Source organism: Acinetobacter sp. WC-323, assembly GCF_000314615.1.
GTDB classification, from domain to species: domain Bacteria; phylum Pseudomonadota; class Gammaproteobacteria; order Pseudomonadales; family Moraxellaceae; genus Acinetobacter; species Acinetobacter courvalinii.
Window position 1 is genome coordinate 1 of sequence record NZ_AMZS01000002.1, and the last position, 53,825, is coordinate 53,825.

Sequence of the window (53,825 nt, forward strand, 5' to 3'; positions counted from 1 at the left end):
GAGTTAGCCGGTGCTTATTCTGCGAGTAACGTCCACTCATCTTAGGTATTAACTAAGAGAGCCTCCTCCTCGCTTAAAGTGCTTTACAACCAAAAGGCCTTCTTCACACACGCGGCATGGCTGGATCAGGCTTCGCCCATTGTCCAATATTCCCCACTGCTGCCTCCCGTAGGAGTCTGGGCCGTGTCTCAGTCCCAGTGTGGCGGATCATCCTCTCAGACCCGCTACAGATCGTCGCCTTGGTAGGCCTTTACCCCACCAACTAGCTAATCCGACTTAGGCTCATCATTTAGCGCAAGGTCCGAAGATCCCCTGCTTTCTCCCGTAGGACGTATGCGGTATTAGCATTCCTTTCGGAATGTTGTCCCCCACTAAATGGCAGATTCCTAAGCATTACTCACCCGTCCGCCGCTAGGTCAGTTACCGAAGCAACCTTCCCCGCTCGACTTGCATGTGTTAAGCCTGCCGCCAGCGTTCAATCTGAGCCATGATCAAACTCTTCAGTTTAAAATCATTAGTAGCTTATGGCTACAAATCTTGGCTCATCAATTACTGACTTATATATTTGCTCAAATAAACTTCGAGAAATTTAAACCAATTAATCAATGAAATATTTTCGATCGATCAACCAGTAAAAATCCACACAAGTTGTTCTTCTATTCTCTTAATGATCTCTTTATCGCCTCGTCAGCGATAAATAAAACGCAATAAATATTTAACAACTTAACCGTTAAAGCCAAGTTATTTTTGCTTCATTGCGTCGGGATGTGTGCATTATAGGAGATTTTTTTTAGTGTGCAAGCTTTTTTAAACCCTTGTTTTATTGAGTGTTCTTTTTTTACACACCAATACGTGTACTATTTAAACAAATTCCTTGTAACCATATAAATTTAAAGCAGAAATATTTTATTCATATTTCTGCTTTGCTTTTTACTTCTTGTTCTTTATCTGAACACTGATAATTTTAACGGGCTGTTTAGGCACATTTTGATGCATTCCGTAGTTACCAGTCGGAACACTCACGATCTTGTCAACAATATCCATGCCCTTAGTAACCTTACCAAAAACGGCGTAGCCTGCATCCATCGCTGATTTGTTTAAAAAGTTATTATCCGCCACATTAATGAAGAACTGACTGCTTGCAGAGTTTGGATCACTGGTCCGTGCCATGGCCAAAGTACCCCGGGTATTCTTTAAACCATTACTTGCTTCATTCACAATCGGCGCTTTCGTGCTTTTCTCAACCATGTTGGCTTCTAGGCCACCACCTTGCACCATGAAACCAGGAATCACGCGATGAAAGATTGTGCCTGTATAGAAGTTACTTTTTACGTAGCTTTCAAAGTTCTTTGCTGAAACAGGCGCCTTGTCATCAAATAGCTCAATTTCAATATTCCCCATACTGGTTTTCATATCAACCATGGTATTTGCAAATAAATGACCGCTTGCCAAAATTAAACTTGTTGTCATGAACAACTTTTTCATCATTGCTTTTCTCAGCTTGGAAATAGAGGTGTTGTGGATCTTCATCTTAATTTTGCAAAACTGTTTTTGCTATTTCTATTTGTTACCTGAAACAAAGCGCCGATGTTTCACGTGAAACATCGGCGCTCAGTCATTAACTCGATAATCAACTGTGTTTATCCCAGAACTTTCTAAAGTTCTTCGCTACCTCAATGGTATTACGCTTTGCCTTGCTTGAGACGGGGGTCAAATTGATAAAACCATGGGTTTGATCTGGATAATCGACATATTGGACTTTAACACCATTTTGTCTGAGTTTATGACTATAGATGGCACCTTCATCATGCAGTAGGTCATGACCAGCTGTAATCACATACGCGGGCGCAAGCTTTTTAAGACTGCCATACGTTGGTGAAATTAATGGATCATCCAAAGCTACATTTTGCTGGGTTGCATAATAGTCTGTCACATAATCCACATCTTTACTGGTGAGGACCAGACCTTCACCATATGCATAGAAGGAAGGATGTCTGCTTTTAAAGTCAACCACAGGATAAATCAGTAACTGTGCCTGTGGCGCATAAGATTTACCGACGGCGTGTTGAGCCACTACCGTACTGATATTTCCACCGGCACTGTCTCCGGCAACCGCAATACGGTTTTTATAGATTTTTAATTGACGGCGGTTTTGATACACCCATGCCAACGCATCTTCACATGATTTTATCAATAACTGCGGTGAAGCTTCAGGTGCCAGCGGATAATCAATACTTAAAACCTGTACTTTGGCATGCTTGGCAATCAAACGACAGGCTTCATCGTGCGTATCCAGACCGCCCACAACGAAGCCTCCCCCATGATAAAACACCAGCATCGGCAATTTTTTATTGGGTGCCGGATGATAATGTCTGGCGAACACCGTGCCACTTTGGAGCGGTAAACGAATATCTTCAACCGATTCAATCGAAGTCGGTTTATTCAAAATCGCCAGCATTTGTGCATCAAACTGACGACGGGAGTTAATCGGATCGTCACCGATAAAACCAATACGGCCTTGCTTGATCTGAACAGCCATCAAACATTTGGTAAATGCATCCAGATCTGGATATTGATGAGGATAGCCTAAAAGCTTGGCTAGAGATTCTTGTACAATTTTGGGCAGCTTGTCGAGCGCTCGTGCAGCAGGGCCTTGACCTTTATCTAACAGTGTTTGTATTTTTGGAGGTAATGCTGTCACTTGTTGTCCCCTTCTCTCGCTCTGTCCATCATTGTTGTTGTCTTCGACTATATGCTTTTCTAAAGTCTTAGATCAAGTTCAAGATTTGAAATAAGTCGTACGCTAAAGGGCTATTACTAAAAAGTCATTAACCAGAGTGCTTATTCACCGCTAGTTTTTATGTCAATTCAATGCTGTTTTAAGCGGTAATTGTCAAAACTATAAAACTAGAACCAATCAGTGAGCTCTAGTTTTATATCACTTTAACAGTGTCATTTTTATGAATAAGTCAACTTCGCGTTATGTATAGCAGTACATGAATAAGATTAAATGCGGCATCTGTTGTTCAATCTTATGCGAAGCCAACTTAACAATAAAAAATTATTGCGCGCCAGCGCCTGCTGAGCCTGATACTGAACCTGAAACGTCAGCTGAAGCACCACCTGGTTGAACATCAACTGATGAACCTGCTTCTACACCAACACCACCTTGTACGCCAGCTGGGCTAGCACTTGTTTGAGCTGAACCAGAAGCATCCAAACCAGCTTGAGACGAGCAACCTACAGCTGTTAATGCAACACCAGCTACAACTGCAGAAATCAATGCTAACTTTTTCATTTCGTATTTCCTTTCATTATGACAAAAAGCAAAGTTGTCTTTGCGATGCCTATCATTCACAATTTTTTTCACGGACGTGATGAGGATTAGTTGCAGTTTGTTATGTAAGCCGCATTGTTTTGCAATTTTTCTTAAATCAACTCATTGCTTAATTCACGTATTCTCTCAACCTTCACCAAACGCTAAGCATTTATCAATACAGCACTTTCATTGATTTTTACTGGCATAGAAAATGAAAAAAGCCGTTATCTTATTTTTTTATAATTCATAGAAACACAGCACAACCGTCCTAAAAGATTACAATTAAGTAATTATGATTAAAAATAAATGTAGTAGATATAAAAAAACCGTGCATTTTCATCACGGTTTTTATTAATTAGCCCATAATTAAGGCCATTTCATCTCGCCTTTCACGACTTTGGCACCAAGTTCCAGACTACTCGACTCACCCAACGCTGGATATTGCGTTTGCATCTTTTTTACCAGCTCAGCCGAGTTGTTTGTGCTTTTCACAGCTTTCTCATATTGCTTCAAATAATCAATCGAGAAGTTTACCGCATCCAGTCCTTCTGCCGCTCCTGCTTTCATATGCGCAGGAACCACGACTTTCGGGTTGAGGGCTTTAATACTTTCTAAAGCCTGAACCACTTCAGCACGATCTTTGACTGTCGGGGTATCTGCGGTCCACAAATGAATACCCGATGATACTGGAATACCGCCAACGACAGCTTTCGCGCTCGGAATCCATAAATAAGTCAGTTCTTTTTTACCTTTAATCTCGATATCCTGATTTTCGAGTTTTAAAGTCTTCGCGCTATAGGCTTGTGGCACAAAGATTTTACTTGGCGCATTGGCGCCCATTTTTGGACCCCAGTAGGCAACTTTCAACGCTTGTGTATCCTGAATATGTTTCACTGTTTCAGGAGTCGCAATGATCTGAACATTCGGGAAGTATTGTTTAAATACGTCTAAGCCAAAATAGAAATCTGGATCACCATAACTAACAAAAATGGTTTTTAAGGTCTTACCGCTATCCAGAATGTCGGCAGCAATCCGCAATGCCTCTGATTTAGAAAATTGCGCATTAACCAGTAAAACTTCTTTATCCCCTTCAATTAGAGTTGAAGTCACGCCAAAATGCTCAGGTTGAGCCAGAAAATTCTGGATTTTTAAGTCTTGTGCAAATGCAGCAGAACTTGCTGCGAAGGCTGATAAAGCAAGGATATAAGGTTTGGTATTCATCTTATCATCTCCAATCTGATAACAACTACTTTAAATTGCAATTCTTGCTGAAGAAACACACTAAACTAAGATAAAATATTGCATATCTTGCAACAATGATAATAAACATGGATACCTTAAAAGCCATTCAAGTCTTTGTCTGTATTGCGCAGCAAGGCAATCTGAGTAAAGCAGCCGAGCATCTGGATTATTCCAAAGCCATGGTGTCCCGCTATCTGGAACATCTTGAGCAGACCTTTTCAACCCGGTTATTTCAACGTAATACCCGTAAAGTTTCGCTCACCCCCGCTGGTGAAAAAGCGCTGGTGTATTGTGAGAATATTTTACAGCAACAGCAGTTACTGGAAGGTTTGGCTGCGCCCGAACAACATAACGGCACCATTCGTTTTACCTGTGGTCTGTTTCTGTTTCAGCTTGGAGTCAATGAATGTATTAAACAATTTAAAAAGCGCTATCCGCAGATTCATTTTGATGTGTATTTAACAGAGAATACCGTTGACCTCATCGATGCACATGTCGATCTGGCTTTGCGTATTACCCAAAAAGTGGCTGATGGTTTAATTGCACGGCCTGTCTGCCAGATTGAATCGACCTTTTGCGCACATCCCCATTATTTACAAGACCACACGCCCCTGTCGCATCCCAGTCAGCTGATTCAGCATGACTGTATTGCGCATCATACCCATAACCAGTACTGGACCTTGTTTGATACAGATCAGCAACCCCAGAACTATCCATTAAATGTTACGTTTAAAAGCAATGATGTGATTGCGCTTTATCAGATGTGTCTTAAAGCTGAAGGTATTGCCATGCTCCCGAGCTTACTGGTACGCAAGGACATCGCGCAGCAGCGTTTGCAACAGGTATTTACAGATTTTTCTGCACCTGACCTGACCTTGTCGCTGGTCTATGCGTCAAGGCAACATTTACCCAAAATCACCCAAGAATTTATTGCTTTTGTGATTGAAAACCTGAATTTTTACTTAAATCAACAAAATTAAAAGATTTAAATTGACCTGAACGCTTGAATTTTGTCGGCTTGCCCATACTTCATCCCTATCAATGAATGACCAAGATGTGGCAGTTCGGGTTTAACCCTAAGAGCATTCACGCCAAAAGGACTGTACATGTTTAAGAACTTTTTTCAACGGAGATCATCAATGGCTAATGAGCACAATGAGCAAGCTCAAGACATTCAAAATGAGCAACAGACTGAACAAACTCAAGCTGAAGGTGTAGAGCAGGCAAACGAGCTTAGCGTTGAAGATTTACAAGCGCAAATCACCAAACTTGAAGAAAGCCTGAAGTTAGAAAAAGCACGTACTGCCAATGCGGTTTATGAAGCGCAGAAAAGTGTAGAGCGTATTCAACGTGAATCTGAAAAGCATAAAGATACCGTGCTTGAGAAGTTCGCAAAAGAATTGCTCGATTCTGTCGATAACCTCGAGCGTGCAATTCAGGCAGCTGGCGAAGAAGAAACACCGGTACTTGAAGGCGTTAAGCTGACTTTGAAATCATTATTGACCACGCTTGAGAAGTTTGGCGTAGTTGAAGCAGACACCCAAAATGGTTTCAATGCAGATTTACACCAAGCGGTAGGTATTGATCCAAATGCCCAAGCCAACCAAATCGGCACTGTTTTACAGAAAGGTTATACCTTAAATGGTCGCCTACTCCGCCCTGCAATGGTGATGGTGGGCCAATAATCCCGCTGGACAGAGCATTTATTTGCTCAAAAATGCAGAATTTTGAGAGTTTTTTGATTTTTTTTCATAAAAATGCTTGAAAAAAACCGATTGACTCTCATATCGAATAACAAGCAAAAACATTGCAACAAAATTTTAGAGGAACACAATCAATGGCAAAAATTATTGGTATTGACTTAGGTACTACCAACTCATGTGTTGCTGTACTTGAAGGCGATAAAGTAAAAGTAATCGAAAACGCTGAAGGCGCACGTACAACTCCATCGATCATCGCTTATAAAGATGGCGAGATCTTAGTAGGTCAAAGTGCTAAACGCCAAGCGGTAACCAACCCGAAAAATACATTATTCGCGATCAAGCGTTTAATTGGTCGTCGTTATGAAGACCAAGCGGTACAAAAAGATATCGGTCTTGTACCTTACAAAATCATCAAAGCAGACAATGGCGATGCTTGGGTTGAAGTAAACGACAAAAAATTAGCACCTCAACAGATCTCTGCTGAAATCTTGAAAAAGATGAAGAAAACTGCAGAAGACTATTTAGGTGAAACAGTTACAGAAGCGGTTATTACTGTTCCTGCTTACTTTAACGATGCGCAACGTCAAGCAACTAAAGATGCGGGTAAAATCGCTGGTTTAGATGTTAAACGTATCATTAACGAACCAACTGCTGCGGCACTTGCGTTCGGTATGGACAAAAAAGAAGGCGACCGTAAAGTTGCAGTTTACGACTTAGGTGGTGGTACTTTTGACGTATCAATCATTGAAATCGCAGACCTTGATGGCGACCAACAAATCGAAGTGTTATCAACCAATGGTGATACTTTCCTTGGTGGTGAAGACTTTGATAACGCGTTAATTGAATTCCTGGTTGAAGAATTCAAGAAAGAACAAAGTGTGAACCTGAAAAATGATCCACTTGCGTTACAACGTTTGAAAGAAGCTGCTGAAAAAGCAAAAATCGAGCTTTCTTCATCAAATGCAACTGAAATCAACCTTCCATATATCACTGCCGATGCAACTGGTCCTAAACACTTAGTGATCAACGTAACTCGTGCAAAACTTGAAGGTTTGGTTGCTGATTTAGTTGCTCGTACAATTGAGCCTTGCCGTATCGCGCTTAAAGATGCAGGTCTTTCGACTTCTGACATCTCTGACGTAATCTTGGTTGGTGGTCAGTCTCGTATGCCACTTGTACAACAAAAAGTACAAGAATTCTTCGGTAAAGAGCCACGTAAAGACGTGAACCCTGACGAAGCAGTTGCGATTGGTGCAGCAATTCAAGGTGCAGTATTGTCTGGTGACAAAACTGACGTGCTTTTATTAGACGTAACACCATTAACTTTAGGTATCGAAACAATGGGCGGCGTATTGACTCCGATCATTGAGAAAAACACCACGATTCCTGCGAAGAAATCACAAGTGTTCTCTACCGCTGCTGATAACCAGCCTGCAGTAGACATTTCGGTTTACCAGGGTGAACGTAAAATGGCTCAACAAAACAAATTGTTGGGTAACTTCCAGTTAGGCGATATCCCACCTGCTCCACGTGGCGTACCGCAAATTGAAGTATCGTTCGACATCAACGCTGACGGTATCTTAAAAGTATCAGCGAAAGATAAGAGCACAGGTAAAGAGCAATCGATCCAGATTAAAGCAAATTCAGGTTTGTCTGATGCTGAAATCGAAGCAATGATCAAAGATGCTGAAGCGAATGCAGAAGAAGACCGTAAGTTTGAAGAACTTGCAAAAGCACGTAACGAAGCTGATGCATTAATTTCAAGCTCGAACAAAGCCGTGAAAGATCTTGGTGATAAAGTCACTGAAGATGAAAAAACAGCTGTAAGCACTGCCGTTTCTGAACTTGAAGCAGCAACTAAAGAAAATGATGTTGAAGACATCAAAGCGAAAACTGAAGCTTTGCAAAACATCTTGATGCCAATTACACAACGTGCTTATGAACAAGCACAAGGTGCAGCTGGCGGCGCAGAAGGTTTTGATCCAAATGCATTCCAAGGTGGCGATGCGGGTCAACAACAAAAAGCGGACGATGGCGTTGTAGATGCTGAGTTCACAGAAGTAAAAGATGACAAAAAATAATTTGTCTCTTTAAAAAAAACCGCGCGTAAGCGCGGTTTTTTTATTTTAAATATCTGCTGTTTGAGCCAAATCATAGGCATGCACGTGCTATCAACCGCTTATTTCCCACTTCCACAAACGCTTGCAACAAGTTAAGGAACTGAATTCTTTTTATGTATAATTCAGGCAATTAAAAAATCCTTCAGCGCTAAAAATGAAAAATGATCCTATCCTTAGCAAATCCAAATTTAGACTGTTATTAAGTGCTTCACTGCTTTGTATTTGTTTAGGCACAATCCTGGATGCCTATGATCAACGCTCTATTGCCGTAGCGGAATTGCTGGCAACCGAACCCCAAAACTGGGAAATTCTGCTTTCAAGCCTAGCCGCTATTATTGCCGTGATCATGTTAGCGGGTTTATTTTTCTTTAAACCATGGGCAAGAACCTTATATCTGTATAGCTATTTCCCCTTTTTACTACTTTATCTTTTGCCCGGTTTTTCCTGGACATTCATATCCGGTCTGGGTGCTATTTTTTATGAAATGGGCAATATTTTCGCGACACTGATCTGGGGAATTCTCCTGCTCCCGAGCCTGTATCAGTCTTTATTCTGTACGCCTAAACAATGAAGCATCTCCTCGTTGTTATATTAGCAATGTTTCTGTTCTGGTCCGGTTATCAAACCTACCAACATCCGCAGCTTAAATTTAACTCACTGACCGATCGTATCAGCAAACCCTTTGATACACGGCTTCGCTATCGTATTGCTGAGGTGGATCCACGTTTTAAGCTCAGCCTTGAGCAAGTGCAGGCGATCAGTGAGCAAGCCGCACAGATCTGGAAAGACGGTACAGGACAGGATTATCTGGTTTATGATCCAAAGGCCCAGCTGGCAATACATCTCATTTATGATGAACGTCAAATCGAGAGTGAACAACGTCGGGAACATTTAAGCCAGCTTGAATCCAATCAGCAACGCTGGCAAGAGAAAAAGAAATCCTTAGATCAGATTGAACAGGAAATTCTTCAAAGCCGGCAATTTTTAGGCTTAAAACAGCAACAATTAAATCAGCAAATCCAGGCCTATCAGCAAGCACAGCAACAGGCTCGGCAAAATCCGGCGGTATTCGCCAATCCAGCTGATCTTCAACAGCGACAACAGGCGTTGCAGCAAAATGTACAGTCGCTTAAACAGGAAATTGACCAGTACAATCAGAAGATTCAGCAGCTCAATCAGCAAATAGATGAGCTTAATGCACTGGACCAGCAATTGAATGCATCCGTTGACCACTATAAACAACGTTTTAAGCCACATTTATTCCATAAAGGCCTATTTAATGGCAAACAGATTCTGATTTATGAATTTGAATCTGAGGATGATCTACGTTTAACCCTGGCGCATGAATTCGGCCATGCCTTAGGCCTACAACATACTGATGATCCACATGCATTAATGCATCCGATTATGAAAGATCAGGATAGGGCGCATTTTCGCCTTACTGAAGCAGATTTAAACCTGTTAAAGAACAGATAAGTAGAGTAAATAAAAACCTTCCAGAATGAGCGATCATTCACATTTTGCGCAGAATACGCCTCGACATTAAATGTCACAAAGCAGCAATTTTTTATCAAAAATTAGAAAAAATTGCCAATTTATCAATATCTTACAAAAGTTAACAATCAAGACTTTTATCGCTATTTATGCAGCTGTTCCGTGCTTAATAAATTTAATCTTTTGATTCTCTTGGAATTATGAACAAAAAACAGACAAGCTGCTGATTTTACGATAGTGTAAATTATTCGATTTATTTTTTTATTTATTAGAAAAAAATCACACTTTTTAGTTTTATTTATTAAATAGATAGCGTTTTGACCTGAATCCAATACTGCTCAAAAATAAGCCTTATTTAGGGGAGTTTGGCTTATGCGTATTATGAATATGGCGATGCTTGCAGTATATTTCTGTACGCTCTCCCCTCACCTTAGCTATGCGCAGACCAATATCAATCCGGTTAATCCGCATCAGCATCAAACCATCAAAAAAACACTGCATTATCGTATTGCCGATATTGATCCACGCTTTCATTTAAGTCAGCAACAAGTGCTAGAACTGACGCAGCAAGCAGCCAAAATCTGGGAACATGAAACAGGCCAGCAAAATTTTATCTATGATCCAGAGGCGGAATTTAGTATCAATCTGGTTTTTGATGAACGCCAACAACGCAGTACAGATCGCGTGCAGAGCCTGCAACAACTGCAGCAAGACCAGCAACAATGGCATAAACAGAATCAACAATTACAGCAGGTCAAGGCGGATATTCAGCAAAATTCAGCCTTGATTGCCGATAAACAGGCACAACTCAACGCACAATTTCAGCAATATAATCAGGATGCGCAGCGCTTTAACCAGCAGCGCTCTTCTTCAAAAGTTCTGGCGGATCAACTGGCTCAACGACAAATTGCCTTACAGCAGCAAGCTTTAGCTTTGCAACAGGACATTCAGCAACATAATCAACGTAGCCGACAACTTAATCAGGACATTCAGGCTTTAAATCAAGGCAATCAGCAACTGGTGGCTTCTGCCAATCAGTTTAATCAGATCTTTCAGCCCCGTCTGTTCCACAAAGGCCATTTTGATGGCAAACACATCATGATTTATGAATTTTCATCGACACATGATCTACGCTTAACGCTGGCGCATGAGTTTGGGCATGCCTTAGGTTTTGCCCATACCGATGATCCAAGCTCTTTGATGTATCCGATTATTCAACAACAGAACCTGCAAAAGTTCGCATTAACCGATTCTGATAAAGACCTGGTGAAAGCCATGTATTAATTATTCCCCCCCAATTTGGTAACGATTGAGGAACGACTAGACTCATTGTCTACTTTTCAATCAGTTAAATTTTGGCTTTTATGTGAAAAATAAAATAATTTTCAATCCTTTATTTTATGCTTTGCCTAGTTCAGACACGCTCTTTAGATGAGCACACATGAGAAAAGGATAAAAATTAAACAACTGTTCTGCTTTTATTTTTTATTCACTTTAGCTGCAAACTTGCTCTATTCCGCTATATTTTACTTACTTTTTTCTACATCTGTATTTTTATTCATTTTCTAGAAATATCTTCCCAAATTCTCACCCTTCACTCAATTGATCCATTTGACTCCCTGTTTAAACTGATTAAAATGCGACCTTTTTCAAGCTTTATCTCCCTTTATGCGTTGTTTTTCTCATTTATTGGCTACATGTGTGTTCATGCTGGTCCAAGCGCCAGCTTTTGCCCAAATTTCCTCAAGCACCCCTCAAACACAAATCCGTTATAGCAGCGAGCATCCTCTACGCTACCGGATTGCCGATCTGGATCCACGTCTCAATATCACGCAACCACAAATGATTGAGTTAAGCCAACAGGCGGCTGCCATCTGGGCAAAAGATACCGGACAACAGTATTTTGTCTATGATCCAGAAGCCGAGTTTGTCATTCATTTGGTATTTGATCAGCGTCAAGTACGCAGCATGAAACGCTCGGAAAATCTGAACCAGCTTGAGCAGGAACAACAGCATTGGTTAGCGAAAAATCAGCAATTACAGCGTCTAAAACAAAGCGTCGCTGACTCCAGGGCTCGACTCGAATTACAAACGATTGAATATCAAAATAATCAGCAAAAGTATCAGCAGGCCCTGCAAAATCTGAAAGCCTCCGCTCAAAATCAAAAGCAAGTTGCGCGACTGCAGCAACAACACACCCTGCAACAGCAAGCGAGCGATTTACAGACCAAAATTGCTGAACATAATCAGCTGGTTCAACAATTCAATACGCAAACAGAGCAGTCGAAACAGCTCTACCAACAATTGACTGAATCCGTAGCGGCATTTAATCAGACCTTTAAGCCTCAGGTCCTGCATAAAGGTCAGTTTCACGGTCAACAGATTTTTATTTATGAATTTTCATCCATGGATGACTTACGCCTAACACTCGCGCATGAATTTGGGCATGCTTTAGGCCTAAAACATACTCAAGATCCGAAATCCTTAATGTATCCACGCATTAAAGAGCAGAATGCAAAAGATTTTCAGCTGACGGATACCGATCTGGAATTATTGGGTTTTTCTCAAGCGCCTTAATCCCTATAAAATATAGGTGTTTTATCCATTATCGCTTGCTTAGTAACAAGAATGGGTCGATTCTTTGGATTTATTCATGTTATTGTGGATGAAAACATCCTATTTATCTTAATGGAGATCGGCATGAGTTATTATCATATCTTAATTGAAGTGAACGACCACATCAGTACGATTGAGCAGACTCGTGATATCGAATTCTTGAATATTGAAGATATTAGCCCCTTTCTCCATTCCATTTTGATTCCCTATTTCAACGAGCAAGAAGTTGAGCTGGAAGATGAAAATGTTGCCTATGACGAGATTTTACATCTGGAAGTCAAACAGACCTTATTGCCCATCGAACATCTGGTTGAAGAAGAACAGAAGCAACTCCCAAGTGATACGGATGTGACCATTACTGCTTATGAAATTTTTAATGACCGTGATTTAAGTCAGGATGTAACTGCAGTGATTTTTGATATTTTAGAAGCCGTTAAACTCGATCCTGCCCCTTAATATAAAAAAGGTCTGCATATGGCAGACCTTTTTTAATGCATCAATTATTGCATCATTTGTTTGGCTTGTTCCTGACGGAAAGCGCGTAAAATCTGCTGCCCTGCACGTCCGGTCGGATTTAAGCCTAAACGGGTTTGCTCCTGGCGAATAGCCTGACGGCTTTTATCACCAATCAATCCATCCACAGTCCCAATATCATAACCGCGTTGTACTAGAAATTGTTGAATTTCACGACGTTCCGCACGTGAAGTACCTGGATCGTCGGTTGGCCATGAAGTTAAGAATGGTGTACCACCACGTAAACGATCCGATAAATGGGCAATGGCTAAACCATAGCTTTCAGCCGCGTTATAGCTATAAATCGCGTCAAAGTTCTTAAATACCAAGAACACGGGACCATTAGCACCGGCTGGAGAAATCAGCCCTGCCGGGGTGCTGCCAGATAAATTACCTTGAATCAATGCGGTACCGTCGGCCCGGGTCACACCTTGGGCTATCCAGCTATTTAACGGCTTTTTATTACGGCGGCTTTCACCAGAAATCGACATGCCTTGCGGGATTTTGACTTCAAAGCCCCATGGCATACCGGTTTGCCACCCTGCCCGTTTTAAGAAGTTTGCTGTTGAAGCCAGAGCATCTGTAGTACTAGAAACCAGATCACGACGGCCATCACCATCAAAATCAACCGCTAAACGTTCATAAGTCGATGGCATAAACTGGGTATGACCAAAAGCCCCAGCCCATGAACCGTACAGCTGATCCTGCGTTAAATCACCGCGCTGTAAAATACGCATGGTGGCAAAAAACTCGCCACGGAAATAACTTTGACGGCGACCTTCACAACTTAATGTTCCTAAAGCCTGTAATAAAGGATATTTACCGGAAATATCACCATAATTACTTTCCACTCCCCACACGGCCACAACCGTTTCCGCAGGGACACCATAGGCCTGCTCGACACGGTTCAATACTGCACGGTGTTGATTTAATTTTTGCTGCCCTGCCTGAACGCGCTCGTTATCCACAAGGCCAGACAAATAATCCCAGATCGGTGTCGAAAATTCAGGCTGATAATTTAATTTATCAATCACGGAATAATCTGGGGTTAAATTTTGGGTATAGCGATCATAGGTCGAACCAGAAACACCGGATGCGATGGCCTGCGAACGCAAATTGGCAATACAGCCCTGAAAATTAGAATTGGGTGTATAATTGCTGGCGACCGGTGCGGTCGTGGCTGGTGTAGAAACGGCTGCACCATTAATCACCAGCTCGGCATGCGCCTGATTGAAAAAAGTAAATAAGGCAGTGCCTAGAAAAAAAGAAAAATGACGTTTCATGACTGAACCAAAACTTTTGAATTTAAATTTCCTCTCCACCTTAACACGCTATATGAAGATGTATAGTTTGGAAACGTAACTTTGAATTCATTTCTCGGTTTTTAAATTTAAAATCCTGCTTTTAAATTCATAATTCAGGCTTTATTTTAAATTTAAAAGTTATCAACAAGTCCAATTTAAATTCAAAAATACCATACTGGATAACTTGAGCATTTAAATTTAAAAAACTTATCCACTTTTAAATTCATTTCTTCGATTTAAACAGTACATGATGCGAACAAAACATCTAGAAGACGCTAAGCTTATATTTTTCATCTTGTTATTCTAGAAGAAATAGATATCCACAGCCCATGATTTAAATTTAAAAACCACCATGGTCTTAACTTTTAAATTTAAAACAGGCGCTCTTTTTTGAATTTAAAATACAGAACAACTTATCCACTGCATATTTAAATTCAAATTACCCCCATAATTTTAAATTCAAAATACCTAAAATAAGTTATCCACAACGGCTCAACTTTATTATTTTAAATTTAAAAACAGCGCAGAATGAAAAAAGCGATCCGAAGATCGCTTTTTTTGAGCTATTGTGGATAAGTTTAGAGGATCATATCTGCTGTTAATGCCAATGGTACAGGTAAAATTTGTGCCAATTGGCGGCATAAAGCGGTTAAATCATCTGAATTATTCGGCATCAAGGTAATATGTCCCAGCTTACGACCTGTACGCTCAGACTTATTATAGAGATGTAAATGCGCACCGTTTAGCGCCAAAACATCTTCAGATTTTGGATGCTGACCAATAATATTGATCATCACCGTTGGACGAATCACTTCAGTTGAGCCCAAAGGTAAACCGGCAACCGCACGAATATGGTTCTCAAATTGCGAGCAAATCGCACCTTCAATCGACCAGTGACCTGAATTATGTACACGACATGCCATTTCATTGGCATAGAGACCTTGCTCGGTTACAAACAATTCAAGTGTAAGCACGCCGACATAATTCAAGTGGTTTAACAAACGGGTAATATAATCTTGTGCCACGGGCTGTAAATCAACGCTATTTGGCGCTGGTACAATCGAATGGGACAAGATGCCGTTATGATGATGGTTTTCTGCCAGCGCCCAGGTTTTCACATCGCCGTTTTGTCCACGCACCGCAATAATCGAGACTTCACGGCTGAATTTAACAAAGCTTTCAGCGATCAGGCTTTTTGCAGGGCCAAGTTCAGCCCAAGCCGTGTCGATCTGATCTTCAGTACGTAATACGAACTGGCCTTTACCATCATAGCCACCTGTCACGGTTTTTAAGACTATCGGTAAGCCAAGATCAGCAACCGCCTGTTTTAAGCTCTCTAAGCTATCCACAGCACGATACGGCGCAACAGGAATGTTGAGCTCATCAAACAAACTTTTCTCAGCCAAACGGTTTTGTGCAGTCGCTAACGCAAGGCGAGGCGGGTGCAGGGTTTTGCTTTGAGTTAAAACATCCACATCCGCTACAGGCGTATTTTCAAATTCAAGACTAAATACATCCGCACTGGCAATGAAATCTTGCAAGCCTTGCGGATTTTGGCTAGAAAATACCGGACCTAAAATTGCAGCAGGGCAATCCGTTTCTGTCTCAAAGAAGGTGCATTGAATATTCAGTGGCAATGCCGCTTGCGCCATCATACGTCCAAGCTGTCCGCCACCAAAAATACCGATGGTTTTATTCATATCTATAACTCTTTTGCTCGGGCAAAGCCTTAAAGCGATGCTTTAAGTTTGCTTATCCTCTTACTCGGACAAAGTCCTTGTCTTGCATTCGGGCAAAGCGTTGCTTTGCTTATCCTCACTCATGACCAGGAATGTTATTGCTCGATACTTTTTCTGTTTGTGCAGTACGGAAATCCGCTACATTTTTAGCGATGTCTGGACGGTTTAAGCCTAAAATCTGCGCTGCCATAATCGCTGCATTGGTTGCGCCAGCCTGACCAATCGCCAAAGTACCTACCGCAATACCTGCTGGCATTTGCACGATTGAAAGCAATGAATCGACACCATTTAAAATCGATGATTTAACCGGTACGCCCAGTACAGGTAAATCAGTTTTAGCCGCACACATCCCCGGTAAATGTGCCGCACCACCAGCGCCTGCAATAATCACCTGAATACCACGATCACGAGCTGTTTCAGCATATTCAAACAAACGATCCGGGGTACGGTGCGCAGAAACCACTTCAGCTTCAAAAGGAACACCCAACTGTTTGAGCATGTTAGCGGTATGTTCAAGTGTTGCCCAATCTGATTGAGAACCCATGATAATTCCGACTAAAGGTTGGCTATCTGTTGCGACCGCATTCATTGGCTTTTCCAAAACATGATAAAAATAGAGAAGTATCTCGACTTACGCCAAGCACGAAGGAATAAATTGGCAAATATTATAGCGGTTTTTTCAAGCATCCCCAACAAAAGAACGCGTGAACTGCTTCACGAAAATTAGCTCTGGTTTCGAAATACAAAATAGACACAACCCATTAAACACAGCATTGCCCAGATATAGTCCAGCTTAAACGGCTGTTTAAAGACAAAAATCATAAAGGGCACAAACACCATTAATGTCACCACTTCCTGGGTAATCTTCATTTCTCCCAGACTCCAGCCATGCTGGTTGAGCAATTTGGTGGCAGGAATCATAAAACTGTATTCCAGCAGGGCAATACACCAGCTAAACAGGATCGCTTGCCAGAGCGGCGCATCATGCAGGATTTTCAGATGTCCATACCATGCCAAGGTCATAAAACAGTTGGAAATAATCAACAAACATAACGCTAAAAGAGTAGGGCTCAACATAATGTGCTGGTATCCAGATCAAGGGTGAATCGCAGAGAAGATATGCTTGTAAAAACCCTGAAATTTTAGCATTCATCTGCAGAATTAGAACTAAACAACAACAACGAATTTTGACTATCTTTTCCATGCAAGCCTTGCTATCGTTGCGTTTGATTTTTATTGATAACGACAATCATACATACGATATCAGTGCTGTATGAAGAGCAGTGGAGAAGGCGCGTTATGCATCTGCATATTTTGGGTATTTGTGGCACATTTATGGGGTCTTTGGCTCTACTCGCACGAGATTTAGGACATAAAGTCACAGGTTCAGATGCCAATGTTTATCCACCTATGTCAACTCAACTCGAAAATGCGGGTATTGAACTGATGCAGGGCTATGACCGTAGCCATTTACAGCCGCATCCTGATCTTGTGATCGTCGGTAATGCCATGAAACGCGGCATTGATGCGATTGAATATATGCTGAATGAAGGCCTGCCTTATATTTCTGGCCCACAATTTCTGGCAGACCATGTGCTGCAAGGCAAACACGTACTCGGTGTCGCAGGTACACATGGTAAAACCACTACCACGACAATGCTGGCCTGGGTGCTGGATCAGGCGGGTTTAAATCCAGGTTTCTTGATCGGCGGCGTACCGCTTGGTTTTAGTGAAAGTGCACGTTTAGGTGGTGGTCAATATTTCTGTGTTGAAGCGGATGAATATGATTCTGCATTCTTCGACAAGCGTTCTAAGTTTGTTCACTATCATCCTAAAACCGCAATTTTAAACAACCTTGAATTTGACCACGCTGACATTTTCGATGATCTCGCTGCGATTCAAAAACAGTTCCATCATTTAGTCCGTACCATTCCAAGTGAAGGTCGTATTATTGCGCCCATTACTGAAACCAACATTGATGAAGTCTTGGAGCAGGGCTGCTGGACACCAGTGATTCGTACCAGTCTAGAGCCAAATGCACAAGCCGCGTTATCTGCTGAGTTGATCAGTGCGGATGGTAGCCACTTTAAAGTGCTTGAACAGGGCAAGGTCGTGGGTGAGGTGAAATGGAACATGACTGGGCAACATAGCGTTGCCAATGCCTTAGCGACCATTGCTGCTGCGCAACACGTGGGGGTTCGCCTTGAACAGGCCTGTGAAGCCTTATCCAACTTCGGTGGGGTAAAACGCCGTATGGAGCTGTTAGGGACAGTGCGTGGCATCGAAGTCTATGATGACTTTGCCCATCACCCAACTGCCATTGAAACCACACTGGACGGCGCGCGTAAACGTCTAGGTGAACGTAAGCTATGGGCGATCATTGAACCACGTTCAAATACCATGCGTATGGGCAGCCATAAAGATGGTTTGGCACATTCAGCGCGTTTAGCGGATGAAGTGATCTGGTATCAACCTGAAGGTCTGGATTGGGATTTGCAACCTGTGATTGCGGCATCAGCAAACAAGGCAGAAGTCAGCCGTTCATTGGATGAGATCATTACCCGTGTGGTGAATGAAGCAGGTGAGGGGGATGCTGTGGTGATCATGTCCAATGGCGGTTTTGGTGGTTTACACCAAAAGTTGATTACAGCTTTGTCATAATCAAAGTCAGCACTTTCTGAAAAACTATTGTCTTAACGGAGTCTTGCAGGTTCTTATCTAATTTCTGGATCAGCCTGCGGCTCGCTCTACTTTTCTTTCGGGAAAAGTAGGCAAAACCTGAGGGACGAATAGCAAAGATTAATAATCTTTGCCGTACCGTAAGGTGAAAGCTATGCTTGAGCAACAAACTACGTACTTTGTTTGTCTTGCACTAACTCAAAGCTTTAAACGCTTTAGTTAGCTCAGGTTGTGGATGACGTTTACGCGTATCATCTTTCTTGTCGAACTCAGATTAAATTAATTTCTTGCTGATATTTACTATCGTGACAGGCGGCATGGATGCCGCCAGTTGAGCAGGGGTAACATGGATGTACCCTCTGCTCAACAAAGGATTTTTGTTACTTTTCATCCCTGAAAAGTAAGGAAACGCCTATCCCCAAACAACTCGACTATTCAGCCTATATGAGGCTGTGAAAATATTGCCAAATAAACATATGTACACATGCATTTTAAATTGCCATCAACTCAGTTTATTCACCAATTTTAACGGCAAAATCTTCATTGCTATGCCCATTGGCAACCATGGCCACTGTGGCACATACGCCTTCACTGGTTCCTTCTCAATGGCTTTCACCAAAGCCTTGCTTCCTGTCTTCTCATCCACTTCAAACGGCAGTTTCTTGGCGCCTTCATTCAATTCAGTACGAATATAACCAGGGAAAATCGTTGATACTTTAATAGGTGTACCCAGCAATTCCGCACGGATACCCTCAGCCAAATGCGCCACCGCTGCTTTACTGGCCGCATAGGTCGATAAATGCTTCGGTAAACCACGCATGGCACTCATCGAAGAAATCACCACCAAATGACCTTTATTTTGCGCTCTAAAGATTTCAACTGCCGCTTCGCATTGCGCCAGAGCAGAAATAAAATTGGTCTCCGCCGTCGCACGATTCACCTCAAAATGCCCTTTACCAATACGGCGGCCATCACCCACACCTGCATTGACAATAATGCGGTCAATACTGCCAAATTCTTGCTGAAAGGCTTTAAACACCGTAAACACATCATCGTAATGAGTCACATCCAGGGTCTTGATCTTGACCTGAACGGAAAACTGGCTTTGCAACTCCTGTTGTAACGTTTCCAGACGCTCTAAACGTCGTGCGCAAAGTGCCAGATTGTAGCCTTTGGCAGCAAATTCACGCGCCATACCTGCGCCTAAACCCGAACTTGCACCTGTAATTAAAATTGTCTTTGCCATTTCCGTCACCTATTCTTGTTTAAATCCATGTAAGAAGTTCTGCATCATGTGTTTTTAAATAATGATGTTCATTAAAACTCAGTAATTGCAAGCGACCATCCACCCAACGCAGCGTCGTAATACTGGCATTGGCAATCGACCAGTTCAGCGCAAAGATCTGTTTCGCATCCAAGCCCAGCACCTGACCCACCGCCACTGAAATGACACCACCAGAGCTGAACACCACCGCCTGACGCTGCTGTGTGGCATCAAGCTGCTGACACAGGCCATGCAATGCACTTTCTACACGGCTTTGGAAACCTAACCAGGTCTCATGATATTCATAGTCATATTGCTCTCCAATCCAGCGTTCAATCGCCCCATCAAAGATTTTCGCCAGATAGGCACGTGGGTTCGCAACTTGCGCGACATCCTGTTTGAGTAATTCAGGCTGATTAAAGCGGGATTCGTATTGTGCAAATACATGCTGATGATCAAACTCATTCCAGCTGGATTGAGTGTGAATCGGTACCTTTGCAAAACCTTGCGCTAAAGCGAGTTGCGCGGTTTGTTGATGGCGTTGCATTGAACCGGCCACCACCAAAGGAGAGGATTTTAAAGTCTTGCTGAGAAACTCACCCGCTGCCTGTGCCTGTTGTTCACCTTTGGCAGAGAGCAGGTCATAACTGGCCGCCCCAAAGGAGGCCTGCCCATGTCGTACCAGATATATGGTGCTCATGCTGTTAAAATTTCCTTCAGTTTTGCGCCATATTCAGGAATTAATTGCTGGGCTTGTGTATTGTCTTGTGCAATCAATTTTAGGGCACGAATATGCAGGGCATGAATCAGGACCCAGAAGTCTTTAAAGGCTGGATTATCGGTTTGCTGATGGTAATAACGGTAATAAATCTGCTGCGCGATCACGGCTAGGCGGAACAGACCAAATACTTCATAAAATGCCCAGTTGTCAGGCTTCAACCCTGTTTTTTCCAGATAGTAATCGACCACTTGCTGACGCGTCAGCATCCCTTTCAGATTGGTCGGCTGACGACGGCTGGATTTCATCAAGGCATCGTCATCGTCCTGAATCCAGTAGGCGAGGGCACTGCCCAAATCCATCAATGGATCACCCAAGGTCGCCATTTCCCAGTCCAGTACCCCAATCACCTGAGTCGGTTGCTGTGGATCTAAAATGACATTATCAAACCGCCAGTCATTATGAATTACACAGGTTTTGGAATCGGCCGGAATATGTTGTTGCAACCATTCCCGCACGAAAGCGAAATCAGGTACATTCGGTGTCAGGGCCTTGCTATAGCGCGCGTCCCAACCTTCGACCTGACGGCGGCAATAGCCTTCACCTTTGCCCAGTTTTTCCAGCGCTGTACCTTGATAAGGCACTTGATGCAGTTCAATCAATTTATCCAGCACATTCAGGCACAGTTGCTGGACTTGCGGTTCATCCAGCTGTAATTCTTTGGGTAAATTGGCACGTGGAATAATGCCTTCAATCCGCTTCATCACATAGAAATCACAACCGATCACGCTCTCATCCTGACACAGCGCGATCATTTCAGGCAGCACAGGGTAGAAGGGTGCCAGATACTGCTGCACATTGTATTCACGTGCCATATCATGCGCTGATTTGGCCTTGGTGCCTTTCGGTGGACGGCGTAGGATCAGATCAGCATTGTCATACGCTAAACGGTAGGTCCAGTTAGATGCACCACCTGAATATTGGGTGACTTTTGCCTGTCCTTGCAGACTCACTCCCTGATTTTTTAACCATGTTTCAACCGCTGCAATATCCAGTTCCTCACCATGACGAACCTGACCGCCCATATCAATTACTGTCATTTGCTTTTATCCTTATTTACGACCATAGCCACGTTTTTTGAGTTCTAATTTGGCAATCATGCCTTTATGGACTTCGTCAGGTCCATCGGCCAAACGTAAACTTCGCGCCTGAGTAAAGAAAGCCGTTAACGGTGTATCACGGGAAACACCTTCACCACCGTGGATCTGAATCGCCATATCCACCACATTTTGCAAGACCGTTGGCGCGACCACTTTAATGGCCGAAATTTCAGTTAATGCCGCCATATTGCCTTGCGTATCCATCTTATAGGCAGCGTATAAGGTCAATAAACGCGCCTGATCGATTTGCACACGTGCATCTGCAACACGTTCCAGATTGCCACCCAGCTTGAGCAGTTGTTTGCCAAAAGCCTTGCGCGACATGCCACGGTCAATCATCAGCTCCAGTGCTTTCTCTGCCGCGCCAACACAGCGCATACAATGATGAATACGCCCAGGCCCCAAACGGCCTTGCGCAATTTCAAAGCCTTGTCCTGCACCACCAATGAAGTTGCTAACAGGCACACGCACATTGTCGAAGCTGACCTGTCCATGCCCATGGGGTGCATCGTAATCACCAAACACAGGCAGCATACGTTCAATGGTCACGCCGGCGGTATTGACCGGTACCAGTACCATAGAATGCTGGTGATGACGATCTTTGCCTGGGTCAGGCGTATAGGCCATAAAAATAATGATTTTGGCATTGGGATCACCTAAACCGGATGACCACCATTTGCGTCCATTCAAGACGATTTCATCACCCTCAACCACCGCAGTGGCCTGCATATTGGTCGCATCACTGGATGCCACCGCAGGCTCGGTCATACAGAACACGGAACGAATTTCACCGTTGAGTAGGGGTTGTAGCCATTGCTGTTTTTGCGCATCACTACCATAGCGCCACAACACTTCCATATTGCCGCTATCGGGTGCATTACAGTTAAATACCGTCGGCGCGAGCAGGCTACGTCCCGTCAGTTCGGCAATATGTGCATATTCCTGAACCGATAAGCCTGCACCAAGCTCGGCATCAGGTAAGAACATGTTCCATAAGCCTGCTGCTTTGGCTTTGTCTTTCAATTGTTGTAATTGTTCAGGCCATTGCCATTGGGTCCAGTCACCATCGACATTGAGGCGATGTACCTCATCCCAGAATGCTTTTTCAACGGGTTCAATTTCCTGCTGGATAAACGCTTGCGTTCGTGCAATAAAATCCTGCGCACGCGCTGATAATGCAAACATCCTGTTCTCCCTCAATCTAAAATTTGGCGAAAGCTGATTCGCTGCTTTACATCACCATAAGCGAAAATTTATTATGAATGAAATGATTTTATTTTATTCAAAACTATGAATCAGATTCATAATGGTAATCTACTGGAAGTCGGGCACTTTCATCGTATTGATATTAATTTATATCCGCTTTTTATTGCGATTTTTGAACAGAAGAGCATTTCTAAAGCGGCACAATTGCTGTGTATCAGCCAGTCTGCGGTGAGTCATGCCTTGCAACGCTTGCGTAGCCAGCTTGGCGATGAGTTATTCGTGCGCAGCGGTCAAAAAATGCTGCCTACTCCGTATGCCGAGCAAATTTACCAGCCCATTCAAACCGCGTTATTGACGATTCAGAGTATTGCCGTACCGCAACAGGACTTTGTGCCTGATATGTTGCACAGCTTGAAAATCGCCATTCATGACGAAATTGAGCCGATTATTTTTCCGCAGCTGGTACATCATTTTGCGCAACTGAATCTGGACATCCAGTTCCTGAGCTCCAAACTGGATCGTAAAAACATGCTGGCGGATCTTTCTGCCCAACAGATTGATTTTGTCATTGATCTGGTGCAACCATATCAAGCCAGTTTACAGTTTGAAAATCTGATTGAAGACCATTTTGTGGTGTGTACTCAGCAGGCCAATATGAATTTATCGCTGTATTTGTCTTCACCTCATATTGGTGTGTCTTCACGGCGTACCGGGATTCTGCTCGAGGATATTTATCTCAATCGGCAGCAATTATCCCGCCAGATTTTCCTGCGTTGCCAGCATTATGCAACGGCATTACAGATACTGAACCATTATCCCGATGCCATTCTGACCATTCCGCAAAGCATCCTCAAGCATTTGCATTATTCCAAAGCCTTACATATCCATCCCTTGCCAATCGAGCTGCCTCAAATCAATATGGGCATGTATTGGCATGAAAACGTGAAACATCATCCACGCCATCAATTTTTACGCACGGAAATCCTGAAAATTTTTTAGTTCAACCTTGCTGATGAATATTTGCACATTGTCTAAAAATATGTAATTCTATACGCATATTTGGATATCAATATCCATACAGAATAAGTTGACAAGGGGAGTAGCCTCCTCCAGACCTAAGCGCTGAATGCCTTAGGTGTCAGAGCTTCGTCATTACACTTTGCAAAAAGTCGGACTCTGAGCATCACAATCCATCGTGGTGTAGGCAAGACCTTGATCATGTTGAAACAGATGTATTAATTCATCTGGCAACTGGTCGAGGTTTTTTTATGTCCATTTGCCAGATAGGGAGTTGTGATGGAAACTATCGGTAATTTATGGCTCTATGTCGCATTCTTCGGTCTCGTTACCGTGATGCTACTGGTCGACTTTTTAGGCTTTAAGCAAAAACAAAACCAGGACGTGCCGATCAGACAGGCAGCCTACTGGAGTATTGCCTGGGTCAGTGTTGCAGTGATTTTTGGTGGCGGATTATGGTTTTATCTACAGCAAACCGTAGGTGCGACCATTGCCAACCAGAAAACCATGGAATACTTCGCAGGTTATCTACTGGAAAAATCGCTGGCAATTGATAACGTCTTTGTCTGGTTAATGATTTTCGCAGCTTTTGCGATCCCGCCTGCATATCAACGTAAAATCCTGCTTTACGGCGTACTTGGTGCAATCATTCTGCGAACCATTTTTATCTTTATTGGTGCGTGGTTTGTGCAAGAGTTCTCTTGGGTGTTATATATCTTCGGTGCCTTCCTGGTCTACACCGGCTTTAAATTCCTGAAAGGTCAGGATGAAGAAGATACCAATATTGAAGATATCAAGTTACTGAAATGGCTACGCAAACACATGCGTATCACACCACAGCTTGAAGGCAACAATTTCTTCGTTCGCCAGAATGGTGTGTTATGGGCAACCCCTTTATTTTTAGTTTTGATTTTGGTTGAAGCCTCTGACGTGATCTTCGCGGTAGATTCCATTCCTGCAATTTTCGCCGTGACCAGTGACCCGTTCATTGTTTTAACCGCAAACTTAATGGCGATTCTGGGTTTACGTGCGATGTTTTTCTTATTGGCAGGTGCGGCGTCGAAAATGCATTACTTACCGTATGGTTTGGGCATCATCTTACTGTTCATTGGTGCAAAAATGTTATTGCTCGACGTATTCCACATGCCAATCTGGATTTCGTTAGGCTTTATTGTTCTGGTATTAAGCATCACTGCTTATCTGTCGTTACGTCACAATAAGCGTCAAGCGCAATAAACCATCGGATATAGAAAGGGCCTGCATTGCAGGCCTTTTTTATCATGACCTACTTTTTAAAAGCAGTCTTTAATAAAAGAGGGATGTGAACCCAGCTTGATAGGAATCATATTCATATCATCAAAGGTTGAGTTGAAAATTTCATTTCGAGCTTTATTCACCTTAATCCGCCCAGCTGATCGGGTGGCATTTGGCTGTTTTTCAGCGATATTCATTTGGATAATTTCTTCATTGTTATCTGTCGCTTGAAAATCAAAGCTCAAACGCTCCTTTGCAATATCATCCAGCTTAAAATTGCCTTTGCTAATGTCTATTAACTGAGCTTGGCATTCAGGAGTATGCTTAAACGTGCTTTGATAGGTTTCGTTGTGTGAACTGCATGCCGAAATTGTGCATGCCAATAACATAAATGACGCTGTTTTTTTCATAAATTTTCTCTTGATTTCTAAACTCTAAATGACAGCAAAGTGAGTGTTTACTTGATTATAGCTTTCATAAGCACTGCCGGGCGAATGAAATAATATGATTCAGAACACATCCGGGTCTTCAAATATTCATCTACTGTTCTCAAACGCACTTCTTTTTATTGAAAATATAGATACAGCGTCGCTGAAGACACAATCAAATGACTCACAGTACTGCTCACATTTATATACCTTTTAAGCGCATTAATTAGCCGAATAATCCAGTAAATTTGGCAAAATCAGGTACAATCAACCGAAAAAAGTAAAATTGTAGGTTGTTATGACTTTGGCTACCCCAACCACGGTAATTCGTGGTCGCTTCTTAGATATTCAAAAGACCGTTTCTCAAGCCACTGAAATTGCCGATCAAGTCCGTTATATTGAAGACGGCGTAATGATCACTGAACAAGGTAAAATTCGCTGGTTTGGCCCGTGGAACGACGCTCAAGCCCATCTTCCTGCAAACGTTGAAATCCAGCATTATCCAGAACAATTGATCATCCCGGGCATGATCGACACGCATATCCATTTCCCACAAACGGAAATGGTCGGTGCTTACGGTGAACAATTATTAAGCTGGCTCAACACCTATACCTTCCCGACTGAAATTCAGTTTAAAGACAAAGCTTATGCCCAAGAGATAGCCCAGTTTTTTGTCAATGAATTGCTTAAAAACGGGACCACTACCGCGTTGGTGTTCTGTACGGTACATCCTGAATCTGTGGATGCTTTATTTGAAGCCGCAGCACAGCACCAGATGCGTTTAATTGCCGGGAAGGTGATGATGGATCGTCATGCACCAGAAGCGTTGTGTGATACCGCACAGAGCGCCTATGATGATTCTAAGGCCCTGATTGAGAAGTGGCATGGACAGGGCCGTGCTTTATACGCGATTACACCACGTTTTGCGCCAACGTCTACACCGGAACAACTGGAACAAGCAGGACAGCTCAAAGCACAATTCCCTGATGTTTATGTACATACCCATTTAAGTGAAAACAAAGATGAAATCGCATGGGTAAAAGAGCTGTTCCCTGAGCAGGACGGCTATCTGGATGTCTATCATCATTATGGCTTAACCGGCCAACGTTCTATATTTGCGCATTGCGTCCATCTGGAAGATGCAGAATGGAAATGCATGCATGAAACCGACTCTGCGATTGCCTTCTGTCCAACTTCAAACCTGTTCTTGGGCAGTGGTTTGTTCCCGTTACAAAAGACCTGGGAACAGCAAGTAAAAGTCGGTTTAGGCACTGACGTTGGGGCAGGGACTTCATTTAGTCTGTTGCAGACCGTGAATGAAGCGTACAAAGTTCAACAGTTACAAGGCGATAAACTCTCGGCTTTTGAATCGCTGTATCACGCTACACTGGGTGGGGCGAAAGCGCTGGATCTGGATGAAAAACTGGGTAACTTTAATATCGGTAAAGAAGCTGATTTCGTGGTCTTGAATACCCAGCCAACCGCATTACAACAACTGCGTCAGTCACGTTCCAAATCGGTTGAAGATAGCTTATTTGCTTTATTCACCATGGGCGATGACCGAAATATTGAGGCAACCTATATCTATGGACAAAAAGCCTATAGCCAAAACTAAATTTTTAAATAAACAGAGACTTGGCTTACTCTGTATTGCGATTGGATGTGCAGTTCTGCTGAAACGGGACAGCGCATCTGCTCAAAATGAAACACATTCTTCGTCATCAAAAGGTGCATGAAAAGTGATTTTGTTTTAAAATTGCCAGATTAGCTCAAGATTTCGAGGTGTTGCAGGTCAACACCTTTTTTATTTTCCCGTTTTTAAGTTTTAGGAATCTACCGATGACCATTGCAATGCGCATTATGATTTCAAGTGAAGAGATTCAAGCCAAAGTGAAAGAACTGGGCGACAAGATCAATGCACACTATGCTCAAAGTGATAAAGAACTGGTACTGATCGGCTTATTACGTGGTTCAGTCATTTTTATGGCAGATTTATGCCGTGCCATCGACAAACCACATGAACTCGATTTTATGACCGTGTCTAGTTATGGTGGTGGAACCGTTTCCTCTCGTGATGTCAAAATTTTAAAAGATCTTGATGGCGAAATTCACGGTAAAGATGTGCTTGTGGTCGAAGATATTATCGACTCAGGTAATACCCTCAGCAAAGTGGTTGAAATGCTGAAAACCCGTAATCCAAACTCAATTGAGTTATGTACTTTAGTCAGCAAGCCCTCACGCCGTGAAATTCCTTTAGACGTGAAATTCCTGGGCTTTGAAGTCGAAGACCGCTTTATTGTCGGCTATGGCCTCGACTTTGATCAAAAATATCGTCACTTGCCATTTATTGGTGAAATTGGGATTTAATCCAATCCTGCGGTTAATAATCTCGTTCCTACCTTGTCTTGTGCTCAGATCAACTGTCGAATGCTTTGGTCTGAGTGATGCGTCTAAAGCTGCTTTTTGAGCCGTGCTTTAATCAAAACCCGCTAAATCCAGCACAAAAATACGACATAACTCAGTAATCCACTACAGACAAAGTTTGACCGTATAAAGCAGGATAGTAATAAATATCACTGTTAAAACAAGGAGAAAGACAATGTGGTCTCTAATTGTGGCAATCGTCGTTGGTTTTTTTGCTGGTTTAATTGCACGTGCTTTACATCCGGGTGAAGATAAAGCAGGCTTTATTGTAACCACCTTACTGGGTATCGCAGGTTCACTCTTGGCAACCTATGGTGGTCGCTTGCTCGGCTTATATGGTGAAAATTCGGCAGCTGGTTTCATTGCCTCTGTGATTGGCGCGATCATTATTTTGTTTATCTACAATCTGGTCACCAAAAAAAGCTAGAACGATCTAGATTAATACGCCCAATTCATTCATGTAATGGATTGGGCGTTTTTATTTATAGGCCGAGTTCTTTCCAGATCGTCTGAATATCTGCAGCACTTCGTGCACCGACCATTTTAAATCCATTGCTAAAAATCAGGGTCGGGGTGCCATCTACAGCTAATTTTCGACCGAGCTGCAAATTACGCTCTAACGGATTCGCACAGGTTTTTTGTTGCGGCTGTACATTCTTCTGCAGCAGGTTTTTCCATGCATAGGCCGGGTTAGCATTACACCAGACTGATTGAGACACAGCAACCGATTGTGCTTTTAAGGGATAGATAAAGGTATAGATGGTCACATCATTCAGCCTGTCCAGCTCGGCTTCCAGTTTCTTGCAATATGGACAGTTCGGATCGGAGAAAACCGCCAACTCACGCTTACCATTGCCTTTGACGGTTTTAATCGCATCTTTGAACGGAAGCTGTTTCCAATCAACCGTGTTTTGCTGGATCACCAGATCCTTAGTCAAATTTTTCTGGTCTTTTAAACGCACCATTGACCCGATAAACATATGTTGAGCACTTTCATCCAGATAGATAATCTGGTTGTCCAGACTGGCACTGTATAAACCGTTCATTGCAGTCGGTTGAATGTTGGTCACCTGAATATTGGGATATTGTTTACTCAAATTACTTTTTAAGGTCTCGACATTGGCAAAGCCCAGCGCAGAAACACAACTTAATAATGAGAAAATCCCAATTTTTTTTAACATGAGTGACACTCTATACAAAAATCAGCCGCTATTGTAATGATTATCGGACGGCCAAACAGCTCAGCTTACGCAGTAACAACCAAAATTCAACCGACGACTGTGATGTTTCACGTGGAACATCTGCTTCAATCCAAGTCTGGTTTTAGATTGCTTTTCATAAGCTATTTTTAGTTAGAAAATGACAATTATTTTCACATCACATTGAAATATCCACGTTAAATTGAAAATCACTAGATCAATCGGGCCATGTTTGAAATAATTCCTCAGGAAACGATGAGCTGTGGAAATGATTCAGCAAATATTTGGGGTATTTTTGAGGCTGGATAGTTTTAACTCATATTTAAAAACCATATAGATCATTCTTTTCATTGCAATTTTTAAATCGAATGGCAACAAACCATCTTATTATTCAGATCCAGGTAGATTGATGTATAGCGCAGAATTACTCGAAGAAGCCAAAACATTTATGTTTCATATGCTGACCAAAGTAGTGGAATATGGTGGTTCAGATTTATTTATTACTGCAGATTTTCCGCCCAGCATTAAATTACAGGGACTGATGCGTCCACTCGGGCAACAGGAACTGACGGCCGATAAAACCAAACTGTTTGCCTATAGCTTAATGAATGAAAAGCAACGTCAAGAGTTTGAAAAAGAATGGGAATGTAATTTTGCCATCAATGTTCCCCATGTTTCACGTTTTCGTGTCAATGTGTTTAAACAGCAGCTACAGATCGGCATGGTAATTCGAACCATTACCTCGGAAATTCCAACCTTTCAGAAGCTGAAGCTGCCTGAATCGCTTAAACAGGTGATTATGGAAAAACGTGGTTTGGTCTTGGTGGTAGGCGGTACCGGCTCAGGCAAATCAACCTCTTTGGCCGCCATGATTGATCACCGCAATGAAAACTCAGCGGGACATATCATTACCGTTGAAGATCCGGTTGAGTACGTACATAAACACAAAAAATCCATGATTACCCATCGTGAAGTCGGTGTTGATTGTCATTCATGGCAGCATGCCCTGAAAAATACCTTACGTCAGGCACCCGATGTGATCCTGATTGGGGAGATCCGTGATACGGAAACCATGGAACATGCGATTGCCTTTGCCGAAACAGGGCATCTTTGCCTAGGGACTTTACACGCCAACAATGCCAATCAGGCATTAGACCGGATTATTAACTTCTTTCCGGAAGAACGTCGTAACCAGTTACTGATGGATCTTTCATCCAATATGAAAGGTATCATTTCTCAACGATTGGTGCGCACGCAGGATGGCAAAGGGCGTCGCGCAGCGATTGAAATCCTGCTGAATACACCGTTGATTGCAGATAATATTTTAAAAGGCCAGTTCCACGCACTGAAAGAGATTATGAGTAAATCACGTGAGCTGGGGATGCAAACCTTCGATCAGGCTTTATTCGATCTGTATAACGAAGGCGCGATTAGCTATGATGAGGCCTTGCGTAATGCCGATTCAGTCAATGAATTGCGTTTGCAGATCAAACTCAAAGCCACACGTCAGGACGGCGCACCGGTTGCCATGATGACGGCATTAAATGTGGTACCAGAACAAAAAGCAGAGCAAGAACAGACCGCTGAAGAGAAGGAATAAAAAATGGCTTGGATTGCAACACAATTCAAGCCATGAGTTTTTTGATTTAATTGATTATTTACCAATACAAAACGAACCAAAAATCTTTCCTAGAAGATCATCGGCACTAAAGTCACCAGTGATTTCACCCAATGCATTTTGTGCCAGACGTAATGATTCAGCGACCAGTTCACCTGCATTAAACACAACAAGTTGCTCACGTGCCTCGGCAAGATAGCGCTGAGTGCGCTTCATTGCGTCTAAATGACGTGTTCGGGCAATAAAGGTGTCTTCCTCAGGCTGGAAGCCTGCATGCGCTGTAATCGCTTCTATGAGCGCCTGAACACCCATATCCTGTTTGGCAGACACACTGATATGACGGAAGCCTTGATAATCACTTAAAGTCGCCTCCTGACCGGTTAAATCACATTTATTACCGATCAACAGTAAACGTTTCGGTTCAAGATGATCGGCAAAATATTCGCGCGCCAGCTGCAACGGTTCATCGCCTTGGTTTAAATCGTAGACCAGCAGTAATAAATCGGCCTGTTCAATTTCTTTAATCGCACGACGAATCCCTTCCTGCTCGACGATATCACCTGTTTCACGTAAACCGGCAGTATCGGTTAAGGTAATTGGCAAACCGTTCAGACTGATCTTTTCATGCAATACATCGCGGGTGGTTCCGGCAATATCGGTCACAATGGCCCGTTCGTGGCCCGCCAGCGCGTTTAACAGGCTGGATTTGCCCGCATTCGGCTTACCGGCGATCACCACCTGCAAACCTTCACGTAACAGCTGTCCTTGGCGTGCAGATTGCTGTACGGCCTTGACCGAATCCTGTACCTCATCCAGCAAAGCTAAAATCTTGCCATCGGCAAGGAAATCAATTTCTTCTTCTGGAAAATCAATGGCAGCTTCCACATGCAAACGCAAGTGAATCAGCTTTTCTAAAACGGTATTAATTTTGGTTGAAAAGGCGCCCTGTAAGGAACGAACCGCTGAACGTGCCGCGGCCTGTGAGGTTGCATCAATCAAATCGGCGATCGCTTCGGCTTGCACCAGATCCATCTTGCCATTTTCAAAGGCACGCATGGAAAACTCACCCGCCTTGGCAGCCGTCGCACCCAGATCCAGTAAACGCGCTAATAATGCATTCTGAATAACTGGTCCCCCATGTCCCTGTAATTCCACTACATCCTCACCGGTAAACGAATGCGGGTTTGGAAAACACAGTACAATGCCTTCATCCATCACTGAACCATCCGCATCACAGAACTGACGGAAGCCTGCCATGCGGGCAGCAGGAAGAGTTTTCTGGGTCAACTGTTCAGCAATGGCATAAGCTTTAGGGCCAGAGAGTCGAATCACGCCCACACCACCACGACCTAATGGGGTAGCAATCGCAGCAATTGTGGTTTGATGTTGCATGTTAAATTCACCTAAAAAACACGAGGGTTATGAAACAGGAACCCTAAATACAGACAAAGAAAAATCCGCTTAAGATTACCATCTTAAGCGGATTTATTCAGTAAAAGTTCGAACTTAAGAACTCGATTCAACCTTGTTGAGACGGTCTTTTTCGACACCTTTGTTAATAAACCATTGTTGCAAAATGGTAATACTGTTGTTGACGATCCAGTAAAGCACCAAACCGGCAGGGAAGAACAACATGAATACCGTAAACATGATTGGCATGATACGGAACACTTTTGCCTGCATAGGATCAGTCGGTTGTGGATTCAACATTTGCTGTACGAACATGGTCACACCCATGATCAACGGCAAGATAAACCATGGATCCATTGCTGATAAGTCTTGAATCCAGCCTAACCATGGTGCATGACGAAGTTCAACCGATTCCATCAATACCCAGTACAAGGCCAAGAAAATCGGCATTTGTAACAATAACGGCAAACAACCAGACAATGGATTAACTTGTTCACGCTTGTATAACGCCATCATTTCTTGAGAGAAACGCATACGGTCTTCACCAAATTCTTCTTTCATGCGTTGCATTTCTGGTGCAATCACACGCATTTTCGCCATTGAGCGATAACTTTTTGAAGAAAGTGGCCATAAAATCAATTTCACCAAGATCGTCAATAAGATAATTGACCAACCCCAGTTACCAATGATGTTATGGAAAAACTGTAAGCCCAGGAACAAGAGTTTGGCAATCGGCCATAACCAGCCGTAATCTACAGTCTGGTTTAAACCAGCAGCTAAGTCTTTGAGTTCAGACTGAATTTTTGGACCAGAATAAAGTTGCGCATCCACTTCCATTGAGGTACCGGCCGGTACATTGATCACTGGAGAAGTGAAGCCCATGATATTCATGTGATCAGCAGACTGGCGCGATTCAAGCTTAGCCACATAAGGCTGGCCATCCGCTTGGGTCAGTTTCAGATTACCCGGAATCCAGGCACTGACGAAATAATGCTGAACCATGGCAACCCAGCCGCCCTTGGCTTCAACACTCAATTTTTCATCATTAAAATTGCTGAATTTTAACTTGTTATAATGCGCGTCTGGTGTACCCCATGCGCCACCCAGATAAGTTCCAAGGGTAAAGATACCTTGAGAAGATTTACCCGGATCATCAGAATTGTCACGCTTTAGCTGACCAAACATCTGGCCTTGCCAGTTTTGCTGACTACGGTTAACAACCTGATGTTTCACTGTAATTGGATAATCACCTTGGGTGAAGGTGAACGACTTGATCACTTCCACACCTTCAGGTGTTTTAAATACCAATGGCACAGTCAACACTTGATGTGTCTTACCATCTTTTGAGGCAACGCTCTTCGCATCGGCCAAGGTATATGCTGTTTTTTCAACATCATACATTGGACGTCCGCCACGGCTGCTATCTGGTCCATTCAAACCGATCAAACCAGATTGAGCGACGTAAGTACGTTTCGCATCACTTTCCAGCATGACAAACGGTTTATCGCTGTCTTTGCTTTCATCATGGCTTAACAATTCAATACGAACGATATCACCACCTTTAGGATTGATCCAAAGATGATACAGATCCGTTTGTACTGAAATCAGTTGCTGACTCACAGATGGTGTTTCTGTGGTTTGTGATGCAGTCACATTTGCTTGTGGCAAGTCTGAAGCCGCTGTTGCATTTTGAGCATTTGGCAAATCTGCAGATACATCATGTGCAGTGACAGCCGCCGCTTGTTGTTGCGGTGCTGGTGCAGCATGACCATAGTCTTTTTGCCAAGCCAAAATAAGCAAATATGCGGTAACAAACATGGCTCCAAGAATTGCAAATCTGGCCCATTGTTGCATATCTATTATCCCAAATGATTAGAGAGATTTTGCTTGAATAAACGATCACGAAAGGGTACAGCAACGTGATGCATTTGAGAATCTATTTGATGAAACGAAATAAAACGAAGTGCTTTGCGGGGTACCGGATCATAGCCTGAACCACCCCAAGGATGACAACGGCAAATTCGCTGAGTCGATAGCCATACACCTTTGAGCGCACCATGCGTTTGTAAAGCTTCAATTGCATATTGCGAGCACGTGGGAATATAGCGACAACGAGGACCCAATAATGGACTAATTGCAATCTGGTAACATCTTATCAACCAATGAAGTAAACGTACCATTGGAGATCTCTAATTCTGGAGGGATGTCACAACGACTTTGGAATGCTTCTTTGCTAAGCGTTGTAATTTTTGCCAAGCAAAATCTAATTGTTGATGTAATTCTTCATTTGAAATTGCTTCTATACCTACTTTAGGCATCACCACAATATCGATATCAGCATTAAATTGTGCTTGATGGATACGAAAGCTCTCCCGAGCAAGACGTTTTATTCGATTTCGTTCATGAGCACGACGTACCTTTTTTTTAGCAACGACAATACCCAAACGGCTGTTAGGCTGTTCGGTTAATTTTGCTAAAAAAAGGAAATGGGGCTGATGCACTTTAAAAAGCGCACCATCAAATACACTTTTATAATCAGCAGCACAACGAATACGAGATTCAGTACTGAAACTGTAAAGTGTCATCACCCAAGTCTGGTCAGCTTAACAGTATTAAACAGTTAAGCTATGACGACCTTTTGCACGACGACGAGCTAACACTTGACGACCTGCTTTAGTAGCCATACGAGCGCGGAAACCATGAACGCGTTTACGCTTTAATTCAGATGGTTGGAAAGTACGTTTCATTTCGAAACTCCAAAATGATCTTTCTATAAAGGTCCGCGATTTTATTGTGCAATGTTTACGCTGTCAATGAAAAATCAAAAACTTTACATTTTCTTTGTTCTGTTTTGAAGCAAAAGCGCTACGCGTAAAGAAGTGCTTTTATTGAAAACAAAAAATATACACAAGCTATCTCTTTATATTATATCAACATTCAGCTATATTCACAGCTTAATAGCACAGTTATCAACAATTCAATTTCTGATTTAAATTTAATTCTTGGATTTTGAATTTAAATTTCGATATGCTCGGTTATCCACAATTCGGTTAAACCCCTATAAGTAAATTCAAATTTTAAAATTTAAATTTATTCTTATTAGGGTGGATTTTTTCTGTGGAAAGTGACGTTTTTATATAAATAAACAAATAGTTACTTTGTGGATAACCATGTTTTTATTAATTTTATAGATTGTGGATAACTTGAGGGTTAAAATTATCCACAGCTTGTGCAAAAAGTTATACACAAGTGGTTTTGAATTTAAATTTATAAACGACTGCTTTCTTTTTCAGCAAAAGTCCCATAAATTGGCCTGACAGATGTGGATAACTTGGTTAGAATGGCGACCCCTTCGAAAGATGGGGTTGGTGATTTTTATTTTTTGAATTTAAAAATGGATATATAGGGGATGCACATGCTCTGGACAGACTGCTTAACTCGCTTGCGACAAGAGCTCTCTGATAACGTCTTTGCGATGTGGATTCGTCCTTTAGTTGCCGAAGAGGTTGATGGTGTGATGCGTTTATACGCACCGAACCCTTATTGGACCCGTTATATTCAAGATAACCATTTAGAATTGATTTCAATTCTTGCTGAACAACTGTCTGAAGGTCGCGTACGTCAGGTTGAGATTTTGGTCGACTCTCGCCCAGGGACAATTTTGTCTTCGAATGAACAACCAGCCACGACCACTGCTGCTTTAAGTAGTGCGCCAACCGCCACTGCCGTACCAGTTAAAGCCAAAAAAGAATCTGATCTGATCCAACCCGGCCAAAATGTCACGAAAATACCGAAGAAAAGACAACTTAATCCGTTATTTACATTTTCTTTATTTGTTGAAGGCCGTTCTAACCAGATGGCTGCTGAGACTTGCCGTAAGGTATTAACCCAATTAGGTGCATCTCAGCACAATCCTTTATTTTTGTATGGCCCAACAGGTTTGGGTAAAACCCACTTGATGCAAGCGGTCGGTAATGCGCTGTTACAAGCCAAACCCAATGCACGGGTGATGTACATGACTTCAGAAAGTTTTGTACAAGACTTTGTCAGTTCATTACAGAAAGGCAAGGTTGAAGAATTTAAGAAAAATTGTCGTTCCTTAGATTTACTCTTGGTCGATGATATTCATTTGCTTGCCGGTAAAGAAGCCAGCCTCGTTGAATTCTTTTATACATTCAATGCTTTACTGGATGAATCCAAGCAAATTATTCTCACTTCAGACCGTTATCCAAAAGAACTTACCGAACTAGATCCACGTCTGGTTTCTCGATTCTCTTGGGGATTGTCGGTGGGGGTAGAACCACCGGATATTGAAACCCGTATCGAAATCTTGCTGAAAAAAGCTGAAAATAGTGGCGTCGATTTACCGCGCAACTGTGCTTTGTTTATTGCGCAACAAGTGGTCGCAAACGTGCGTGAACTTGAAGGTGCATTGAACAAAGTTGTGGCAATTTCACGATTTAAAGGGACCGCCATCGATCTGGATGTGGTGAGAGAATCCTTAAAAGACGTGCTGGCAATCCGTGCCCGGACCATTAGTGTAGAAAACATCCAGCGTGTGGTCAGTGAATACTTCCGCATTCCGCTAAAAGAACTGATTGGGCCAAAACGTACCCGTATTTATGCCCGACCTCGTCAATTGGCGATGGGATTGGCGCGTGAATTAACCGGAGACAGTTTTCCGGAAATCGGTATGGCCTTCGGTGGGCGAGATCACAGTACCGTGATGCACGCCTGCGAAAAAGTGGTCAGCTTGCGTGAAGAAGATCCAATTTTTAATGAAGATTATAAAAACTTACTTCGTTTATTACAAAGTTAGGCCTGAGCATAATCTCGGCTGACTCAATTTTCATGGTTGCAAACTGCTTTTAAGTGCAGCATAGTACACTGCTAACATTCATATCGGCTTCTGTTGTAAGAGGAATAAAATCGTGCGTTTGAAAATCGCTAAAGAAAGTTTACTCAATGTGTTATCCCATGTGGTCGGGGCTGTAGAGCGTCGTCATACCTTGAATATTCTTTCAAATGTCAAAATTCAAACCACGCAACAGGCCTTAACCATTACCGGTTCTGATTTAGAAGTTGAACTGGTGGCAAGCACAACGTTAGCTGAAGGTGCTTGTCTGGAAGCAGGGGAGACCACCGTTCCTGCACGTAAACTGGTCGAAATTTGTAAATCTCTTCCGACAGCAGCCTTGATTGACTTACAAATTACAGAAGATCAGCGTTGTATTTTAAAATCGGGTAACAGCCGCTTTGTGTTGGGTACACTTCCAGCGGATGATTATCCTTTACTCACCACTGAAAATAGCCAGGGCACACAAGTTCAGGTGACTCAGCGTGAATTAAAACGTTTATTTGAAAAAACTGCCTTTGCAATGGCGGTACAGGATGTACGTTTCTATCTGACTGGTACTTTGCTGGAAATTGATCAAAATCAATTACGGACCGTAACCACAGACGGTCACCGTTTGGCATTGTGCGAAGTATTGGCATCCTCAACTGCTGCTGCACCGATTCAGGCCATTGTACCGCGTAAAGCCGTGGGTGAATTGCAGCGTTTGTTGAGTATTGAAGATGAGAAACTTACCTTGCTCATTGGTCGTGAATTGTTGAATGTTACGATTAATACGCCAAGCCGTGATAAAGAGCAGGGGGATATTACCGTTCGTTTCACCACCAAATTGATTGATGGTAAATTCCCTGATTATCGCCGTGTTATTCCGAAAGGTGGTGATAAGCATGTGTTTATTGCGCATGATGTATTTAAACAGTCTTTACAACGTGTCGCGATTTTAAGTAATGAAAAATTACGTGGCGTGTTTCTGAATTTTAATCAGGATTCGTTGCAACTCCGTGCTAATAACCCAGAGCAAGATGAAGCGGTTGAAGATATTGCAATTCAATATCAGGATGCACCACTGGAAATGTCATTCAATGCGCAATATATCCTGGATGTATTGAGTGTGCTGGATGGTGATGATGTGAGAATGAGCATGACTGAAGCAAACCAGTCGGTACTTGTTCAAGATCCAGCGCATCCAGACCAGACTTATGTTGTTATGCCGATGCGTGTGTAATTGGCATTGATGATTTGAGTTTTTAAGCATGCAAATCACGCGTTTAAATATCGAACGTGTACGTAATTTAAAGGCGGTTGCACTCAATGAGTTGCAACCGTTTAATATTTTTTACGGGTCGAATGGTTCTGGAAAGACCTCAATTCTGGAATCCATTCATTTATTGGCCACAGGTCGCTCATTTCGCACCCATATTCCCAAGCACTACATCCAGTACGAGGCTGATGATGCGATTGTCTTCGCACAGTCGGCCAGTGAACGGATTGGAATGCAAAAACTGGCTTCGGGTGAGCAACTGATCAAGGTCAATGGCGATACCATTGCCACTCAAGGGCAACTGGCAAAACTTTTGCCCTTACAACATATTGATCCGCAAAGTACCGATATTATTGATCATGGCGCCAAACCCAGACGGCAATTGCTGGACTGGTTGATGTTCCACGTGGAACCTGAGTTCTATTTTGCCTGGCAGTACTATTCTCGTGCCTTAAAACAGCGTAATAGCTTGTTAAAGACACGGCGCAATCTCAGTCTGGCCGATTTAGAGCCGTGGAACAAAATGCTGAGTGATTATGGCGAAATTTTGCACTCGCAACGGGTCGGTATCGTAGAGCAATGGAACCAGTTCTTTCAGGAAGATTTGCAGCAACTATTGCCAAATCTTGAAATTGAGCTGGAATATCATGCCGGTTTTCATACGGAACAGGGGCTGTTGCAGGACCTGATTCAACAGCACCAAAGGGACCAGGAACGGCGTTATACCGAGTATGGTCCTCATCGTGCAGATTTGCGTCTGAAAACCCCGTATGGCAATGCCGATGACGTGTTATCACGTGGGCAAAAAAAGTTGTTAATCATGGCATTAAAACTGTCACAAATTGCAATGCTGCATGCGAGTAACAAGGAAACTGTGGTATTATTAGATGATCTGACAGCAGAGTTAGATTTAGCTGCACAACAACGTTTAATTGAGCGATTGAGTCAGTTAGGAAGTCAGGTTTTTATGACGACCTTAGACCATACGTCGGTATTAAAACACTTACATGATTTGTCGATTTCCTTTCAATTGTTTCACGTTGTCCAAGGCCAAGTCAGTCTTGCTGCGCCATAATTTTATTTCCTCATCTTTGGATAGATTAGATATTTACTAGGGAGTAACCATGAGTTCAGAGTCTCAATCAGTCTCTCAAACAGAACAAACAAATGAAAAGGCTTATGATTCCTCTAGTATTAAAGTATTACGTGGATTAGACGCGGTTCGTAAACGTCCGGGCATGTATATCGGTGACACCGATGACGGTACCGGTTTGCACCATATGGTGTTTGAGGTGGTGGATAATGCCATCGATGAAGCTTTGGCAGGTCATTGTGACGAGATCCTAGTGACCATTCATGAAGATGAATCAGTCAGTGTCTCGGATAATGGTCGTGGTATTCCAACCGATATTCACCCTGAAGAAGGGGTGTCTGCCGCAGAAGTTATTCTGACCATTCTGCATGCGGGTGGTAAGTTCGATGACAACAGCTATAAAGTGTCAGGCGGTTTACACGGCGTTGGTGTTTCGGTAGTAAATGCGCTCTCTAAGAAATTGCATTTGACCATTCAACGCGCAGGTAAAATCCATGAGCAGGAATATGCACATGGTGATCCGCAATATCCGTTGAAAGTTGTCGGTGAAACTGACCAGTCCGGTACCACCGTGCGTTTCTGGCCAAGTGAATTGACCTTTAGCCAAACCATTTTCAGTGTGGATATTCTGGCACGCCGTTTAAGAGAACTTTCATTCCTGAATGCGGGTGTTCGTATCGTATTGCGTGACGAGCGCGTGAATCTTGAGCACGTTTACGATTATGAAGGCGGTTTATCCGAGTTTGTTAAATATATTAACGAAGGTAAAACCCATCTGAATGATATCTTCCATTTCACCACAGATGCAGATAACGGCATTGGCGTTGAAGTGGCATTGCAGTGGAATGATAGCTATCAAGAGAATGTGCGTTGCTTTACCAACAATATTCCGCAAAAAGATGGCGGTACCCACCTTGCAGGTTTCCGTGCGGCATTGACCCGTGGCTTAAACAGCTACATGGAAAATGAAAGCTTACTGAAAAAAGAAAAAGTGGCCGTGACTGGTGACGATGCACGTGAAGGCTTAACTGCCATCATTTCAGTGAAAGTGCCTGATCCAAAATTCTCTTCACAAACCAAAGAAAAACTGGTGTCGAGTGAAGTGAAACCTGCGGTCGAGCAGGCCATGAACAAAGAGTTCTCGGCTTATCTGCTGGAAAATCCGCAAGCAGCGAAATCGATTGCTGGCAAGATTATTGATGCAGCACGTGCGCGTGATGCCGCTCGTAAAGCGCGTGAAATGACACGCCGTAAGAGCGCATTAGACATCGCTGGTTTACCAGGTAAACTGGCAGACTGTCAGGAAAAAGATCCAGCATTGTCGGAACTGTATCTGGTCGAGGGTGACTCTGCGGGCGGTAGTGCCAAACAAGGTCGTAACCGTAAAATGCAGGCGATTTTACCGTTGAAAGGTAAGATCCTGAACGTTGAACGTGCGCGTTTTGACAAGATGATTTCCAGTCAGGAAGTGGGAACTTTAATTACCGCTTTGGGCTGTGGTATCGGACGTGAAGAATACAATCCGGACAAATTACGTTATCACAAAATCATCATCATGACCGATGCGGACGTGGATGGTTCACATATTCGTACCTTGTTATTGACCTTCTTCTTCCGTCAAATGCCGGAACTGGTTGAGCGTGGCTATATCTATATTGCCCAGCCGCCACTGTACAAATTGAAGAAAGGCAAGCAAGAGCAGTACATCAAAGATAATGATGCGCTTGAAACCTTCCTGATCTCCAATGCGATTGATGAACTTGCATTACATGTGAGCCCTGAAGCGCCTGCGATTAATGGTTCAGCATTGGCCAGTGTGATTGCCGATTATCAGGTATCGCAAAAGAGTTTACAGCGCTTAACGCAACGTTATCCAGCAAGTTTACTGGATGGCTTACTTGAGCTGGATGCTTTTAAAGGCGATCATAATCATGAACGTGACTATGTTGAAGCATGGGCTGAGCAATTACGTGTAGCGATTGAAAAGTTGCAACCAAGCCTGCGTCCTGAAATTAGCTTGGAAGCATTTGAACGTGAAAATGCACAAGGTGAGAAATCAGCGCATTATTGGCCACGTGTGACGGTCTATGTGCATAACTTACCGCATTCTTATTTACTTGATGCCGGTTTGCTCAATTCTGCCGAGTATGCACGTTTGCTGAAGAACTCGAAGAGCTGGTTTAAATTGCTTGAAGAGGGGGCTTATCTGCAAAAAGGTGAGCGTCGTATTCAGGTCAGCAATTTCCACCAGGTGTGGCAGCATATTTTACAAGACTCGCGCCGCGGTATGATGATCCAGCGCTATAAAGGTTTGGGTGAGATGAACGCTGAGCAGCTTTGGGAAACGACCATGGACCCTGAAAACCGTAATATGTTACAGGTGACCATTGATGATGCGATCGAAGCAGATCGTATGTTCTCATGCTTAATGGGCGATGATGTAGAACCACGTCGTGCCTTCATTGAAGAAAATGCATTAAATGCAGATATTGATGCTTAATCAGTTTAGGCATCAATAATATGTAAAAAGCGCTTATCTTTTGCGTTGCTGTAAAAGATAAGCGCTTCACCCTGTAACCAAAACTGGAAGCGGGGTAATGATTAAAATAATAATAATTGCGGTAGCATCCCTCACCAGTATGTCTATTATTCTTCATAAACTGTATAACTATTTGATATATTTATTTTATTTTATTGATGCACTATTGTTTTTTACAGTGATTCTCCCTTTTTTTATTTTTCTTGGCATAAATATTTAGCCTGTCTTTTACGTTTTTTTCTAGGTTCCACGTGAAACCTGACATAAAATAAATGGATTAAAAAAAAAGCAGGAAAGACAAACTTTCCTGCTAAATCATACAATACGGTATTAAAAGGGGATTAACTTTCTACAAAATCACTGACCTGAATTAAGGCATGACCAAACAGGTAACCTGCTGTCACCAGTACGCTGATCCAGAGTAAAGCCCCCAGAATGTTATACATCACAAAATGGGTATAATTCATATTGCTCGAACCTGCTGCCAAAGGTGCGAAAGAACGTGCAAAAGGAATAAAACGAGCCAATAGAATGGTTTTTCCGCCATGTTTCAGGAAAAACACATTGGTTTTTTGTAGATATTCCTGCTTGATAAAGCGTGATTTCATATTGAAAATACGGTCACCAAAATGACGTCCGATATGGTAATTCACCATATAACCCAATGCTGCGGCAAAGAACAGCAGGCTGATCATATAACCCAAATGCATTATTTCAACCACTGAACACAATGCACCGACCGTCAGCAATAAACTATCACCGGGTAAGAAGAACATAAAAACAAAGGCTGTTTCTGAAAAAATAATTAAGAAGAGGATAAAATAGATCCATAAACCATATTCTTGCACCAAAACGGGCAGAATATGCTCAAAATTAAAAATAAAATCTAAAGAATTCATTCAGTTTGTATGATCCAAAATAGAGTACTCACCAAATTAAAGTACAAAAAAAATGTGAAATGAATTTAACCCTCAGGATTCATTCGTCAGTTATAACATTACAACAATGGGAGCTGAGTATATCGAGCCTGAACCCAAAGCTCAATTTTCTACGAAAATTCCAGTTTTACCTTATCTTAAATTATCGACAGAATCATGACATTTTTGATGATATTCATAGTGTTTTTAAGTATCTGCTCACTATGGTTAGGTTTTATCAAAATCATTTTTATTCAGCGTCGAGGCCTGAAAAGATGAGATCCACACCTGTTTCAGTTACAGATATGGATCATTCTTGTTATTCAGCAAATGAGCTTTCCAGTTCTTCCAGCTCCATCATCAATTCTAAAAGCTGTTCCTCAAATTGTTCCAGTTTGGCTTTTAGCTCATTTTGTTCATTCATGAGTTTCATCAAGTCTTCTTTGCGACTTGCTTCGTATAAAGCACTGTCTGCCAGCGCCTGTTCGATGTCTGTCAAGCGGGGCTGTACCTTTTCGATCTGAGCTTCGACTTTTTCAATATTTTTACGAATTGGCCGCGTCATTTCACGGCGGCGTGCCGCTTCTTTACGTTGCGCTTCCTTATCAATCTTCACGGCTGGAGCTTGAGTGGCCACGCTTTGTTGCTGCCCGGCACTTTGTGCATTGATCTGTTGTTGGCGTGCTTCACGTAACCATTTGGCATAGTCTTGCAAATCACCTTCAAATTCGGTGCATTTGCCTGCATGCACCAGCAATAGATCATCACAGACGCTGGCGATCAACTGACGTTCATGCGACACCAGCACCACAGCGCCTTCAAAATCCTGCAGCGCCATAGTCAATGCATGGCGCATATCCAGATCTAAATGGTTAGTCGGTTCATCCAGAATCAGTACGTTCGGACGCTGCCATACGATTAAGGCCAGTGCCAGACGGGCGCGTTCACCACCAGAGAAGCTTTCACACGGGGTGTCCATACGTTCACCGCTAAAGCCAAATCCACCCAGAAAGGCGCGTAACGCAGCTTCACTGATTTTTTTGTCCGCAATACGGGCCAGTTGCAGCATTGGGCTGGCATTGGCATCTAGTGCGTCCATCTGGTGCTGGGCAAAATATCCGATATTTAATAATTCAGAAGCTTTACGTTCACCAGCAAGTAACGGTAAATCCCCGACCAAAGTTTTGATCAGTGTTGATTTACCTGCGCCGTTCATCCCCAGTAAACCGATCCGTGAGCTTGGGGTGATTTGCAGGCGAATCTTTTCGGCAATGATTTTATCGCCGTAACCAATGCTTGCTGCATCTAAACTGAGCAATGGTGAACTCATTTTGGTGGGTTCACGGAAACTAAAGGTAAATGGTGTATCGACATGCGCAGGGGCGAGCTGTTGCATGCGCTCTAGCTGTTTAATGCGGCTTTGTGCCTGACGGGCTTTGGTGGCTTTGGCCTTAAAGCGATCAATAAACTTTTGTAAGTGGGCACGGGTTTCTTGCTGCTTCTCAAAGGCTTGTTGTTGTTGTGCCAAACGTTCGCTGCGGGTGGTTTCAAAGGTTGAGTAATTGCCGGTATACAGCGTCAGTTCCTGATTTTCGATATGCAGAATATGATCAGTAATTGCATCCAAGAAGTCACGGTCATGCGAAATCAGAACCAGTGTTCCTCCATAGGCTTTTAGCCAGTCTTCTAACCACAGGATTGCATCTAAATCCAAGTGGTTGGTCGGTTCGTCCAGTAATAACAGGTCTGAACGACTCATCAAGGTGCGGGCCAGATTTAAACGCATGCGCCAACCCCCAGAGAAACTGGCGACATTTAAACGGATTTGATGATCCAGAAAGCCTAAGCCAGCCATCAATTGTGCTGCTTTAGCGGGGGCGGCATAGCCGTGGATTTCATCAAAACGGCCATGCAGACGGGCAAGCTCATCATTACTGAGCTGATCAGGATGGGCTAATTTTTCTTGAATCTCCCAATATTCCTCATCGCCAGAAAGGACAAAATCAATTGCAGGCATTTCCAGCGCTTTAATTTCTTGCGCCATATGCGCCACGGTCCACACTGCCGGACGGCTTAAATTACCTTCATCTGCACCCAATTCACCTAAAAATGCTGCAAATAAAGTTGATTTACCTGCGCCATTGACACCAGTCAGACCAATTTTCCAGCCAGGATGAAGCTGCATTGAGGCTTTTTGGAACAGGACGCGCCCACCACGGCGTAATGAAACTTGGTCAAATTGGATCATGAGCATGCAAAATAGCGAATAGATAGCTGCATTTTAAGGTGATCACCCATGAATGCAAATTTTATATTGCAGATTAAGGCAGACATCATCATTTCACCCGCTCATCATAAAATAGAGTAAATACTCTATTTTTGTGGTGAAAATCAGATTATGATTTAAAATCTAGGAAAAACAACACATCACATCAAAAAGAGTCAACTAGGACGGGGCAATGAAGAAGGAAATTCTGGCTTTGGGAGCCATGCTGATGCTGGCTATCAATACACAGGCCAGTGCTGCAACTAAGATTTGTGTTTTTGATCTTATGGGGAAATCAGGCGAAGCCTACAAGGCCATGCAAGAATGGGCCTTAGCCGCAAGCACATGGCAGGGTGAAATCAATCTGGTCAGCTATCAGAATGAGGCGATGGCTGAACATGATTTTGAACAAGGTCGTTGCGAGGGCGTGTATATGACTTCCATGCGTGCACGTGCCTATAACAAATTTGCAGGCTCGGTCGATGCGATTGGCGCGGTACCCAGCTATGCCATTGCACAGAAAGCGATTAATTTTGCTTTGGACAAGCGTAACCAGCGCCGTTTAATCAGTCAGGTCGCGAATCAAAGCTATGAAGTGGCAGGGATCTCACAAATTGGTCTGGCCTATATCTTTGTCAAAGACAAAAGAATGAACAGCATTGAACAAATTAGGGGCAAGAAGTTTGCAGTCCTGGGCTATGACGAAGCGCAAAAAATTGTAGTCAGGAGTCTTGGCGGGCAAGCTGTACTTTCGGATATCTCGGATATTGCCAAGAAATTTAATCAAGGGCAGGCCGATATTATGGCAGCGCCAGCCTATGCCTATAAACCCTTGGAAATTTATAAAGGTTTGGGCAATGACGGTGCCATCATTACTTTTCCTGCAGTCAACATGACCATGGATCTGATTATTCGACCTGAAAAATTCACGACCAACTTTGGGCAAAACTCACGACAGTGGTTTCTCAGTCGGCTTAATCGCAATTTTGCTTTAATCCAGCGAATCGAAGCGGAATTACCCGCCAAATATAAAATCAGTCTGGATCAGGAAGATAAAACCCGTTATCAACGCATCTTGCGTGAAGCACGGATTGATCTGACCAAACGTGGAATTTACGATGCCAGCATGATGAACGTATTGAAACGGGCACGTTGTACCGTCGACCGGACTAATTTTGAATGTACCTTAGGTGGAGAATAAATAGTATCCACCCTCTAGTGATGCGTAATCGGGGGCTAACAGCCCTTCTCAAAAAGGAGTTGGCTTAAATTGTCAAACTGTGATCAATAGTGTTAAAAGTCAGGAAAACCCGACGTATGTATATAAAAGCACTATGCTTTTAAACAAAAGCTGACTATATTGATCTGGCACTGATGGAAAATTGTGCAATATAGGGTAGAAAGGGAAAACAAGATGAAAAAAGGACTTTGGGCATTGAGTGCTACGGCGCTCTTGGTCACAGCGACTCCTGCACAGGCAAAACAGGACATTTGCGTATTTGATTTATTGGGTAAGGCTGGGGAGTCTTATAAGCTGGTCGAAGAATGGAAGCTTGCTGCCAAGACCTGGCAAGGGGACGTTGAATTAATTCCTTATCAGGATGAGGAGAAGGCAGAAAAAGATTTTGATGCCGGCAAGTGCGATGGGGTATATATGACCTCGATGCGGGCGCGTAAATACAATAAATTTGCAGGTTCTGTCGATGCTGTCGGGGCAGTCACCAGTAATGCCATTGCACAAAAGGCGATTAGCTATGTGCTGGATAAACGCAATCAGCATCGTTTAACTGCAACAATGAATGGTGAAAAATTCGAAGTTGTCGGCATTATTCAGGTCGGGCTGGCCTACATTTTTGTTCGTGATAAAAAGATCGACACCATAGAAAAGGCCAAAGGCAAGAAATTTGCGTATTTACATTATGATCAGGCACAAAAAGCGATTGTTGAAAGTATTGATCTGGTGGCAGTGCCCTCGGATATCTCTGATTTTGTAAAAAAATTCAATAGCGGGCAGGTCGATGTGATTGCTGCACCTGCCTATGCCTATAAACCTCTAGAAATCAGTAAGGGTCTGGCCAATGGTGCGCTGTTTAATTTCCCTGTGGTCAATATTACCGGTGACCTGATTATTCGCCCGGAAAAATTTCCTGCTGGTTTTGGTCCGCAATCCCGTAAATGGTTTGTCAATAAATTGCCGAGTAACTTTGCCATGGTGCAACGTTTAGAGGCAGGCATGAATGCCAAAAAGATTACCTTGACCAATGAAGATAAAACCCGTTATCAAAAAATGTTGCGTGATGGGCGCATGAATTTAACCAAGCAAGGCGTGTATGATGCGAGTATGATGAATGTACTTAAACGCGCCCGTTGTACGGTAGAACGGACCAATTTTGAGTGTACCCTGAGTGGCGAATAAAACAGGAGAACAACAAGCAATAGATAAATTGATACACAAACTTGGGCATATATAACAAAAATGCCTATTAAAATAATAGAAAGAGATAAAAGAGGGTAAAAAATAAACAATCCAGTCATAAAAATAGAGTAGAAGCTCTATTTTTTTTCAAAAAACATGATTAATATTTGCTTCGAACAAGGAGACAAACATAAAGTTTGTGAAAGGATGAAAAATATGAAAAAAATGGCACTTGCTCTTGCAGCAACTTCGATCTTTGGTGTATCTGCTTCTACTCAAGCAGCAATTGACGTGTGTGTATTCGACTTATTAGGAAAGTCAGGTGAATCATACAAAATGATGCAGGACTGGGCACTCGCAGCGAAAGGCTGGGGCGCTGATGTCAACCTGCTTGCAATCACGGATGAACAGGTTGCGGACAATAACTTTAAAGCGGGTAAATGTGCTGCTGTAGCAATGACAGCAATGCGTGCTCGTCCATATAACAAATTTGCGGGTTCTGTTGACTCGCTTGGTGGTGCGCCAAGTAATGCGGTAGCACAACGTGCAATTACCTATGTTCTTGATGCGCGTAATGCTGCAAAAATGACCACCAATTTAGGTGGTAACAAATACGAAGTTGCGGGTATCTCTCCGCTAGGTGCTGCTTACATTTTCGTACGTGACAAGAGCATTAACTCAATTGAAAAAGCAGCGGGTAAAAAATTCGCGGTATTGGGCTATGACGATGCACAAAAAATCATGGTACAACGCGTAGGCGCGCAAGCGGTTCTTTCTGACATCTCAAACTTCGCTGCGAAATTCAACAATGGTCAGGTTGATATGGTGGGTGCACCTGCTTATGCCTACAAACCATTAGAGTTAAGCAAAGGTTTGGGTACGAATGGTGCAATGTTTAACTTCCCAGTATTACAAGTGACTGCGGATCTTGTGATTCGTCCAGAAAAATTCCCTGCTGGTTTTGGTCAAAAATCTCGTGACTACTTTGTGAAACAATTGCCAAAAGCTTTTGCCATGATCAAGCGTTACGAGTCTGAAATTCCAGCAAAATACAAAATGAACTTAAGTGCTGAAGACAATCTGAAATACCAAAAACTGTTACGTGACGGTCGTATGGATCTTACTAAACGTGGTATTTACGATGCTGGCATGATGTCTGTATTGAAGAAAGCACGTTGTTCGGTAGACAAAGCAAACTTTGAATGTGCATTACCGGGTGAATAATCCCTAATTGCCATAAAGTGTACTTAAAGCCTAGATTCATCTAGGCTTTTTGTTTTTTTACCACTGTCATTTGAGTCATTGTGTTTAGATTAAAAGATCGTAATGATAGAAATATATAAAAACCAGATGGAATCTTGAAAGATCGAAAGCAGATTTGGTCTGGACGATGAAACATGACTGCATAACAACATAGATTTATTTGAAATCTGAATAGGATGGACCAGGATTTTAAATTTGGGTGTGGTGCAACAACAATTAGCATAGATGCAAAGGAACAATAAAATGCAATGGTTTAAAACCTTATTACTTGCAACAGGGATCGCGGCGGCATCTGCGGGTGCTCAGGCCAAACAAACAATTTGTGTATTCGATATCGTCGGCAAAAGCGGTGATGTGTATGCCTTGATGAAAGATTATCAACTGGCTGCAAAAAACTGGGGCGCAGATATTGAGCTTAAAGTGGGCACCAATGAAGCGGTTATTGCTGAAGATTTCAAAGCAGGTAAATGTGATGGGGTCAGTATCACAGGGATGCGTGGTCGTCAGTTTAACCCGTTTACAGGGTCACTGGATGCGATTGGAGCGATTACTGATCTTAAACTCGCCGTGAAAGTCATGCAGGGCCTTGCGAGTCCAACCTTTGCCAAAGCCATGGTCAATGGCAAATATGAAGTAGTGGGGGTGATTCCTGTCGGTGATGCCTACTTATTGGTAAATGACCGTAATATTAATACCGTTGCTAAAGCTGCGGGTAAGAAAATCGCCGTACTGGACTATGATGAAGCACAAAAAATCATGGCTTCACAGGTCGGTGCACAAGCAGTTAGCTCCGATATTACTAACTTTGGCGCTAAATTTAATAACGGACAGGTCGATATCATTGGTGCACCAGCCGCTGCATTTAAACCGTTGGAACTCTATAAGGGTTTAGGCAGCAAAGGTGCAATTGTGAATTATCCAATCTTGCAGGTGACGGGCAACCTGATTATTCATCCTGATAAATTTCCAACAGGCTTTGGCCAAAAATCTCGTGAGTGGGTGAAAGCACAATTACCACGCGCGTTTGGTATTCTGGGCAAAATGAAAGCAGACATTCCTCAAAAATACTGGATGGAAGTGCCTGCCGCAGACAAGCCTGGCTATCAAAAACTGATGCGTGAAGCGCGTATCAATCTGACCGCTAAAGGGATTTATGACAAGCGGATGATGAAATTATTATGGCAATTCCGTTGCCGTGAAGATGCCAAGAATTTTGAATGTGGCTTACAAGACGAAAACTACAAGTAAACTTGTAAAAAGTCATTAAGCGCACTTTAAAACTTCAAATACAGACCCGATATTGAGTATGCTATACTACATATCGGGTCTTTTATTTATGAAAGACGTATTGAAGTCTGAGGAATATCCATCATGAACGCCCAAGCTCTAGAATTGTCAGATAATGCTGCCAACAAAGTTCGCCAACTACGCGAAAGTGAAGGGAATAACGACCTTATGTTACGCGTATATGTAACGGGTGGCGGATGTTCAGGTTTCTCTTATGGCTTTAACTTTGCTGAAAGTGTCAATGAAGATGATGCTGAATTTGTGAATGGCGATGTGAAAATGCTGGTCGATTCACTCAGCTATCAATATCTGGTCGGTTCAGTGGTTGATTATCTGGAAGGACTGGAAGGTTCACGTTTTGTGGTGCAAAACCCGAATGCGACCACGACCTGTGGCTGTGGTTCATCTTTCTCGATTTAATAGATTCTTGTGATAAAAAAAGCTTCTCCAGTTGAGAAGCTTTTTTTATTCTTATACCACGGTGATGGTCCCTAAAATACGATCACCTGATGCACCTGTGACCGCAGGCAGGTTGCCACTTAACTGTTCTACGAAACGCATCGCGAGCCATGCAAACGCTGTTGCTTCTACCCATGTTGGCGCTAAACCCAGCGCATCTGTGGTTTGTACCGACCAGTTATGTTTACGCAAGCGCCAGCGCAACTGTTCAAGTAAATGCGAGTTATACGCTCCACCACCACATACGTAGATTTCGCCTGTCGGCATCGCCTCTTTACTGCGATAAATGGCTTTCTTAATGGCACGTGTGGTCAGTTTCATCAAGGTAGCCTGAACATTTTCTGGCGTATCTTCCAGTTCGTCATAGCCCAGGTCATTGCGCCAGTCACTGAGCTGTTCATCTAGCCATTCCAGATTAAAGTCTTCACGACCCGTACTTTTTGGCGGTTCTTTGGCAAAAAACTCATGGCTTTGCAAACGGTCTAACAGCGAGCGAATCGGATTACCATAGGCCGCCCAGTCGCCATTTTCATCATAAGGATGACCGGTATGACGATGGCACCAGCCATCCATCAAGATATTGGCCGGGCCTGTATCAAAGCCATAAACGCCGTCTGCATTGTTGGCAGGCAACATACTGATATTGGCAATCCCGCCTAAGTTTAGAATCACACGATGAATACTGTCATGCTGAAACAACGCCTGATGGAACGCCGGAACTAAAGGTGCACCTTGCCCGCCAGCAGCCATATCGCGTCGGCGGAAATCTGAAACCACAGGCAGTTGCGTGATTTCAGTGATGATATTCGGATCACCAATTTGCAAGGTAAAGCCATGCTCAGGACGATGACGAATCGTTTGCCCATGTGAGCCGATGGCTTTAATTTGCGTGCGGTCTAAATTATTTTTCTCAATCAGTTGATTGATGCCGTGCCCGATCATTTGTGCCAAAGCGACATCAGCTTTACCCATACGGTCAATTTCATTGTCGTCAGGCAGCGTCAAAGCCATCAATTCATCACGCAATTCAGGCTCAAAAGGCACGGTAAGTGTGGCATGCAGCGTTAAAGGATCGAATGAAGTTACAACAATATCAACACCATCCATGCTCGTGCCTGTCATTACACCAATATAGATCGCGCTCATATACAACTTATCCTGCAAGATGCTGAAAAAATGTTAGTATATCGCACAAATTGAATAACTGATGTGTTTAGGTTTTGTGATGTCAAATTTCTTGCCAGCCGAAGAACAGCTTGCTCTCATTCAACGAGGCACGCACGAGATTATCTCTGAAGAAGATTTACTGAAAAAACTGAAAGAGAATCGTCCTCTCCGTGTAAAAGCAGGCTTTGACCCTACGGCTCCTGATTTACACTTGGGACATACTGTTCTGATCAATAAATTAAAAACCTTTCAGGATTTAGGTCATGAAGTTACTTTCCTGATTGGTGACTATACGGCCATGATCGGTGACCCAACGGGTAAGAGTGCGACGCGTCCGCCGTTGTCACAAGAGCAGGTGATTGCCAATGCAAAAACCTACCAAGAACAAGTTTTTAAAATCCTAGATCCAAATAAAACCAAAGTCCGTTTTAACTCAGAATGGTTTAGTCAAAAAACCGCTGCTGATTTAATCCAGTTGGCAAGCCAGCAAACGGTATCGCGTATGTTAGAACGTGATGATTTCACCAAGCGTTATAACAACCATCAGCCGATTGCGATTCATGAGTTCCTCTACCCATTGGTACAAGGCTATGACTCGATTGCGCTTGAAGCAGACGTCGAATTAGGCGGAACAGATCAGACCTTTAACTTGTTGATGGGCCGTACCTTACAAGGTCGCTATGGTCAAGAATCACAAGTGTGTATCACCGTACCTATTCTTGAAGGTTTAGATGGCGTTAATAAGATGTCTAAATCTTTAGGCAACTATATTGGTGTGTTCGACACGCCAGGCGCGATGTACCAAAAAATCCTGTCGATGCCAGATAGCCTGATTGAGCGCTACTTTGATTTACTCAGCTTTAAATCACTGGATGAAATCAAAGTCTTGCTTGATGAGATGGCTGCGGGTCGTAACCCACAAGAGATCAAACGTATTTTGGCACTTGAGCTGGTGGAACGTTTTCATGATGCAGAAGCGGCAGAAAATGCTCATAAAAGTGCAGGTAACCGTGTAACTGAAGGTGAAGTGCCAGAAGATACCCCTGAAGTAACGATTTCTCGTGGCGAGTTTGGTGGCGAGTTGTTTATTGCAACTATTCTGCGCGTTGCAGGTTTAAACCCGAATGCAGCTGCTGCAAAAGATGCAGTGGGTCGCGGTGCGGTCAAAGTCGACTGGAATGTGGTGGATATGAGCTACTCTGTCAAAGAAAATGTCACTTTAATCATTCAGTCAGGTAAAAAAGCGATTGCACGTGTGACTTTCACCGACTAAATCGAAATAAAAATCATAAAAAGCAGGCCCAGAGCCTGCTTTTTATACGTAAATAGATGATAAAAACAACGAAAACATCAGTTTTGTTGAAAAAAGAAACATGCAAAAGAAAATAATAAAAAACAGGGTTGCATCCGGTCTGAAATACTGTAGAATGCACATCCATCGGCGGTGATGCAGATAAAACTTGTTGAGAAACAAGGGTTTGGCTAAAATGGTTAGATTCTTGAGTTGGTTGATAAGTTTGCTAAATATCTAAATTACCTGTTGACTTTTAAGAAATTGAGAGTAATATAGTCGACCTAGCTTGATGGTGACGAATCATCGAGAAGATCATTAAGAGAATAGAAGAACAACTTGTGTGGATTTTTACTGGTTGATCGATCGAAAATATTTCATTGATTAATTGGTTTAAATTTCTCGAAGTTTATTTGAGCAAATATTAAGTCAGTAATTGATGAGCCAAGATTTGTAGCCATAAGCTACTAATGATTTTAAACTGAAGAGTTTGATCATGGCTCAGATTGAACGCTGGCGGCAGGCTTAACACATGCAAGTCGAGCGGGGGAGGTTGCTTCGGTAACTGACCTAGCGGCGGACGG

General features: G+C 42.8%; 47 protein-coding genes and 2 rRNA genes. 26 read left to right on the plus strand and 23 right to left on the minus strand.

The features are described 5' to 3' along the window. The 5 genes from ACINWC323_RS0118590 to ACINWC323_RS18310 all read right to left on the minus strand — a co-directional run. A 16S ribosomal RNA gene (locus ACINWC323_RS0118590) occupies window positions 1-507 on the minus strand; the annotation flags it as partial. Window positions 508-930: 423 nt separating this feature from the next. Continuing rightward, window positions 931-1,488, minus strand: coding sequence for a peptidylprolyl isomerase (locus ACINWC323_RS18325; protein ID WP_005228214.1), 558 nt, complete (start codon window positions 1,486-1,488; stop codon window positions 931-933). A gap of 142 nt (window positions 1,489-1,630) precedes the next feature. Next, window positions 1,631-2,701, minus strand: coding sequence for an alpha/beta hydrolase (locus ACINWC323_RS18320; protein ID WP_005228212.1), 1,071 nt, complete (start codon window positions 2,699-2,701; stop codon window positions 1,631-1,633). Between the two features lie 360 nt (window positions 2,702-3,061). Next, a complete protein-coding gene (locus tag ACINWC323_RS18315; RefSeq protein ID WP_005281513.1) occupies window positions 3,062-3,298 on the minus strand; it encodes a hypothetical protein in 237 nt (78 codons plus the stop codon). Window positions 3,299-3,685: 387 nt separating this feature from the next. Beyond that, on the minus strand, window positions 3,686-4,540 hold the full coding sequence (locus ACINWC323_RS18310; protein ID WP_009506271.1) for an MBL fold metallo-hydrolase: 855 nt from the start codon (window positions 4,538-4,540) through the stop codon (window positions 3,686-3,688). Window positions 4,541-4,647: 107 nt separating this feature from the next. Here ACINWC323_RS18310 and ACINWC323_RS18305 point away from each other — a divergent pair, with 107 nt between their 5' ends. The 8 genes from ACINWC323_RS18305 to ACINWC323_RS18270 all read left to right on the plus strand — a co-directional run bounded on the left by ACINWC323_RS18305 (window position 4,648) and on the right by ACINWC323_RS18270 (window position 12,950). Continuing rightward, window positions 4,648-5,541, plus strand: coding sequence for a LysR family transcriptional regulator (locus ACINWC323_RS18305; protein WP_005228206.1), 894 nt, complete (start codon window positions 4,648-4,650; stop codon window positions 5,539-5,541). A 159-nt stretch (window positions 5,542-5,700) separates the two neighbouring features. Further along, entirely contained in the window at window positions 5,701-6,246 is a 546-nt protein-coding gene (gene grpE / locus ACINWC323_RS18300) for a nucleotide exchange factor GrpE (RefSeq protein ID WP_005228204.1), read from the plus strand. Window positions 6,247-6,398: 152 nt separating this feature from the next. Next, entirely contained in the window at window positions 6,399-8,345 is a 1,947-nt protein-coding gene (gene dnaK / locus ACINWC323_RS18295) for a molecular chaperone DnaK (RefSeq protein WP_009506244.1), read from the plus strand. 193 nt (window positions 8,346-8,538) lie between these two features. Beyond that, window positions 8,539-8,955, plus strand: a complete 417-nt coding sequence (locus ACINWC323_RS18290) for a hypothetical protein (RefSeq protein ID WP_009506236.1) — start codon at window positions 8,539-8,541, stop codon at window positions 8,953-8,955. Next, complete coding sequence (locus ACINWC323_RS18285; RefSeq protein ID WP_032880818.1) at window positions 8,952-9,860, plus strand: matrixin family metalloprotease; 909 nt, start codon at window positions 8,952-8,954, stop codon at window positions 9,858-9,860. Before ACINWC323_RS18290 ends, ACINWC323_RS18285 begins: the two co-directional genes overlap by 4 nt. Before the next feature lie 390 nt (window positions 9,861-10,250). Beyond that, the gene (locus ACINWC323_RS18280) at window positions 10,251-11,162 is read left to right on the plus strand and encodes a matrixin family metalloprotease (RefSeq protein WP_009506214.1); all 912 of its coding nucleotides are present in this window, start codon (window positions 10,251-10,253) and stop codon (window positions 11,160-11,162) included. Window positions 11,163-11,546: 384 nt separating this feature from the next. Further along, a complete protein-coding gene (locus ACINWC323_RS18275) occupies window positions 11,547-12,455 on the plus strand; it encodes a matrixin family metalloprotease (RefSeq protein ID WP_032880821.1) in 909 nt (302 codons plus the stop codon). A gap of 111 nt (window positions 12,456-12,566) precedes the next feature. Next, a complete protein-coding gene (locus tag ACINWC323_RS18270) occupies window positions 12,567-12,950 on the plus strand; it encodes a hypothetical protein (RefSeq protein ID WP_165569325.1) in 384 nt (127 codons plus the stop codon). 44 nt (window positions 12,951-12,994) lie between these two features. Here ACINWC323_RS18270 and ACINWC323_RS18265 read toward each other — a convergent pair whose 3' ends face one another. The 4 genes from ACINWC323_RS18265 to ACINWC323_RS18250 form a co-directional block, all read right to left on the minus strand. After that, window positions 12,995-14,290, minus strand: coding sequence for a lytic murein transglycosylase (locus tag ACINWC323_RS18265; RefSeq protein WP_009506267.1), 1,296 nt, complete (start codon window positions 14,288-14,290; stop codon window positions 12,995-12,997). A gap of 599 nt (window positions 14,291-14,889) precedes the next feature. Continuing rightward, window positions 14,890-16,017, minus strand: a complete 1,128-nt coding sequence (locus ACINWC323_RS18260) for a 5-(carboxyamino)imidazole ribonucleotide synthase (RefSeq protein ID WP_283201997.1) — start codon at window positions 16,015-16,017, stop codon at window positions 14,890-14,892. 109 nt (window positions 16,018-16,126) lie between these two features. Continuing rightward, a complete protein-coding gene (purE, locus tag ACINWC323_RS18255; RefSeq protein WP_009506226.1) occupies window positions 16,127-16,639 on the minus strand; it encodes a 5-(carboxyamino)imidazole ribonucleotide mutase in 513 nt (170 codons plus the stop codon). A gap of 134 nt (window positions 16,640-16,773) precedes the next feature. After that, window positions 16,774-17,127: a DMT family protein gene (locus ACINWC323_RS18250; RefSeq protein ID WP_009506249.1), complete on the minus strand. Its 354-nt coding sequence runs from the start codon at window positions 17,125-17,127 to the stop codon at window positions 16,774-16,776. Between the two features lie 222 nt (window positions 17,128-17,349). Between ACINWC323_RS18250 and mpl the strand changes: the two genes are divergently transcribed. After that, window positions 17,350-18,711, plus strand: a complete 1,362-nt coding sequence (gene mpl / locus ACINWC323_RS18245; protein WP_009506255.1) for a UDP-N-acetylmuramate:L-alanyl-gamma-D-glutamyl-meso-diaminopimelate ligase — start codon at window positions 17,350-17,352, stop codon at window positions 18,709-18,711. A 520-nt stretch (window positions 18,712-19,231) separates the two neighbouring features. On the opposite strand, the gene ACINWC323_RS18240 is transcribed toward mpl, so the two are convergent. The 4 genes from ACINWC323_RS18240 to ACINWC323_RS18225 are packed head-to-tail and all read right to left on the minus strand — an operon-like array spanning window position 19,232 to window position 23,056. After that, window positions 19,232-19,975, minus strand: coding sequence for an SDR family oxidoreductase (locus ACINWC323_RS18240; protein WP_009506263.1), 744 nt, complete (start codon window positions 19,973-19,975; stop codon window positions 19,232-19,234). A gap of 19 nt (window positions 19,976-19,994) precedes the next feature. Continuing rightward, entirely contained in the window at window positions 19,995-20,693 is a 699-nt protein-coding gene (locus ACINWC323_RS18235; protein ID WP_009506216.1) for a histidine phosphatase family protein, read from the minus strand. Continuing rightward, entirely contained in the window at window positions 20,690-21,811 is a 1,122-nt protein-coding gene (locus tag ACINWC323_RS18230; RefSeq protein ID WP_009506230.1) for a phosphotransferase family protein, read from the minus strand. Before ACINWC323_RS18230 ends, ACINWC323_RS18235 begins: the two co-directional genes overlap by 4 nt. Window positions 21,812-21,823: 12 nt before the next feature. Then, window positions 21,824-23,056 (minus strand): acyl-CoA dehydrogenase family protein, encoded by a 1,233-nt coding sequence (locus ACINWC323_RS18225; RefSeq protein ID WP_009506209.1) that lies wholly within the window; start codon window positions 23,054-23,056, stop codon window positions 21,824-21,826. 105 nt (window positions 23,057-23,161) lie between these two features. Between ACINWC323_RS18225 and ACINWC323_RS18220 the strand changes: the two genes are divergently transcribed. Both ACINWC323_RS18220 and ACINWC323_RS18215 read left to right on the plus strand, forming a co-directional pair. Continuing rightward, entirely contained in the window at window positions 23,162-24,076 is a 915-nt protein-coding gene (locus ACINWC323_RS18220; RefSeq protein ID WP_009506261.1) for a LysR family transcriptional regulator, read from the plus strand. Between the two features lie 297 nt (window positions 24,077-24,373). Continuing rightward, window positions 24,374-25,330, plus strand: coding sequence for a TerC family protein (locus ACINWC323_RS18215; protein WP_009506253.1), 957 nt, complete (start codon window positions 24,374-24,376; stop codon window positions 25,328-25,330). Window positions 25,331-25,386: 56 nt separating this feature from the next. Here ACINWC323_RS18215 and ACINWC323_RS18210 read toward each other — a convergent pair whose 3' ends face one another. Next, on the minus strand, window positions 25,387-25,758 hold the full coding sequence (locus ACINWC323_RS18210) for a hypothetical protein (protein ID WP_009506240.1): 372 nt from the start codon (window positions 25,756-25,758) through the stop codon (window positions 25,387-25,389). Between the two features lie 316 nt (window positions 25,759-26,074). On the opposite strand from ACINWC323_RS18210, the gene guaD reads away from it, so the two are divergent. From guaD to ACINWC323_RS18195, 3 genes are all read left to right on the plus strand, one after another. Then, window positions 26,075-27,391 carry a guanine deaminase gene (gene guaD / locus ACINWC323_RS18205; protein ID WP_009506219.1) on the plus strand — a complete coding sequence of 439 codons (1,317 nt, stop codon included), beginning with the start codon at window positions 26,075-26,077 and terminating at the stop codon, window positions 27,389-27,391. Between the two features lie 224 nt (window positions 27,392-27,615). After that, window positions 27,616-28,143, plus strand: coding sequence for a hypoxanthine phosphoribosyltransferase (hpt, locus tag ACINWC323_RS18200; RefSeq protein WP_004776485.1), 528 nt, complete (start codon window positions 27,616-27,618; stop codon window positions 28,141-28,143). 232 nt (window positions 28,144-28,375) lie between these two features. Beyond that, a complete protein-coding gene (locus ACINWC323_RS18195; protein ID WP_004660536.1) occupies window positions 28,376-28,627 on the plus strand; it encodes a GlsB/YeaQ/YmgE family stress response membrane protein in 252 nt (83 codons plus the stop codon). Window positions 28,628-28,682: 55 nt separating this feature from the next. Here the strand turns inward: ACINWC323_RS18195 and ACINWC323_RS18190 are convergent, their stop codons facing one another. Beyond that, window positions 28,683-29,381, minus strand: a complete 699-nt coding sequence (locus ACINWC323_RS18190) for a DsbC family protein (protein ID WP_009506222.1) — start codon at window positions 29,379-29,381, stop codon at window positions 28,683-28,685. Between the two features lie 427 nt (window positions 29,382-29,808). Between ACINWC323_RS18190 and ACINWC323_RS18185 the strand changes: the two genes are divergently transcribed. Beyond that, complete coding sequence (locus ACINWC323_RS18185; RefSeq protein ID WP_009506238.1) at window positions 29,809-30,999, plus strand: PilT/PilU family type 4a pilus ATPase; 1,191 nt, start codon at window positions 29,809-29,811, stop codon at window positions 30,997-30,999. Window positions 31,000-31,053: 54 nt separating this feature from the next. Here ACINWC323_RS18185 and mnmE read toward each other — a convergent pair whose 3' ends face one another. The 5 genes from mnmE to rpmH form a co-directional block, all read right to left on the minus strand. Further along, on the minus strand, window positions 31,054-32,409 hold the full coding sequence (mnmE, locus tag ACINWC323_RS18180) for a tRNA uridine-5-carboxymethylaminomethyl(34) synthesis GTPase MnmE (protein ID WP_009506234.1): 1,356 nt from the start codon (window positions 32,407-32,409) through the stop codon (window positions 31,054-31,056). 114 nt (window positions 32,410-32,523) lie between these two features. Beyond that, window positions 32,524-34,281, minus strand: a complete 1,758-nt coding sequence (yidC, locus tag ACINWC323_RS18175) for a membrane protein insertase YidC (RefSeq protein ID WP_005228173.1) — start codon at window positions 34,279-34,281, stop codon at window positions 32,524-32,526. A 5-nt stretch (window positions 34,282-34,286) separates the two neighbouring features. Then, window positions 34,287-34,607, minus strand: coding sequence for a membrane protein insertion efficiency factor YidD (gene yidD, locus ACINWC323_RS19530; protein WP_005228171.1), 321 nt, complete (start codon window positions 34,605-34,607; stop codon window positions 34,287-34,289). 9 nt (window positions 34,608-34,616) lie between these two features. Continuing rightward, window positions 34,617-35,012: a ribonuclease P protein component gene (gene rnpA / locus ACINWC323_RS18170; RefSeq protein WP_005228170.1), complete on the minus strand. Its 396-nt coding sequence runs from the start codon at window positions 35,010-35,012 to the stop codon at window positions 34,617-34,619. Between the two features lie 27 nt (window positions 35,013-35,039). Further along, complete coding sequence (gene rpmH, locus ACINWC323_RS18165; protein WP_000831329.1) at window positions 35,040-35,174, minus strand: 50S ribosomal protein L34; 135 nt, start codon at window positions 35,172-35,174, stop codon at window positions 35,040-35,042. 668 nt (window positions 35,175-35,842) lie between these two features. On the opposite strand from rpmH, the gene dnaA reads away from it, so the two are divergent. From dnaA to gyrB, 4 genes are all read left to right on the plus strand, one after another. Further along, complete coding sequence (gene dnaA, locus ACINWC323_RS18160; RefSeq protein ID WP_005281583.1) at window positions 35,843-37,246, plus strand: chromosomal replication initiator protein DnaA; 1,404 nt, start codon at window positions 35,843-35,845, stop codon at window positions 37,244-37,246. 112 nt (window positions 37,247-37,358) lie between these two features. Then, window positions 37,359-38,507, plus strand: a complete 1,149-nt coding sequence (gene dnaN, locus ACINWC323_RS18155) for a DNA polymerase III subunit beta (RefSeq protein ID WP_009506224.1) — start codon at window positions 37,359-37,361, stop codon at window positions 38,505-38,507. 28 nt (window positions 38,508-38,535) lie between these two features. Then, window positions 38,536-39,618, plus strand: a complete 1,083-nt coding sequence (recF, locus tag ACINWC323_RS18150; protein WP_005260342.1) for a DNA replication/repair protein RecF — start codon at window positions 38,536-38,538, stop codon at window positions 39,616-39,618. A 49-nt stretch (window positions 39,619-39,667) separates the two neighbouring features. After that, complete coding sequence (gene gyrB / locus ACINWC323_RS18145; protein WP_009506206.1) at window positions 39,668-42,136, plus strand: DNA topoisomerase (ATP-hydrolyzing) subunit B; 2,469 nt, start codon at window positions 39,668-39,670, stop codon at window positions 42,134-42,136. Between the two features lie 380 nt (window positions 42,137-42,516). On the opposite strand, the gene ACINWC323_RS18140 is transcribed toward gyrB, so the two are convergent. Both ACINWC323_RS18140 and ACINWC323_RS18135 read right to left on the minus strand, forming a co-directional pair. Further along, on the minus strand, window positions 42,517-43,074 hold the full coding sequence (locus ACINWC323_RS18140; RefSeq protein ID WP_005281596.1) for a VTT domain-containing protein: 558 nt from the start codon (window positions 43,072-43,074) through the stop codon (window positions 42,517-42,519). A gap of 337 nt (window positions 43,075-43,411) precedes the next feature. After that, a complete protein-coding gene (locus ACINWC323_RS18135; RefSeq protein ID WP_009506242.1) occupies window positions 43,412-45,340 on the minus strand; it encodes an ATP-binding cassette domain-containing protein in 1,929 nt (642 codons plus the stop codon). A gap of 211 nt (window positions 45,341-45,551) precedes the next feature. Here ACINWC323_RS18135 and ACINWC323_RS18130 point away from each other — a divergent pair, with 211 nt between their 5' ends. The 5 genes from ACINWC323_RS18130 to erpA all read left to right on the plus strand — a co-directional run bounded on the left by ACINWC323_RS18130 (window position 45,552) and on the right by erpA (window position 50,744). Continuing rightward, window positions 45,552-46,559, plus strand: coding sequence for a putative solute-binding protein (locus ACINWC323_RS18130; RefSeq protein ID WP_009506269.1), 1,008 nt, complete (start codon window positions 45,552-45,554; stop codon window positions 46,557-46,559). A gap of 213 nt (window positions 46,560-46,772) precedes the next feature. Then, complete coding sequence (locus ACINWC323_RS18125) at window positions 46,773-47,774, plus strand: putative solute-binding protein (protein WP_009506228.1); 1,002 nt, start codon at window positions 46,773-46,775, stop codon at window positions 47,772-47,774. A gap of 216 nt (window positions 47,775-47,990) precedes the next feature. Then, on the plus strand, window positions 47,991-48,998 hold the full coding sequence (locus ACINWC323_RS18120) for a putative solute-binding protein (protein ID WP_009506251.1): 1,008 nt from the start codon (window positions 47,991-47,993) through the stop codon (window positions 48,996-48,998). A gap of 282 nt (window positions 48,999-49,280) precedes the next feature. After that, window positions 49,281-50,285 (plus strand): putative solute-binding protein, encoded by a 1,005-nt coding sequence (locus ACINWC323_RS18115; RefSeq protein WP_005281613.1) that lies wholly within the window; start codon window positions 49,281-49,283, stop codon window positions 50,283-50,285. 123 nt (window positions 50,286-50,408) lie between these two features. Next, complete coding sequence (gene erpA / locus ACINWC323_RS0118595) at window positions 50,409-50,744, plus strand: iron-sulfur cluster insertion protein ErpA (protein ID WP_005281616.1); 336 nt, start codon at window positions 50,409-50,411, stop codon at window positions 50,742-50,744. Window positions 50,745-50,795: 51 nt separating this feature from the next. Here erpA and ACINWC323_RS18110 read toward each other — a convergent pair whose 3' ends face one another. Next, window positions 50,796-51,929 carry an anhydro-N-acetylmuramic acid kinase gene (locus ACINWC323_RS18110; protein WP_009506221.1) on the minus strand — a complete coding sequence of 378 codons (1,134 nt, stop codon included), beginning with the start codon at window positions 51,927-51,929 and terminating at the stop codon, window positions 50,796-50,798. A 61-nt stretch (window positions 51,930-51,990) separates the two neighbouring features. Here ACINWC323_RS18110 and tyrS point away from each other — a divergent pair, with 61 nt between their 5' ends. Further along, the gene (gene tyrS / locus ACINWC323_RS18105) at window positions 51,991-53,223 is read left to right on the plus strand and encodes a tyrosine--tRNA ligase (protein WP_009506246.1); all 1,233 of its coding nucleotides are present in this window, start codon (window positions 51,991-51,993) and stop codon (window positions 53,221-53,223) included. Between the two features lie 496 nt (window positions 53,224-53,719). After that, window positions 53,720-53,825 (plus strand): 16S ribosomal RNA (locus tag ACINWC323_RS0118600); the annotation flags it as partial.

What these genes read in the sequence shown, in the direction of transcription:
- ACINWC323_RS18310 (WP_009506271.1), bottom strand. Translation starts at nt 4,540, where the DNA reads ATGAATACCAAACCTTATATCCTTGCTTTATCAGCCTTCGCAGCAAGT.
- tyrS (WP_009506246.1), top strand. Translation starts at nt 51,991, where the DNA reads ATGTGTTTAGGTTTTGTGATGTCAAATTTCTTGCCAGCCGAAGAACAG.
- ACINWC323_RS18120 (WP_009506251.1), top strand. Translation starts at nt 47,991, where the DNA reads ATGAAAAAAATGGCACTTGCTCTTGCAGCAACTTCGATCTTTGGTGTA.
- ACINWC323_RS18285 (WP_032880818.1), top strand. Translation starts at nt 8,952, where the DNA reads ATGAAGCATCTCCTCGTTGTTATATTAGCAATGTTTCTGTTCTGGTCC.
- ACINWC323_RS18185 (WP_009506238.1), top strand. Translation starts at nt 29,809, where the DNA reads ATGTATAGCGCAGAATTACTCGAAGAAGCCAAAACATTTATGTTTCAT.
- ACINWC323_RS18240 (WP_009506263.1), bottom strand. Translation starts at nt 19,975, where the DNA reads ATGGCAAAGACAATTTTAATTACAGGTGCAAGTTCGGGTTTAGGCGCA.
- dnaK (WP_009506244.1), top strand. Translation starts at nt 6,399, where the DNA reads ATGGCAAAAATTATTGGTATTGACTTAGGTACTACCAACTCATGTGTT.
- ACINWC323_RS18250 (WP_009506249.1), bottom strand. Translation starts at nt 17,127, where the DNA reads ATGTTGAGCCCTACTCTTTTAGCGTTATGTTTGTTGATTATTTCCAAC.
- guaD (WP_009506219.1), top strand. Translation starts at nt 26,075, where the DNA reads ATGACTTTGGCTACCCCAACCACGGTAATTCGTGGTCGCTTCTTAGAT.
- ACINWC323_RS18110 (WP_009506221.1), bottom strand. Translation starts at nt 51,929, where the DNA reads ATGAGCGCGATCTATATTGGTGTAATGACAGGCACGAGCATGGATGGT.
- ACINWC323_RS18280 (WP_009506214.1), top strand. Translation starts at nt 10,251, where the DNA reads ATGCGTATTATGAATATGGCGATGCTTGCAGTATATTTCTGTACGCTC.
- dnaA (WP_005281583.1), top strand. Translation starts at nt 35,843, where the DNA reads ATGCTCTGGACAGACTGCTTAACTCGCTTGCGACAAGAGCTCTCTGAT.
- gyrB (WP_009506206.1), top strand. Translation starts at nt 39,668, where the DNA reads ATGAGTTCAGAGTCTCAATCAGTCTCTCAAACAGAACAAACAAATGAA.
- ACINWC323_RS18125 (WP_009506228.1), top strand. Translation starts at nt 46,773, where the DNA reads ATGAAAAAAGGACTTTGGGCATTGAGTGCTACGGCGCTCTTGGTCACA.
- purE (WP_009506226.1), bottom strand. Translation starts at nt 16,639, where the DNA reads ATGAATGCGGTCGCAACAGATAGCCAACCTTTAGTCGGAATTATCATG.
- rpmH (WP_000831329.1), bottom strand. Translation starts at nt 35,174, where the DNA reads ATGAAACGTACTTTCCAACCATCTGAATTAAAGCGTAAACGCGTTCAT.
- yidC (WP_005228173.1), bottom strand. Translation starts at nt 34,281, where the DNA reads ATGCAACAATGGGCCAGATTTGCAATTCTTGGAGCCATGTTTGTTACC.
- ACINWC323_RS18140 (WP_005281596.1), bottom strand. Translation starts at nt 43,074, where the DNA reads ATGAATTCTTTAGATTTTATTTTTAATTTTGAGCATATTCTGCCCGTT.
- grpE (WP_005228204.1), top strand. Translation starts at nt 5,701, where the DNA reads ATGGCTAATGAGCACAATGAGCAAGCTCAAGACATTCAAAATGAGCAA.
- ACINWC323_RS18210 (WP_009506240.1), bottom strand. Translation starts at nt 25,758, where the DNA reads ATGAAAAAAACAGCGTCATTTATGTTATTGGCATGCACAATTTCGGCA.
- erpA (WP_005281616.1), top strand. Translation starts at nt 50,409, where the DNA reads ATGAACGCCCAAGCTCTAGAATTGTCAGATAATGCTGCCAACAAAGTT.
- ACINWC323_RS18215 (WP_009506253.1), top strand. Translation starts at nt 24,374, where the DNA reads ATGGAAACTATCGGTAATTTATGGCTCTATGTCGCATTCTTCGGTCTC.
- mpl (WP_009506255.1), top strand. Translation starts at nt 17,350, where the DNA reads ATGCATCTGCATATTTTGGGTATTTGTGGCACATTTATGGGGTCTTTG.
- ACINWC323_RS18315 (WP_005281513.1), bottom strand. Translation starts at nt 3,298, where the DNA reads ATGAAAAAGTTAGCATTGATTTCTGCAGTTGTAGCTGGTGTTGCATTA.
- rnpA (WP_005228170.1), bottom strand. Translation starts at nt 35,012, where the DNA reads ATGACACTTTACAGTTTCAGTACTGAATCTCGTATTCGTTGTGCTGCT.
- ACINWC323_RS18305 (WP_005228206.1), top strand. Translation starts at nt 4,648, where the DNA reads ATGGATACCTTAAAAGCCATTCAAGTCTTTGTCTGTATTGCGCAGCAA.
- ACINWC323_RS18225 (WP_009506209.1), bottom strand. Translation starts at nt 23,056, where the DNA reads ATGTTTGCATTATCAGCGCGTGCGCAGGATTTTATTGCACGAACGCAA.
- ACINWC323_RS18325 (WP_005228214.1), bottom strand. Translation starts at nt 1,488, where the DNA reads ATGATGAAAAAGTTGTTCATGACAACAAGTTTAATTTTGGCAAGCGGT.
- ACINWC323_RS18265 (WP_009506267.1), bottom strand. Translation starts at nt 14,290, where the DNA reads ATGAAACGTCATTTTTCTTTTTTTCTAGGCACTGCCTTATTTACTTTT.
- ACINWC323_RS18270 (WP_165569325.1), top strand. Translation starts at nt 12,567, where the DNA reads ATGGAGATCGGCATGAGTTATTATCATATCTTAATTGAAGTGAACGAC.
- mnmE (WP_009506234.1), bottom strand. Translation starts at nt 32,409, where the DNA reads ATGCAACATCAAACCACAATTGCTGCGATTGCTACCCCATTAGGTCGT.
- hpt (WP_004776485.1), top strand. Translation starts at nt 27,616, where the DNA reads ATGACCATTGCAATGCGCATTATGATTTCAAGTGAAGAGATTCAAGCC.
- ACINWC323_RS18235 (WP_009506216.1), bottom strand. Translation starts at nt 20,693, where the DNA reads ATGAGCACCATATATCTGGTACGACATGGGCAGGCCTCCTTTGGGGCG.
- ACINWC323_RS18115 (WP_005281613.1), top strand. Translation starts at nt 49,281, where the DNA reads ATGCAATGGTTTAAAACCTTATTACTTGCAACAGGGATCGCGGCGGCA.
- ACINWC323_RS18195 (WP_004660536.1), top strand. Translation starts at nt 28,376, where the DNA reads ATGTGGTCTCTAATTGTGGCAATCGTCGTTGGTTTTTTTGCTGGTTTA.
- ACINWC323_RS18220 (WP_009506261.1), top strand. Translation starts at nt 23,162, where the DNA reads ATGAATCAGATTCATAATGGTAATCTACTGGAAGTCGGGCACTTTCAT.
- ACINWC323_RS18190 (WP_009506222.1), bottom strand. Translation starts at nt 29,381, where the DNA reads ATGTTAAAAAAAATTGGGATTTTCTCATTATTAAGTTGTGTTTCTGCG.
- ACINWC323_RS18135 (WP_009506242.1), bottom strand. Translation starts at nt 45,340, where the DNA reads ATGATCCAATTTGACCAAGTTTCATTACGCCGTGGTGGGCGCGTCCTG.
- yidD (WP_005228171.1), bottom strand. Translation starts at nt 34,607, where the DNA reads ATGGTACGTTTACTTCATTGGTTGATAAGATGTTACCAGATTGCAATT.
- ACINWC323_RS18275 (WP_032880821.1), top strand. Translation starts at nt 11,547, where the DNA reads ATGCGTTGTTTTTCTCATTTATTGGCTACATGTGTGTTCATGCTGGTC.
- ACINWC323_RS18230 (WP_009506230.1), bottom strand. Translation starts at nt 21,811, where the DNA reads ATGACAGTAATTGATATGGGCGGTCAGGTTCGTCATGGTGAGGAACTG.
- ACINWC323_RS18290 (WP_009506236.1), top strand. Translation starts at nt 8,539, where the DNA reads ATGAAAAATGATCCTATCCTTAGCAAATCCAAATTTAGACTGTTATTA.
- recF (WP_005260342.1), top strand. Translation starts at nt 38,536, where the DNA reads ATGCAAATCACGCGTTTAAATATCGAACGTGTACGTAATTTAAAGGCG.
- ACINWC323_RS18130 (WP_009506269.1), top strand. Translation starts at nt 45,552, where the DNA reads ATGAAGAAGGAAATTCTGGCTTTGGGAGCCATGCTGATGCTGGCTATC.